At 59.2% G+C, this 55607-nt stretch carries 61 protein-coding genes (2 of these 61 cut by a window edge); 39 read left to right on the top strand and 22 right to left on the bottom strand.

Translation table 11 applies throughout. From position 1 onward, the window contains the following. The 10 genes from ACA070_RS00565 to ACA070_RS00520 all read left to right on the top strand — a co-directional run. Positions 1 to 263: the 3' portion of a Re/Si-specific NAD(P)(+) transhydrogenase subunit alpha gene (locus ACA070_RS00565; protein ID WP_497449641.1), read on the top strand. 859 nt of this gene lie to the left of the window's left edge; 263 of the gene's 1122 nt are visible here — the last part of the coding sequence; its start codon lies off the left edge, out of view; its stop codon occupies positions 261 to 263. A 15-nt stretch (positions 264 to 278) separates the two neighbouring features. Beyond that, the gene (locus tag ACA070_RS00560; RefSeq protein ID WP_007947884.1) at positions 279 to 602 is read left to right on the top strand and encodes an NAD(P) transhydrogenase subunit alpha part 2; all 324 of its coding nucleotides are present in this window, start codon (positions 279 to 281) and stop codon (positions 600 to 602) included. Beyond that, positions 602 to 2038 (top strand): NAD(P)(+) transhydrogenase (Re/Si-specific) subunit beta, encoded by a 1437-nt coding sequence (locus ACA070_RS00555; protein ID WP_497449640.1) that lies wholly within the window; start codon positions 602 to 604, stop codon positions 2036 to 2038. Before ACA070_RS00560 ends, ACA070_RS00555 begins: the two co-directional genes overlap by 1 nt. A gap of 180 nt (positions 2039 to 2218) precedes the next feature. After that, a complete protein-coding gene (scpC, locus tag ACA070_RS00550) occupies positions 2219 to 3712 on the top strand; it encodes a succinyl-CoA:acetate CoA-transferase ScpC (protein WP_497449639.1) in 1494 nt (497 codons plus the stop codon). Positions 3713 to 4094: 382 nt separating this feature from the next. Next, entirely contained in the window at positions 4095 to 4247 is a 153-nt protein-coding gene (locus ACA070_RS00545; RefSeq protein ID WP_370694728.1) for a DUF1127 domain-containing protein, read from the top strand. Between the two features lie 259 nt (positions 4248 to 4506). Then, positions 4507 to 4716, top strand: coding sequence for a DUF1127 domain-containing protein (locus tag ACA070_RS00540; RefSeq protein ID WP_497449638.1), 210 nt, complete (start codon positions 4507 to 4509; stop codon positions 4714 to 4716). Positions 4717 to 4860: 144 nt separating this feature from the next. Further along, entirely contained in the window at positions 4861 to 5178 is a 318-nt protein-coding gene (locus tag ACA070_RS00535) for a DUF2388 domain-containing protein (RefSeq protein ID WP_010465729.1), read from the top strand. Positions 5179 to 5285: 107 nt separating this feature from the next. Continuing rightward, a complete protein-coding gene (locus ACA070_RS00530) occupies positions 5286 to 5603 on the top strand; it encodes a DUF2388 domain-containing protein (RefSeq protein WP_497449637.1) in 318 nt (105 codons plus the stop codon). A 28-nt stretch (positions 5604 to 5631) separates the two neighbouring features. After that, positions 5632 to 5952: a DUF2388 domain-containing protein gene (locus tag ACA070_RS00525; RefSeq protein WP_094469762.1), complete on the top strand. Its 321-nt coding sequence runs from the start codon at positions 5632 to 5634 to the stop codon at positions 5950 to 5952. After that, positions 5949 to 7910, top strand: coding sequence for a DUF7844 domain-containing protein (locus tag ACA070_RS00520; RefSeq protein WP_497449636.1), 1962 nt, complete (start codon positions 5949 to 5951; stop codon positions 7908 to 7910). The genes ACA070_RS00525 and ACA070_RS00520 overlap by 4 nt, the downstream gene beginning before the upstream one ends. A gap of 53 nt (positions 7911 to 7963) precedes the next feature. On the opposite strand, the gene ACA070_RS00515 is transcribed toward ACA070_RS00520, so the two are convergent. From ACA070_RS00515 to trpB, 3 genes are all read right to left on the bottom strand, one after another. Beyond that, the gene (locus ACA070_RS00515) at positions 7964 to 8419 is read right to left on the bottom strand and encodes an anti-virulence regulator CigR family protein (RefSeq protein ID WP_497449635.1); all 456 of its coding nucleotides are present in this window, start codon (positions 8417 to 8419) and stop codon (positions 7964 to 7966) included. A gap of 120 nt (positions 8420 to 8539) precedes the next feature. Then, entirely contained in the window at positions 8540 to 9352 is an 813-nt protein-coding gene (gene trpA, locus ACA070_RS00510; protein ID WP_497449634.1) for a tryptophan synthase subunit alpha, read from the bottom strand. After that, positions 9352 to 10572: a tryptophan synthase subunit beta gene (gene trpB / locus ACA070_RS00505; protein ID WP_497449633.1), complete on the bottom strand. Its 1221-nt coding sequence runs from the start codon at positions 10570 to 10572 to the stop codon at positions 9352 to 9354. Before trpB ends, trpA begins: the two co-directional genes overlap by 1 nt. A gap of 112 nt (positions 10573 to 10684) precedes the next feature. Between trpB and ACA070_RS00500 the strand changes: the two genes are divergently transcribed. Beyond that, positions 10685 to 11578, top strand: coding sequence for a LysR family transcriptional regulator (locus ACA070_RS00500; protein ID WP_497449632.1), 894 nt, complete (start codon positions 10685 to 10687; stop codon positions 11576 to 11578). On the opposite strand, the gene ACA070_RS00495 is transcribed toward ACA070_RS00500, so the two are convergent. Next, the gene (locus tag ACA070_RS00495) at positions 11575 to 11901 is read right to left on the bottom strand and encodes an ElaB/YgaM/YqjD family protein (RefSeq protein WP_462029441.1); all 327 of its coding nucleotides are present in this window, start codon (positions 11899 to 11901) and stop codon (positions 11575 to 11577) included. The genes ACA070_RS00500 and ACA070_RS00495 overlap by 4 nt on opposite strands. 157 nt (positions 11902 to 12058) lie before the next feature. On the opposite strand from ACA070_RS00495, the gene ACA070_RS00490 reads away from it, so the two are divergent. Then, positions 12059 to 12274 (top strand): dodecin, encoded by a 216-nt coding sequence (locus ACA070_RS00490; protein WP_042556997.1) that lies wholly within the window; start codon positions 12059 to 12061, stop codon positions 12272 to 12274. A gap of 121 nt (positions 12275 to 12395) precedes the next feature. Continuing rightward, complete coding sequence (locus ACA070_RS00485; RefSeq protein WP_497449631.1) at positions 12396 to 12620, top strand: DUF1161 domain-containing protein; 225 nt, start codon at positions 12396 to 12398, stop codon at positions 12618 to 12620. 63 nt (positions 12621 to 12683) lie between these two features. Here ACA070_RS00485 and ACA070_RS00480 read toward each other — a convergent pair whose 3' ends face one another. Further along, entirely contained in the window at positions 12684 to 13685 is a 1002-nt protein-coding gene (locus ACA070_RS00480) for an LLM class flavin-dependent oxidoreductase (protein WP_497449630.1), read from the bottom strand. A 242-nt stretch (positions 13686 to 13927) separates the two neighbouring features. Between ACA070_RS00480 and ACA070_RS00475 the strand changes: the two genes are divergently transcribed. Beyond that, the gene (locus ACA070_RS00475; protein ID WP_008152515.1) at positions 13928 to 14359 is read left to right on the top strand and encodes an OsmC family protein; all 432 of its coding nucleotides are present in this window, start codon (positions 13928 to 13930) and stop codon (positions 14357 to 14359) included. Positions 14360 to 14596: 237 nt separating this feature from the next. Beyond that, the gene (locus tag ACA070_RS00470) at positions 14597 to 14830 is read left to right on the top strand and encodes a DUF1161 domain-containing protein (RefSeq protein ID WP_438660436.1); all 234 of its coding nucleotides are present in this window, start codon (positions 14597 to 14599) and stop codon (positions 14828 to 14830) included. Positions 14831 to 14836: 6 nt separating this feature from the next. Here the strand turns inward: ACA070_RS00470 and ACA070_RS00465 are convergent, their stop codons facing one another. Further along, positions 14837 to 15259, bottom strand: a complete 423-nt coding sequence (locus ACA070_RS00465) for a PA0061/PA0062 family lipoprotein (protein WP_497449629.1) — start codon at positions 15257 to 15259, stop codon at positions 14837 to 14839. A gap of 39 nt (positions 15260 to 15298) precedes the next feature. After that, entirely contained in the window at positions 15299 to 15721 is a 423-nt protein-coding gene (locus ACA070_RS00460; RefSeq protein ID WP_497449628.1) for a PA0061/PA0062 family lipoprotein, read from the bottom strand. Between the two features lie 60 nt (positions 15722 to 15781). Between ACA070_RS00460 and ACA070_RS00455 the strand changes: the two genes are divergently transcribed. Continuing rightward, complete coding sequence (locus ACA070_RS00455; protein ID WP_497449627.1) at positions 15782 to 16858, top strand: aminopeptidase; 1077 nt, start codon at positions 15782 to 15784, stop codon at positions 16856 to 16858. Between the two features lie 127 nt (positions 16859 to 16985). Here the strand turns inward: ACA070_RS00455 and ACA070_RS00450 are convergent, their stop codons facing one another. Both ACA070_RS00450 and ACA070_RS00445 read right to left on the bottom strand, forming a co-directional pair. After that, entirely contained in the window at positions 16986 to 17636 is a 651-nt protein-coding gene (locus ACA070_RS00450; RefSeq protein ID WP_497449626.1) for an HAD family hydrolase, read from the bottom strand. Between the two features lie 26 nt (positions 17637 to 17662). Further along, positions 17663 to 18208, bottom strand: coding sequence for a gamma carbonic anhydrase family protein (locus tag ACA070_RS00445; RefSeq protein WP_497449625.1), 546 nt, complete (start codon positions 18206 to 18208; stop codon positions 17663 to 17665). A 62-nt stretch (positions 18209 to 18270) separates the two neighbouring features. Between ACA070_RS00445 and prlC the strand changes: the two genes are divergently transcribed. From prlC to ACA070_RS00430, 3 genes are all read left to right on the top strand, one after another. Then, positions 18271 to 20349, top strand: coding sequence for an oligopeptidase A (prlC, locus tag ACA070_RS00440; protein ID WP_497449624.1), 2079 nt, complete (start codon positions 18271 to 18273; stop codon positions 20347 to 20349). Further along, on the top strand, positions 20346 to 20633 hold the full coding sequence (locus tag ACA070_RS00435) for a YheV family putative zinc ribbon protein (protein WP_008152496.1): 288 nt from the start codon (positions 20346 to 20348) through the stop codon (positions 20631 to 20633). Before prlC ends, ACA070_RS00435 begins: the two co-directional genes overlap by 4 nt. A 112-nt stretch (positions 20634 to 20745) precedes the next feature. Continuing rightward, on the top strand, positions 20746 to 22788 hold the full coding sequence (locus ACA070_RS00430) for a M3 family metallopeptidase (RefSeq protein WP_497449623.1): 2043 nt from the start codon (positions 20746 to 20748) through the stop codon (positions 22786 to 22788). Between the two features lie 8 nt (positions 22789 to 22796). Here ACA070_RS00430 and ACA070_RS00425 read toward each other — a convergent pair whose 3' ends face one another. Continuing rightward, a complete protein-coding gene (locus tag ACA070_RS00425; protein WP_497449622.1) occupies positions 22797 to 23441 on the bottom strand; it encodes a phosphatase domain-containing protein in 645 nt (214 codons plus the stop codon). 185 nt (positions 23442 to 23626) lie between these two features. Here ACA070_RS00425 and ACA070_RS00420 point away from each other — a divergent pair, with 185 nt between their 5' ends. From ACA070_RS00420 to ACA070_RS00410, 3 genes are all read left to right on the top strand, one after another. Continuing rightward, positions 23627 to 24685: a PA0069 family radical SAM protein gene (locus tag ACA070_RS00420; protein ID WP_497449621.1), complete on the top strand. Its 1059-nt coding sequence runs from the start codon at positions 23627 to 23629 to the stop codon at positions 24683 to 24685. Positions 24686 to 24928: 243 nt separating this feature from the next. Beyond that, complete coding sequence (locus ACA070_RS00415; protein ID WP_131059115.1) at positions 24929 to 25660, top strand: carbonic anhydrase; 732 nt, start codon at positions 24929 to 24931, stop codon at positions 25658 to 25660. 81 nt (positions 25661 to 25741) lie between these two features. Continuing rightward, positions 25742 to 27268: a SulP family inorganic anion transporter gene (locus ACA070_RS00410; protein ID WP_497449620.1), complete on the top strand. Its 1527-nt coding sequence runs from the start codon at positions 25742 to 25744 to the stop codon at positions 27266 to 27268. A gap of 122 nt (positions 27269 to 27390) precedes the next feature. On the opposite strand, the gene ACA070_RS00405 is transcribed toward ACA070_RS00410, so the two are convergent. Next, entirely contained in the window at positions 27391 to 28041 is a 651-nt protein-coding gene (locus tag ACA070_RS00405) for a hypothetical protein (RefSeq protein ID WP_497449619.1), read from the bottom strand. A gap of 371 nt (positions 28042 to 28412) precedes the next feature. Between ACA070_RS00405 and coxB the strand changes: the two genes are divergently transcribed. From coxB to ACA070_RS00385, 4 genes are all read left to right on the top strand, one after another. Next, positions 28413 to 29540, top strand: coding sequence for a cytochrome c oxidase subunit II (gene coxB, locus ACA070_RS00400; RefSeq protein ID WP_461978232.1), 1128 nt, complete (start codon positions 28413 to 28415; stop codon positions 29538 to 29540). An 82-nt stretch (positions 29541 to 29622) separates the two neighbouring features. After that, the gene (ctaD, locus tag ACA070_RS00395; RefSeq protein WP_497449618.1) at positions 29623 to 31209 is read left to right on the top strand and encodes a cytochrome c oxidase subunit I; all 1587 of its coding nucleotides are present in this window, start codon (positions 29623 to 29625) and stop codon (positions 31207 to 31209) included. 123 nt (positions 31210 to 31332) lie between these two features. Next, complete coding sequence (locus ACA070_RS00390; RefSeq protein ID WP_403105306.1) at positions 31333 to 31884, top strand: cytochrome c oxidase assembly protein; 552 nt, start codon at positions 31333 to 31335, stop codon at positions 31882 to 31884. Positions 31885 to 31909: 25 nt separating this feature from the next. Continuing rightward, positions 31910 to 32797, top strand: coding sequence for a cytochrome c oxidase subunit 3 (locus tag ACA070_RS00385; protein ID WP_462029423.1), 888 nt, complete (start codon positions 31910 to 31912; stop codon positions 32795 to 32797). Positions 32798 to 32800: 3 nt separating this feature from the next. Here ACA070_RS00385 and ACA070_RS00380 read toward each other — a convergent pair whose 3' ends face one another. After that, positions 32801 to 33004: a twin transmembrane helix small protein gene (locus ACA070_RS00380; RefSeq protein WP_094469789.1), complete on the bottom strand. Its 204-nt coding sequence runs from the start codon at positions 33002 to 33004 to the stop codon at positions 32801 to 32803. Between the two features lie 70 nt (positions 33005 to 33074). On the opposite strand from ACA070_RS00380, the gene ACA070_RS00375 reads away from it, so the two are divergent. Genes ACA070_RS00375 through ACA070_RS00355 form a run of 5 tightly spaced genes read left to right on the top strand, consistent with a single transcriptional unit; the run spans position 33075 to position 36983 of the window. After that, positions 33075 to 33815: an SURF1 family protein gene (locus ACA070_RS00375; protein WP_497449617.1), complete on the top strand. Its 741-nt coding sequence runs from the start codon at positions 33075 to 33077 to the stop codon at positions 33813 to 33815. Further along, positions 33781 to 34374: a PA_0111/PP_0108 family redox-active disulfide protein gene (locus ACA070_RS00370; protein ID WP_497449616.1), complete on the top strand. Its 594-nt coding sequence runs from the start codon at positions 33781 to 33783 to the stop codon at positions 34372 to 34374. Before ACA070_RS00375 ends, ACA070_RS00370 begins: the two co-directional genes overlap by 35 nt. Before the next feature lie 10 nt (positions 34375 to 34384). Further along, positions 34385 to 35464, top strand: coding sequence for a COX15/CtaA family protein (locus ACA070_RS00365; RefSeq protein ID WP_497449615.1), 1080 nt, complete (start codon positions 34385 to 34387; stop codon positions 35462 to 35464). Beyond that, positions 35452 to 36351 carry a heme o synthase gene (gene cyoE, locus ACA070_RS00360; protein WP_497449614.1) on the top strand — a complete coding sequence of 300 codons (900 nt, stop codon included), beginning with the start codon at positions 35452 to 35454 and terminating at the stop codon, positions 36349 to 36351. Before ACA070_RS00365 ends, cyoE begins: the two co-directional genes overlap by 13 nt. Next, the gene (locus ACA070_RS00355) at positions 36348 to 36983 is read left to right on the top strand and encodes an SCO family protein (protein ID WP_497449613.1); all 636 of its coding nucleotides are present in this window, start codon (positions 36348 to 36350) and stop codon (positions 36981 to 36983) included. The genes cyoE and ACA070_RS00355 overlap by 4 nt, the downstream gene beginning before the upstream one ends. Before the next feature lie 170 nt (positions 36984 to 37153). Here the strand turns inward: ACA070_RS00355 and ACA070_RS00350 are convergent, their stop codons facing one another. The 3 genes from ACA070_RS00350 to ACA070_RS00340 form a co-directional block, all read right to left on the bottom strand. Next, positions 37154 to 37924: a MetQ/NlpA family ABC transporter substrate-binding protein gene (locus tag ACA070_RS00350; RefSeq protein WP_497449612.1), complete on the bottom strand. Its 771-nt coding sequence runs from the start codon at positions 37922 to 37924 to the stop codon at positions 37154 to 37156. A 74-nt stretch (positions 37925 to 37998) separates the two neighbouring features. Next, positions 37999 to 38673: a methionine ABC transporter permease gene (locus ACA070_RS00345; protein ID WP_462039647.1), complete on the bottom strand. Its 675-nt coding sequence runs from the start codon at positions 38671 to 38673 to the stop codon at positions 37999 to 38001. Beyond that, positions 38673 to 39680 carry a methionine ABC transporter ATP-binding protein gene (locus ACA070_RS00340; protein ID WP_461956476.1) on the bottom strand — a complete coding sequence of 336 codons (1008 nt, stop codon included), beginning with the start codon at positions 39678 to 39680 and terminating at the stop codon, positions 38673 to 38675. The genes ACA070_RS00345 and ACA070_RS00340 overlap by 1 nt, the downstream gene beginning before the upstream one ends. Positions 39681 to 39940: 260 nt before the next feature. On the opposite strand from ACA070_RS00340, the gene katE reads away from it, so the two are divergent. Beyond that, a complete protein-coding gene (katE, locus tag ACA070_RS00335) occupies positions 39941 to 42079 on the top strand; it encodes a catalase HPII (RefSeq protein WP_497449611.1) in 2139 nt (712 codons plus the stop codon). Between the two features lie 120 nt (positions 42080 to 42199). Here the strand turns inward: katE and ACA070_RS00330 are convergent, their stop codons facing one another. The 4 genes from ACA070_RS00330 to zur are packed head-to-tail and all read right to left on the bottom strand — an operon-like array spanning position 42200 to position 45002. Continuing rightward, positions 42200 to 42916, bottom strand: a complete 717-nt coding sequence (locus ACA070_RS00330; protein WP_497449610.1) for a PA5502 family lipoprotein — start codon at positions 42914 to 42916, stop codon at positions 42200 to 42202. Between the two features lie 37 nt (positions 42917 to 42953). Beyond that, positions 42954 to 43742, bottom strand: a complete 789-nt coding sequence (gene znuB / locus ACA070_RS00325; protein ID WP_017341765.1) for a zinc ABC transporter permease subunit ZnuB — start codon at positions 43740 to 43742, stop codon at positions 42954 to 42956. After that, positions 43735 to 44520, bottom strand: a complete 786-nt coding sequence (znuC, locus tag ACA070_RS00320; RefSeq protein WP_462029415.1) for a zinc ABC transporter ATP-binding protein ZnuC — start codon at positions 44518 to 44520, stop codon at positions 43735 to 43737. Before znuC ends, znuB begins: the two co-directional genes overlap by 8 nt. After that, a complete protein-coding gene (gene zur / locus ACA070_RS00315) occupies positions 44520 to 45002 on the bottom strand; it encodes a zinc uptake transcriptional repressor Zur (protein WP_461956472.1) in 483 nt (160 codons plus the stop codon). The genes znuC and zur overlap by 1 nt, the downstream gene beginning before the upstream one ends. Before the next feature lie 66 nt (positions 45003 to 45068). On the opposite strand from zur, the gene znuA reads away from it, so the two are divergent. After that, positions 45069 to 45989, top strand: a complete 921-nt coding sequence (gene znuA / locus ACA070_RS00310; RefSeq protein ID WP_497449609.1) for a zinc ABC transporter substrate-binding protein ZnuA — start codon at positions 45069 to 45071, stop codon at positions 45987 to 45989. A gap of 117 nt (positions 45990 to 46106) precedes the next feature. Here the strand turns inward: znuA and ACA070_RS00305 are convergent, their stop codons facing one another. Beyond that, complete coding sequence (locus tag ACA070_RS00305) at positions 46107 to 47057, bottom strand: homoserine kinase (RefSeq protein ID WP_497449608.1); 951 nt, start codon at positions 47055 to 47057, stop codon at positions 46107 to 46109. Between the two features lie 58 nt (positions 47058 to 47115). Continuing rightward, the gene (locus tag ACA070_RS00300) at positions 47116 to 47406 is read right to left on the bottom strand and encodes a DUF2782 domain-containing protein (RefSeq protein ID WP_034149452.1); all 291 of its coding nucleotides are present in this window, start codon (positions 47404 to 47406) and stop codon (positions 47116 to 47118) included. A gap of 74 nt (positions 47407 to 47480) precedes the next feature. Here ACA070_RS00300 and polA point away from each other — a divergent pair, with 74 nt between their 5' ends. Beyond that, on the top strand, positions 47481 to 50249 hold the full coding sequence (polA, locus tag ACA070_RS00295; protein ID WP_497449607.1) for a DNA polymerase I: 2769 nt from the start codon (positions 47481 to 47483) through the stop codon (positions 50247 to 50249). A gap of 286 nt (positions 50250 to 50535) precedes the next feature. On the opposite strand, the gene yihA is transcribed toward polA, so the two are convergent. Further along, positions 50536 to 51180 carry a ribosome biogenesis GTP-binding protein YihA/YsxC gene (gene yihA / locus ACA070_RS00290; protein WP_046055303.1) on the bottom strand — a complete coding sequence of 215 codons (645 nt, stop codon included), beginning with the start codon at positions 51178 to 51180 and terminating at the stop codon, positions 50536 to 50538. A gap of 191 nt (positions 51181 to 51371) precedes the next feature. Here yihA and ACA070_RS00285 point away from each other — a divergent pair, with 191 nt between their 5' ends. The 5 genes from ACA070_RS00285 to ACA070_RS00265 all read left to right on the top strand — a co-directional run. After that, positions 51372 to 51662, top strand: coding sequence for a c-type cytochrome (locus ACA070_RS00285; protein ID WP_060540368.1), 291 nt, complete (start codon positions 51372 to 51374; stop codon positions 51660 to 51662). A 46-nt stretch (positions 51663 to 51708) separates the two neighbouring features. Continuing rightward, on the top strand, positions 51709 to 52320 hold the full coding sequence (locus tag ACA070_RS00280) for a c-type cytochrome (protein WP_497449606.1): 612 nt from the start codon (positions 51709 to 51711) through the stop codon (positions 52318 to 52320). A gap of 200 nt (positions 52321 to 52520) precedes the next feature. Then, on the top strand, positions 52521 to 53162 hold the full coding sequence (locus tag ACA070_RS00275) for a thiol:disulfide interchange protein DsbA/DsbL (protein WP_497449605.1): 642 nt from the start codon (positions 52521 to 52523) through the stop codon (positions 53160 to 53162). Between the two features lie 14 nt (positions 53163 to 53176). Continuing rightward, positions 53177 to 54052, top strand: coding sequence for an endonuclease/exonuclease/phosphatase family protein (locus ACA070_RS00270; protein WP_497449604.1), 876 nt, complete (start codon positions 53177 to 53179; stop codon positions 54050 to 54052). Next, positions 54053 to 55607 carry the 5' portion of a diguanylate cyclase gene (locus ACA070_RS00265; protein WP_497449603.1) on the top strand. 470 nt of this gene lie beyond the right edge of the window, so the window shows 1555 of its 2025 coding nt (coding positions 1-1555); the start codon lies at positions 54053 to 54055; its stop codon lies beyond the right edge, outside the window.

Raw genomic sequence — 55607 nt, 5'->3', positions numbered from 1 at the left:
ACCTCGCGGCAGCCCAGGGCGGTAACTGCCCCCTCACCGTGGCCGACCAGGTCGTGGTCGAGAATGGCGTGACCATTTGCGGCCCGACCAATCTGGCCGGCGCAGTCGCGGCAGATGCTTCGGCCCTGTACGCACGCAACCTGCTGGACTTCCTGAAGCTGGTCTTCAACAAAGAAGGCCAGTTCGAGATCAACCTCGAAGACGACATCGTCGCCGCGTGCCTCATGTGCCGCGACGGCCAAGTCATCCGCAAAAACGCCTAAGCAGGGATTCAGACGATGGAAGAGCTTATCTCCCCCGGTATCTACAACCTGATCATCTTCGTGCTGGCGATTTATGTCGGCTATCACGTGGTCTGGAACGTTACACCTGCACTGCACACGCCTCTGATGGCGGTGACCAACGCGATCTCGGCAATCGTCATCGTCGGCGCCATGCTCGCCGCGGCGTTGACCGTGACGCCACTGGGCAAGACCATGGGCACCCTGGCGGTGGCTCTGGCGGCAGTGAACGTGTTTGGTGGCTTCCTGGTGACCCGCAGGATGCTTGAGATGTTCAAGAAAAAAGCCCCGAAAGTCGTAAAAGAAGAGGCGCCGAAGTAATGAGCATGAATCTTGTAACGACGCTCTACTTGATCGCGTCGATCTGCTTTATCCAGGCCCTCAAAGGCTTGTCCCACCCGACAACCTCCCGACGCGGCAACGTGTACGGCATGCTCGGCATGGCGCTGGCGATCCTCACCACCGTGGGCCTCATCTATAAGCTGGGCGCTGAGCTGGCTACCGCCGGCATCGGCTACGTCATCGTTGGCTTGCTGGTTGGCGGCACTGCCGGTTCGATCATGGCCAAGCGCGTTGAAATGACCAAGATGCCGGAACTGGTCGCCTTCATGCACAGCATGATCGGTATGGCTGCAGTGTTCATCGCAATCGCGGCCGTCGTTGAGCCGCAATCGCTGGGTATCGTCAAACAACTGGGTGATGCGATTCCTGCCGGTAACCGTCTGGAGCTGTTCCTCGGCGCGGCGATCGGTGCAATTACATTCTCTGGTTCCGTGATCGCGTTCGGCAAGCTGTCGGGCAAGTACAAGTTCCGCCTGTTCCAGGGTGCACCGGTACAGTTCGGCGGCCAGCACAAGCTGAACCTGTTGCTGGGCCTGGCAACACTGGCGCTGGGCATCACCTTCATGCTCACCGGCAACCTCAGTGCCTTCGCGCTGATGCTGGCTCTGGCCTTCGTGCTGGGTGTGCTGATCATCATCCCGATCGGCGGCGCGGACATGCCGGTGGTGGTGTCGATGCTCAACAGCTACTCCGGCTGGGCAGCGGCAGGTATCGGCTTCTCGCTGAACAACTCGATGCTGATCATCGCCGGTTCGCTGGTGGGCTCAAGCGGTGCGATCCTCTCGTACATCATGTGCAAGGCGATGAACCGCTCCTTCTTTAATGTGCTGCTCGGTGGTTTCGGCAACACGCCGGACGCTGCTGGCCCGGCGGGTTCGAAAGAAGCACGCCCGGTGAAGTCCGGTTCGGCTGACGACGCGACCTTCCTGCTGACCAACGCCGACACCGTGATCATCGTTCCGGGCTATGGCCTGGCAGTGGCACGCGCCCAACACTCACTGATGGAGCTGGCGGAGAAGCTGACTCACCGGGGAGTCAACGTGAAGTTTGCGATCCACCCGGTCGCCGGCCGGATGCCAGGGCACATGAACGTCCTGCTGGCCGAAGCCGAAGTACCTTACGAACAAGTGTTCGAGATGGATGACATCAACTCCGAGTTCGGCCAGGCCGACGTGGTGCTGGTGCTCGGCGCCAACGACGTGGTCAACCCGGCGGCGAAGAACGATCCGAAATCGCCGATTGCCGGCATGCCGATCCTGGAGGCTTATAAAGCCAAGACCGTGATCGTCAACAAGCGCTCGATGGCCAGCGGCTATGCCGGTCTGGACAACGAACTGTTCTACCTGGACAAAACCATGATGGTCTTCGGCGACGCCAAGAAAGTTATTGAAGACATGGTCAAAGCCATCGAGTAAAACCTGCTCCAACGCAATACCCAAAACCTCAGCCTTTAGTAGGCTGGGGTTTTTTATTACCTGCAGAAACCCGACCAAAGGCTCTAAATCAAGGGTCTGCATTCGACCATGGTAGCGGGACGGATTTTTTTCAAATCACTAGACTGCACACCTTGCTTTCGTTGCCCGAGATAACAATCCATGTATCGTGATCGTATTCGCTTGCCTTCGTTGTTGGATAAGGTGATGAGCGCCGCTGACGCTGCCGCTCTGATTCAGGACGGCATGACCGTCGGCATGAGTGGCTTCACTCGCGCTGGCGAAGCCAAAGCCGTGCCCCATGCATTGGCCGAGCGCGCCAAAATCACCCCGCTGAAAATCACGTTGATGACCGGCGCCAGCCTGGGCAACGACCTCGATAAACAGCTCACCGAAGCCGGCGTACTGTCACGACGCATGCCATTCCAAGTCGACAGCACGCTGCGCAAGGCCATTAACGCCGGCGAAGTGATGTTCATCGACCAGCATCTCTCGGAAACCGTGGAGCAATTGCGCAACCAGCAGCTCAAACTGCCGGACATCGCTGTAATTGAAGCCGTGGCGATCACCGAACAGGGCCATATCGTGCCGACCACTTCAGTCGGCAACTCGGCCAGCTTTGCGATTTTCGCCAAACACGTGATCGTCGAGATCAACCTGGCGCACAACCCGAACCTCGAGGGTTTGCACGACATCTATATCCCGACTTACCGCCCGACCCGCACGCCGATTCCTCTGGTGAAGGTCGACGATCGCATTGGCAGCACCGCCATCCCGATTCCGCCGGAAAAGATTGTCGCGATCGTGATCACCAATCAGTCTGACTCGCCTTCCACCGTCCTGCCGCCGGACGTCGACACTCAGGCGATTGCCGATCACCTGATCGACTTCTTCAAGCAAGAGGTGGCCGCAGGGCGCATGACCAACAAGCTCGGCCCGTTGCAGGCCGGTATCGGCACCATCGCCAACTCCGTGATGTGCGGCCTGATCGATTCGCCGTTCGAAGACCTGACCATGTACTCCGAAGTACTTCAGGATTCGACCTTTGACCTGATCGACGCCGGTAAGCTGAGCTTTGCTTCAGGCAGTTCGATTACGCTGTCGAGCCGGCGCAATGCCGATGTTTTCGGCAACCTGGAGCGCTATAAGGACAAATTGGTTCTGCGACCGCAGGAAATTTCCAATCACCCCGAGGTGGTCCGGCGGCTGGGCATCATTGGCATTAACACCGCGCTGGAATTCGACCTGTACGGCAACGTCAACTCAACTCATGTCTGCGGCACGCGGATGATGAATGGCATCGGCGGTTCGGGGGACTTTGCGCGCAATGCGCACCTGGCAATCTTCGTCACCAAATCGATCGCCAAGGGTGGCGCGATTTCCAGCGTGGTGCCGATGGTCAGCCACGTGGACCATACCGAGCATGACGTCGACATCCTTGTGACGGAGATCGGTCTGGCGGACTTGCGGGGCCTGGCGCCACGTGAGCGAGCGCGGGTGATCATCGATAACTGTGTGCATCCGGACTATCGCCAGGCGCTGGATGACTACTTCACGGCAGCTTGCGCCTTGGGCGGGCACACCCCGCATATCCTGCGGGACGCCCTGAGCTGGCACATGAACCTGGAAGAAAACGGGCGAATGCTGATGGTCTGATCCAGAGATAAAACAGCTGACGCAAACACAATTGCGTCAGTTGCTCCTTGCCATATTCCGTTCTGTAAAAAACTGTACTGCTGTACTGGTCTTTTCCTACCGTATTTGCCTACCAATTCAAGCCAAACCATCAAAAATGCACCAGTTTAGAGCGGACAGGTACAGTTGCCTCAATTTCGACCAGTACACCGCCTATTAACAGTTAACTGGCCCCTCACAATACAGGTGAACTGTATCTAGAGAGACTAGCCAAACGAGAGGATCATTGGCATCAGTTAAACCACTACCTAATCCCGCCACAAGCGGAAGGATGTCAACCATGGAACGTACACTCAGTTCCGAACTGTTCTTCGAAGATACCGCTGCAAAAACTCAGGCTTCCATGCCTCTTCGCGTTATTGCCAACCTGATGCTGTGGCAGCGCCGCATCTCCAGCCGCCATCAATTGGCTCGCCTGGATTCGCGTCTGCTGGCTGATGCCGGGATTAGCGAAGCACAACGCTACGAAGAGCTGAGCAAGCCGTTCTGGCGCTAAGTTAGCGTCGCTGGCTCTGACCCACCGGGTCCACCGCCAGCACTCCAAATTGAAAAAACAAAGCCCGTCGTGGGAAACCACGACGGGCTTTGTCGTTTTCGGCCTTTGTAAGTGCCGGTACAAAAGGAATTGCTCTCAACAGGTACAGTTTTAACAATTATCAAATTGCATCAGTACAATTTTATGACTGTGTATCTGTAGGTCCAGACGTGAAGGGCTCAACATGGAAGTCCTGACTCACCGGCAAAAGGATTGCGCCATGAATAACCTACCGAATGTTTCCGCTCCCGCTCCTCAAACGAAGCCCCGATTCCTCAGACTTAAACGTTTGCTAAGGGGGCTCGCCAATAACCTTGAGAGAGCTCGAACCCGGCGTTTGCTGGGCCAACTCAATGATCAGCAACTCTCAGACCTGGGCATCAGCCACGCGGATCGGCTCAATGAATTGGATAAACCTTTCTGGCGCTAGGACCCTGCTTTAACAGAAGGGACTATTCGAACCGATAAAAGCAGGCCTAATATCAAACCAGAACGTGGCGAGCGCTGTACGACAGGCGTCTGACTCAACAGCTGCCTCATCACCTCTCAATCGGTTTTCCAAAGGAGTTACACCATGTCCCGTCTTCGTCTGCTCAGCGCTGCAGCCCTGCTTGCCGTGGCTGCCAATTCCCACGCGACCAGCTTTATCGTGACCACGGATGCCGTTGTCGGCGCGTTGAAGTCCAGTTCCGATGCAACTTCCGATGTCACTTCTTCCTTTCGCGATGACAAGATTGTGCGCGCAGCCCGTGACGATGCCGCCAGCTTCGTCGCCAGCGAAGGTGCCATTCGTGGCGTGAAACTGGAAAGCGCACTCGACCACATTCGCCATCAGGCTCCTCAGCTGAACGCTACCGATGCACAGCTGGCACAAGCCATCCTGACGATCTAAGCGACACTTCTGACATGGGACACGACGGTCGTGTCCCAATGTTTCGGCGCTGGCTCTAAACCGGGCATTGCGCTAGCCTTTGGACTCGCTTTCAGCAATCGAGTCTCATGGGTTTTCTTTCAAAGCGGTTTTTCACTTCAGTATTTCTCGCGGCCTGCTGGTCGGGCTCGACCTATGCCTACGACGCGTTCAACCTGTCGACACAAGGCATTGTGGTCACCGGTTACGCCACCAGCATGGTGACCGCCGCCCCCTTCGACCGTAAGCTGCTGATCGCGGCACACGATGACGCTGCGGCATTCATTGCCAGTGACGGCCAACTACGCGGAGCGCAGCTGGAATCCGCGCTGATTTACCTGCGCCGGACCCAGCCAAAACTTCATGCAAGCGACCTTGAACTGGCGCAGGCAATTCTCGTCCAATAGTTATCCTTTGTCCTTGCGGAGTCGTTCCATGCGTAGCCCTCTGATTGCTGTTGCCCTTGGCCTGCTTTTATTGGCCGATGTGACCCAGGCGCACACCCTGGTCGCCACCAGTAACATCATCATCAATGCCACTCAGCGCACACTCGATTTTACTTCCGATACCACCACGTCGATCCGCGATTCGAAGATCATCCGTGAAGCCCACGACGATGCGGCCAGTTTCGTTGCCAGCGACGGCGACATACGCGGCGCGCACCTTGAAGCGGCCATCAACACGTTGCGCACTCGCGTGCCGGAAGCCCGGGATGCCAGTGATCAGGTGCTCGCCGAAGCCATCCTCGCACTGTGAAGTCGCCAAGCGCCTGGCTACTGGCCGGGCTGATGTTGCTGCTCTGCAACACGGCCCAGGCTGGCTTGCAATTACGGCTCAAGACCGAAGGTCTGAGCCCCGAACAACAGCAAGCCAGTCAGGCGTTGCTCGATGAAGCCATGCAGGCCTTGCCGCCACGCTTCATCGAGCGGCTGGACCGGCGTATTGATGTCGGCTGGACCGATGACATGCCGAGCAATGCCTATGGCCAGGCATCGCTGGTGTCCGAACTCGATCTGAACCGCAACCTGCTTGCCAGCCTCACGGACGGCAGCGCCGCCACCAAGAAAACCTATCGCCCCCATGGCACCGTCCGCCGCGAGATGCTCGCAACGGTGTTGCATGAACTCACCCACATTTACGACCGTTCGCGCCTGTGGCCAGACGCGGAGCGCACGTTGATCCAGCGCTGCACCCGGCGCAACAACAGCTCAGGCCTGGTCGGCATTCCCGATCAATGCCGCGGTCAGTCCGATCGACGCTTTACCCTGAGCGATGACCCTCGCCTGCTCGACCTGGCCGGCTGGCCTCAATACGTCGGTCGGCGCGGCGAGCGCGAGCAACACAACCGGCAAATCGCCCGCAGCCCGGACATCTACGAAACGAGCAGCCCCAAAGAGTTCGTCGCGGTCAACATGGAGTATTTCCTCCTCGACCCGAGCTATGCCTGCCGTCGTCCTGCGCTGTATCGCTACTACAAAGAACATTTCGACTGGGCACCCGCCGCCAAAGACGCTTGCGGCAAGTCCTTTGCCTTCCTCAATGCCGGCAACGACTTCGCCAAACAACCGCTGGGCCAGGTCGACCCGGAACGGGTGTACGCCGTCGACTATCTGCTGGCCGAAGCCAACCAGAACTGGGTCAGCCGCTGGGGCCACAGTATGTTGCGCCTGGTGATCTGCGCGCCGGGTCGCCCTCGTGGGCCAGACTGCCGCCTCGATCTCGACCAGCATCTGGTCTTGTCCTACCGGGCCTTCGTCGGCGACGTACAGCTCTCTAGCTGGGATGGATTGGTGGGTAAATACCCGTCGCGGCTGTTTGTACTGCCGTTGGCCCAGGTGATCGACGAATACACCAAGACTGAGCTGCGCAGCCTGGCCTCGGTACCGCTGAACCTGTCGCGCAACGAAATTGAAGACGTGGTGGAACACGCCGCCGAGATGCATTGGAGTTACGACGGCAATTATTATTTCCTCTCCAACAACTGCGCGGTGGAAGGCCTGAAATTACTGCGCAGCGGCAGCAACAACGCGAAACTGGTCGGGCTCGACAGCATCATGCCCAATGGTTTGCTGGAAGTGATGAAGGGCCGCGGACTGGCGAATACCAGCGTGCTGGATGACCCCCGCGAAGCGCTGCGCCTGGGCTATCGCTTCGATTCCTTCCGTGATCGTTATCAAGCGATGTTCGAAGTGTTGAAGAAGCACTTGCCGATCAAGCAGGAGAAAGTCGAAGACTGGCTGGCCTTGAAAGCTGAAGAGCGTCGGCAATGGTTTGAGCAGGCTGACTTGCGCACCAGTGCTGCATTGCTGTTGCTGGAGCAGGCAAGCTTCCGTCAACAGTTGGTGTTGGCCCAGGATGAAGTGAAACAGCGTTATCTGGGCGCTCGGGAGTTGAAGAACGGCGGCATGGACAAGGCGAACGCGACCCTGCAGCAGATCCTTGCCAATAGCGGCTTCCTCAGCCGTCCGGCGGAGCTGCTCGGCACCGGCGGATATGGATTGCCCCAACCGAATGAATGGCAGCGCCTGGAATCGGAAAGCAACCTGCGGCAGAAGCAGCTTCAAGTGCTGACCGGCGATCTGGACAAGGAAGTCAGGGCACTGCTCGAACCGAGCCGGGCGGCTGAGATGGCGGCCAATGAAGCCAACCTGAAGCAGGTTGGCGAACATTTACGCAAATTGCATAAAGCAGCGGGCGGATTGGAGTTGCCATAAACAAGAAGGCTTCGTGGAAGATCCACGAAGCCTTTTTTCGCCTGGACGTTAAATCAAAGCACGCCTTCCAGAATTTCATAGACGATCCCGGTGCCCACGGCGATCAGCACAATGTCGCCCCCCGCACGGCGCCATTCGTAGCCCGGGTAATACGGCAGCCGTCCCAAAGCACGATTATCCAGACGCTCACCGTAATAGCCATGAGGCAACGGACGACCACGCACCAGATGAATACCGGGCGGTGGCGGTGCGCCGCGTACGAAATAGCCGTGGTTATCGTGAATGGTCTGGCGCACCGGGCCGAAGTCCCGTGGCGGAGGACCGCCGCGACGATTGTCCTGCGGGCCACGGTGGTCATCGCCATGATTGTCACCGTGGTTATCGTAATGGCCCTGCTGCGGGCCGCCGCGGTCGTGATCGTCGCGCTGATCGGCGCTCGCGTGCAGCAACGGCGTGGCACTGAGCATCAGCACGCCCAGGCTGGCAATCAGACGTTTCGGCATTTTCATCAAGTCTTCCTCACTGCACATACAGCAAAAAGGGCTTCAGAACGTAGTCCTGAAACCCTCGGTCTTGCTGTTTAGTCTGTGCCGCGAGTCTCTAATTCCTCCGTATCAGGAACTTTACCTTCAGCTGACGCGGGCCTTACGCACACCTTCAGCCAGCGCCGAGCAAAGACTCAGCACGCCATCAACCGCCTGTTCCGGCGTGGAGGCATTGGCGATGTGATCGATCAACGCCGAACCCACCACAACACCATCGGCCAGACGGGCGATGGACGCCGCTTGCTCCGGTGTACGAATACCGAAACCGATGCTGATCGGCAGATCGGTGTGGCGACGCAGGCGGGCAACGGCCTCTTCAACATGCTCCAGGGTCGCCGCGCCCGCACCGGTCACACCGGCAACAGAGACGTAGTAGACGAAACCGGAGCTGCCGTTCAAGACCGTCGGCAAACGCACATCATCAGTCGTCGGCGTGGTCAGGCGGATGAAGTCCAGACCCGCTGCCTGAGCCGGGTCGCACAGCTCCCCGTTATGCTCCGGCGGCAGATCGACCACGATCAAACCGTCAACACCCGCCTCTTTGGCATCCGCAATGAAACGCGGCACGCCGTACATGTGGATCGGGTTGAAATAACCCATTAGCACCAGCGGCGTCTCGGTATTGCCTTCACGGAACTCGCGAACCATTTGCAGGGTTTTCGCCAGGTTCTGCTTGGCGCCCAAGGCGCGGATGTTGGCCAGCTGGATGGCCGGGCCGTCCGCCATCGGATCGGTGAAGGGCATGCCCAGCTCGATCACATCGGCGCCTGCGCCGGGCAAGCCTTTGAGGATCGCCAGGGAAGTGTCATAGCTCGGGTCACCGGCGGTGACGAAGGTTACCAGGGCGGCGCGATTCTGTTCCTTGAGTTCGGCAAAACGCGTTTGCAGGCGGCTCATCAGTGTTTCTCCTGCTGGGACTGTTCCATATGGTGCATCACGGTCTGCATATCTTTGTCGCCACGGCCGGACAGGTTGACCACCATCAGGTGATCCTTCGGCAGGGTCGGTGCGCGCTTGAACACTTCGGCCAACGCATGGGCGCTTTCCAATGCAGGAATAATCCCTTCCAGACGGCAGCATTTGTGGAACGCATCGAGGGCTTCGTCGTCGGTCACCGAGGTGTACTGAACGCGACCGATGTCATGCAACCAAGCGTGTTCCGGACCGATGCCCGGATAGTCGAGGCCGGCGGAAATCGAGTGAGCGTCGATGATCTGGCCATCGTCGTCCTGCAACAGGAAGGTACGGTTGCCGTGCAGCACACCAGGAACGCCACCGTTCAGGCTGGCGGCGTGCTTGCCGGTTTCGATGCCGTAACCGGCGGCTTCCACACCAATGATTTCGACGCTTTTGTCATCGAGGAACGGGTGAAACAGGCCCATGGCGTTGGAGCCGCCACCGATGCACGCCACCAGGCTGTCCGGCAGACGACCTTCCTGGTCTTGCAGTTGCGTACGGGTTTCTTTGCCGATAACGGCCTGGAAGTCGCGAACCATCGCTGGATAAGGGTGCGGACCGGCCACAGTGCCGATCAGGTAAAAGGTGCTGTCGACGTTGGTCACCCAGTCACGCAGGGCTTCGTTCATCGCGTCTTTCAAGGTGCCGGTCCCGGCGACAACCGGGATCACTTCGGCGCCCAGCAATTTCATGCGGAATACGTTGGCTTGCTGACGTTCGATGTCCGTGGTGCCCATGTAGATCACGCAATCCAGGCCGAAACGCGCTGCCACGGTAGCTGTTGCCACGCCGTGCATGCCGGCGCCGGTCTCGGCGATGATGCGTTTCTTGCCCATGCGCCGCGCCAGCAGAATCTGGCCGATGCAGTTGTTGATCTTGTGCGCGCCGGTGTGGTTCAGCTCTTCGCGCTTCAGATAAATCTTTGCGCCACCGCAGAATTCAGTCAGACGCTCAGCGAAATACAGCGGGCTCGGACGTCCGACGTAGTCGCGCTGGAAGTAGGCCAATTCTTCTTTGAACGCCGGGTCTTCCTTAGCCAATTCGTATTCACGGGCCAAGTCGAGGACCAACGGCATCAGGGTTTCGGCGACGTAACGGCCGCCGAACGAGCCAAACAGGCCGTTGGCGTCGGGGCCGTTGCGCAGATTAGTCTGGGTCATGGGTCGCTCCAGTGAGATTCGTGAGATGACAATGACGGTCACTCTACCCCTGACGCCCCAGCCTGAAAACCGATAAGATCGCCACAACCTGTTAGGAAAACTCACAGATCCCATGAGCCACGACCTTCCCCCGCTGAACGCCCTTCGCGCCTTCGAAGCCACGGCACGGCTGAACAGCGTCAGTCAGGCTGCCGAACAGCTGCACGTCACTCATGGCGCGGTCAGCCGGCAACTCAAGGTGCTTGAAGAACACTTGGGCGTGAGCCTGTTCATCAAGGATGGACGCGGCCTTAAACTCACAGATGCAGGTATCCGATTGCGCGATGCCAGCGGTGAAGCCTTTGAGCGTCTGCGCACGGTTTGCGCGGAGCTGACTCAAAGCACCGCCGACGCACCGTTCGTACTGGGTTGCTCGGGAAGTTTACTGGCGCGCTGGTTTATTCCACGTCTGGGACGATTGAATGCGGATCTGCCGGACCTGCGCCTGCACCTGTCGGCCGGGGAAGGCGATCTTGATCCGCGACGGCCGGGGCTCGATGCCTTGCTGGTGTTTGCCGAGCCGCCCTGGCCGGCGGACATGCAAGTCTATGAGTTGGCCAGCGAGCGAATCGGCCCGGTGATGAGCCCACGCTTCGCGGGTTATGAAAGGCTGCAAGGCGCGCCAGCCACAGCGTTATTGAGTGAGCCATTGCTGCACACCACTTCGCGCCCACAAGCCTGGCCGAGCTGGGCACAGCAAAGTGGCCTCGACGCCAAGGCGTTGAAGTACGGTCAGGGTTTCGAGCATTTGTATTATTTGCTGGAGGCTGCAGTGGCGGGCCTGGGAGTGGCGATTGCACCTGAACCGTTGGTGGCCGAGGACTTGAAGGCCGGTCGCCTGGTTGCGCCCTGGGGATTCAGTGAAACCCCGGCGCAACTGGCTTTGTGGCTACCCAAGCGCGCCGCGGACGGGCGCGCTCGGCAGTTGGCGCAGTGGCTCAAGGCTGAGCTGCGCCAGACAGATTAGTCGCCGCGCTTGAACAGCAGGTACGCCGCGAGCAGACCCAACGCACCCACAGCGACGCCCGCTGTAGTCCAAGGGTGTTCCTGGGCGTAGTCCCGAGTGGCAATCCCGGTTTCACGGGTTTTGACTTTGACTTCTTCATACGCATCGCTGAGCAGATGGCGCGAATGCTTCAGCGCGTTCTCGGCGTTGCCTTTCAGCGCTTTCAGGGTGTTACGCGACTCGTCCGAGGCGTCGTCTTTCAGGTTTTCCAAAGATTTCAGCAGACTCTCGATCTCGGCTTCCATGCTTTGCAATGAGGCTTTACGTAAAGAGGTGTTGGCCATGGTGGCTCTCCTTCATTGGTGATGAGTAGCGTGTGTTGGTTGGGACTTCAAGGGTTCGAGAAAGTGCAGTAAATCTGAACTTCTGCATCGCATGAGCCGACAGAAGTAATACGAAAAATCACTGCTAGGCTGTATTTCACACCCTGAGGAGAACGCCATGACTGATCACCACACCTACAAGAAAGTCGAGCTTGTCGGCTCGTCCCCTACCAGCATTGAAGATGCAATCAACAACGCGCTGGCCGAAGCCAATAAAAGCATCAAGCATCTGGAATGGTTTGAAGTGACCGAAACCCGAGGACACATCAAGGATGGCAAGGCTGCGCACTTTCAGGTAACGCTCAAAGTCGGGTTCCGGATTGCCAGCAGCTGAGTTGAGCGAGTGTTCTGAACTTGCGCGCTGGCCGAGTGCCATAGGGAATGGCAAAGCCCCACATTTGTACGTCCAGCCGATGGCTGGATGCTCCCTTTGATCCGACCAGGGAATGCGACCGATGAAGCATTTTATTTTAGCGGTAGGTTTGTTAAGCCTTGCCGGAACAGCGTTTGCTGAAGGCAAGTCGTGCGAAGAGCTGAAAGCAGAAATCGCAGCGAGACTTGATGCCAAGGGCATTTCTAATTATTCACTGGAAATTGTCGATAAAGGCACTGCGGCTGACGGAAAAGTCGTTGGCACCTGTGAAAAGGGCACCAAGGTCATCGTCTACAAGAAAGACTGATTTCCCTTACAGATGAAAAAGCCGACGCACTGCGTCGGCTTTTTTATGGGCGTCGTCCGAGCCTCAGCCCTTCATGATTTGCGCCAGCAACTCATAGGAGTGCACGCGATCGGAATGTTCGTACAAGTCGCAGGTGAAAATCAGCTCGTCTGCCTGGGTCTGCTCGATCAGCACTTCCAGTTTGGCGCGGATTTTCTGCGGACTGCCGACCATCGCAAGACCGAGGAAATCGCCAACGGCTTCTTTCTCATGAGGTAGCCACAGGCCATCCATGGTTTTCACGGGCGGACGCTGCACCAGGCTTTGGCCACGCATCAACGCCAGGATGCGCTGATAGACCGAAGTCGCCAGGTAATCCGCCTGTTCGTCAGTGTCCGCAGCCACCAGCGGCACACCGAGCATCACATACGGTTTATCCAACACCGCTGAAGGCTTGAAGTGATTGCGGTAGACGCGAATCGCCTCGTGCATGAAGCGCGGTGCGAAATGGGAAGCGAAGGCGTAGGGCAAACCGCGCTCGCCGGCCAGTTGAGCACTGAACAGGCTGGAGCCCAGCAGCCAGACAGGGACATTGGTGCCGGTGCCCGGCATGGCGATGATCCGCTGGTCCGGCGTGCGCGGACCGAGGTAACGCATCAGCTCGGCGACATCTTCCGGAAACTCGTCGGCGCTGCCGGAACGTTCGCGGCGCAAGGCGCGGGCGGTCATTTGATCGGAACCGGGGGCGCGGCCCAGGCCCAGATCGATCCGCCCTGGATACAGGCTTTCGAGGGTGCCGAATTGCTCCGCGATCACCAACGGCGCGTGGTTGGGCAACATCACGCCACCCGACCCGACACGAATGGTCGAAGTGCCACCGGCCAGGTAGCCGAGCAGTACCGAGGTGGCCGAACTGGCGATGCCGTCCATGTTGTGGTGTTCGGCGACCCAGAAGCGGTTATAGCCGAATTTTTCGACGTGCTGCGCCAGGTCCAGGGAGTTGCGCAGCGACTGGGCCGCGCTGCCGTTCTCTCGCACGGGCACCAGATCAAGGGTCGAGAACTTGATATCGGACAGTCGTTTCATAAGCCTGCTTCTCCAATTGAGGGCGCAGGTTTTTCTCGCGAACGAAAACCTGCCGAATCTATAAGCGTGCTTCATGCAATGAGGGCATATACCCGAGATTCAATAGCCAGGACAAAAAATCCTACGAAAACGGTAGGACTAATGAGATCAGGTGAACTTTGCACCGCCGTCTATCCTCAGAACCCTAGCAACCGAAAACCACGAAGGTGCGACGTTTCGCACCGAATCTTGAGGAGGCAGACATGGCTATTACGAAGAAAGCATCGGCTCATTGGGAAGGTGATCTGAAAACCGGTATCGGCTCGATCTCCACTGAAACCGGTGTGCTCAGAGAAGCACCGTACGGCTTCAAGGCTCGTTTCGAAGGCGGCAAAGGCACCAATCCGGAAGAGCTGATCGGCGCGGCCCATGCGGGCTGTTTCTCCATGGCGTTTTCGATGATTCTGGGCGATGCCGGGCTCAAGGCTGACAGCATCGATACCAACGCTGAAGTCACGCTGGACCAGGTCGACGGTGGTTTTGCGATCACGGCGGTGAAGCTCATCCTCAAGGCGAAAATCCCCGGGGCGACTCAGGCGCAGTTCGAGGAACTGAGCAACAAGGCCAAAGAAGGCTGCCCGGTGTCCAAAGTGTTGAATGCGAAGATCAGTCTGGATGCGACGTTGGTCAGCTGATAATCAGGCGCTGAATGTACTGACGCCTTCGCGAGCAAGCTAGCTCCCACATTGGAATGCATTTCAAAATGTGGGAGCGAGCTTGCTTGCGAAGGCGATCTTGTAAGCGACACATTCCCATCGGCTAAACATGAGCTTTGTGAGCAATGTCAGAACTCGCTTCGCAAAACTGTGGTCGAATAAATGACAGCAGCCGAAACGCAGTACCCTGCGCGCTGCCTCAATGGAGCTTCAACCATGAAACGTTTTGCCTTGGCGATTATCTGTTGCGCGCTGGCCACTTCGGCCCTCGCGGCACCGAAATCCTGTGAAGAGCTCAAGGCCGAGATCGAGGCCAAGATCCAGGCCAATAACGTCTCGTCCTACACCCTGGAAATCGTCACCAATGACGAAGTCCACGATCAGAACATGGTCGTCGGCAGTTGCGAGAACGGCACCAGGAAAATCATCTACCAGAAAAACGACCGCTGATTCGCCTCACATCAGGCAATAGGCTTCTCGATCTTCGGCAACGATCTCCCGCTTGGCGTTGTACAGCCGGGCGCCGGGAGTGAACGCTATCGAACGGCCTTCGAGGACATAACGCTGGCCGGCTTCGAAATGATCGTAGTGAATGGTCAGGTAGCACAGCCGTTCCGTGGGACCATTCATCGCACCTAATCCCCCACCACCGGGCACTTCAAAGTCGAATCTGACCACCAGCTCATGGCTGCCGGGAGTGACCTGGAAAAAACGCCCGTCGCGCATGCGCTGCTTGTCCAGCCGCTCCGCCATCAGCAACTTATCGTTGGGGAATGGCGTCGAGAACTCGATCCAGGCCATCTGCGGATTTACCGCCGGTAACGGGCTCTGGCAGCCAGCAACCACACTTGCAGCGAGCAAAAGCATCAACCTGCGCATGATGAATGTCCCAAAGGATGGTCATCAGCATAGCGCTGATCAGCTGCGTTGGCAGCCCGCCGGTGTGCCCTGGCCAATCACTTTTCGTTGCTGATCATAGAGCTTTGCCCACGGCCGGAAGCCGATATTCCCCGCTTGCAGCTGATACCGCTCACCGGCGTTGAAGTCGTTGAATTTCACATTCAACTGGCAGTCACGCCATAACGGTTGCGCGTCGGGGCCGATGTTGGTGGGCTGGACCGGAAACTGGTAACGAACCGTCAGCTCATGACTGCCCGGATGAACCTCGAAATAGCGCTTGTCGGTGGAGGTTTTGTCATCGACTTCCCACGCTTGCAACGCGGTGTCTTCTTGCTTTGATTCCAGGTCGATCCACGCTTGAGCCGGATCTTGGTGAGGTAATCCAAATCCAGCACAGCCGGTGAGCATCAACAAGCCTCCCGTTAGCATCAACTTGCGCATGGCGGAGCTCCAGTCAGGCGGGATAGTCTTGCGGGCAGACTTTCCAGGGATGATTTTATTTTGATCAGGCCGCTTCCAAGCCTTGGGTTACTTGATCGCGTTTTGCGCGTTTTGTTTCCAAGTGTGTTGCTTTTATTGCTCAGCGGTTGCGCGGGCGTCAGCTATTACAGCCAATTGGCCAGTGGTCAGCTGCAATTGCTGCGGGCCAGGGAGCCGGTGGCCGAGGTGCTTGCCGATCCGTCTCGCGATCCGATGCTGCGTGCGCATCTGACGCAGTCGCAAAAGGCCCGGACATTCGCCAGCCAACAGCTGCATCTGCCGGATAACCAGAGCTACCGGCTATACGCCGACATTGGCCGGCCGTTCGTGGTCTGGAACGTCTTTGCCACGCCGGAATTTTCCCTGACACCGCAAAACCATTGCTTCCCCATCGCCGGTTGCGTTGCCTATCGCGGTTACTACAGCCAGAGCGCTGCCCGCGGCGAGGCTGCCTTGCAGCGTTTGCAAGGTATGGACGTATCGATTGGCGGCGTCGAGGCCTATTCGACGCTCGGCTGGTTCAACGATCCGATTATTAGTTCAATGATGGGCTGGGGCGACGAGCGGCTGGCAACGCTGATCTTCCACGAGCTCGCTCACCAGCGCTTCTATGTGAAGGACGACACCGAGTTCAACGAGTCTTTCGCCACCTTCGTCGAACAGGAAGGCACCCGGCAATGGCGCGCATCGCGCGGTCTGGCACCCGACAACGGCGCGCAGGTGCAGCAGCGGGACCAATTCATTCAGTTGGTTCTGGACACTCGCACACGGCTTGAAAAGCTCTACGCCCTACCGCTGCCCGCCGACCAGATGCGCCAACGCAAAGCGGCGGAGTTCGAACAACTGCGCCATGAGTATCGACAACTGCGCGACAGCCAATGGGCCGGGGACAAACGCTACGACGCGTGGATCAATGCACCGATGAACAATGCCCGGTTGTTGCCGTTTGGTTTGTATGACCAATGGGTGCCGGCGTTTGCGGCGTTGTACAGGCAGGTGGGTGGGGATTGGGTGAGGTTTTATGCAGCAGTCGAGCAGCTTGGTGCGTTGCCGGTTGAGAAGCGCAAGGCGGCGCTGAAGGCATTGGCAGGACCATAGAATTTCGATGTCTGAGCGGTCCCCATCGCGAGCAGGCTCGCTCCCACAGGGTTTCGGCGTCGGTCACAAATCTCGGGCACAACCTCAATCCAATGTGGGAGCGAGCCTGCTCGCAATAGCAATCCAACTAACGCTGCAAAAACGCCTGATGCATCTCGTCCAGCGTTTCGAAGTGATAGGCCGGCGCTTCTGCGCTCAATTCTTCCCGGCTGCCAAAACCGTAACCCACCGCCGCCGCATCCAGCCCGTTGCTGCGTGCGCCGATCAGGTCATGCTTTCGATCGCCGATCATCAGGGTGTTGGCCGGGTCCAGGCCTTCTTCGGCCATCAGGTGGGCAATCAACTCGACCTTGTTGGTGCGTGTCCCGTCCAGTTCGCTGCCGTAAATCACTTTGAAGTGCTTGGCGAAGTCGAAGTGCCGGGCGATTTCCCGGGCAAAAATCCACGGCTTGGAGGTTGCGATGTACAACTGCCGCCCTTGCCCGCTGAGGGTTTCCAGCAGCGGAGTCACGCCATCAAACACACGGTTCTCGTACAGGCCGGTGACCTTGAAGCGTTCGCGGTAGAAGTTCACCGCTTCCCAGGCCTTGGGCTCGTCGAAGTCGTAGAACTGCATGAACGCTTGCAACAACGGCGGACCGATGAAGTGTTCAAGCTTGCTCAGGTCGGGTTCATCAATGCCCAGTTTGCTCAGGGCGAACTGGATCGAACGGGTGATGCCCTCGCGCGGGTCGGTCAGGGTGCCATCGAGGTCGAACAGTACGGTTTGGTAATGCATGTTGAATCCTGAATAAGGGCGCAGGGTCAGAGCTGGTCGTAGCCTTCAGCCAGATGCAAATTCTTGAGCTTCACGTAGTTCGCCGCGCTGTAGGTGAAAAAGGCGTTTTCCTTGTCCGTCAGCGGGCGGATTTGTTTCACCGGGCTACCCACATAAAGGAAGCCGCTTTCCAGACGCTTACCCGGCGGCACCAGGCTGCCAGCGCCAACGATCACATCATCCTCGATCACCGCACCGTCCATGACGATGCTGCCCATGCCGATCAGAACCCGATTGCCGACGCTGCAGCCATGCAGCATGACCTTATGGGCAACGGTCACGTCGTCTCCGATCAAGCAGGGAAAACCATCGGGATTGAACGGCCCGGCGTGGGTGATGTGCAGCACGCAGCCATCCTGAACACTGGAGCGCGCGCCGATACGGATACGGTGCATGTCGCCACGAATCACCGTCAGCGGCCATACAGAGCTGTCTTCGCCGATTTCGACGTCGCCGATCACCACCGCCGAGCCGTCGACAAAGGCGCCTTTGCCCAGCAGCGGCATGTGGTTTTGATACTTGCGAAGGGTCACGATAGGGTTTCTCTCTGTTGCCGATAGCTGCGGTGAGCGTCGATTGTAATTAAGATGGCCGCATGTTTCTTCCAGCCAAGGTGCCAACCGTGAGCGTGAACAACCCTCTTTTGCAGTCCTACGACCTGCCGCCGTTCTCGGCGATCCGTGCCGAACACGTGCAACCGGCCATTGAACAGATCCTGGCTGACAACCGTGCCGCCATTATCGAGATCCTCAACACTCAGGGCAAACAACCGACCTGGGCCGGCCTGGTGCTGGCGATGGACGAACTGAACGATCGCCTGGGCGCGGCCTGGAGCCCGGTCAGCCACCTGAATGCTGTGTGCAACAGCGCTGAATTGCGCGAAGCCTACGAGTCCTGCCTGCCGGCCTTGAGCGCCTACTCCACCGAGCTGGGCCAGAACCGTGAGTTGTTCGAAGCCTTCGAAGCCTTGGCCAACAGCCCGGAAGCCGCCGGTTTCGACGTGGCGCAGAAAACTATCCTGGAACACGCGCTGCGTGACTTCCGTCTGTCGGGTATCGACCTGCCGGAAGCCGAGCAAAAGCGTTACGCCGAAGTGCAAAGCAAATTGTCGGAGCTGGGCAGCCGCTTCTCCAACCAGCTGCTCGACGCGACGCAAGCCTGGACCAAGCACGTGACCGACGAAGCCACCCTCGCCGGCCTCACCGACTCGGCCAAGGCGCAAATGGCTGCGGCTGCCCAAGCCAAAGACCTGGACGGCTTCCTGATCACCCTGGAATTCCCGAGCTATTACGCGGTGATGACCTACGCCCAGGACCGTGCCCTGCGCGAAGAAGTCTACGCCGCCTATTGCACTCGTGCGTCGGACCAAGGCCCGAACGCCGGTCAGAACGATAACGGCCCGGTCATGGAAGAAATCCTCGACCTGCGTCAGGAGCTTGCAAAACTGTTGGGCTTCGCCAGTTTCTCGGAACTGAGCCTGGCCACCAAAATGGCCGAATCCAGCGATCAGGTACTGAGTTTCCTGCGCGACCTGGCCAAACGCAGCAAACCGTTCGCCGCTCAGGACCTGGAACAGCTGAAGGCCTACGCCGCCGAACAAGGCTGCCCGGACCTGCAAAGCTGGGACAGCGGTTTCTACGGCGAGAAACTTCGTGAACAACGTTACAGCGTTGCCCAGGAAGCACTGCGCGCTTACTTCCCGATCGATAAAGTGCTGGGCGGCCTGTTCGCGATCGTTCAGCGCCTGTACGGCATCGAGATTGCCGAACTCAAAGGCTTCGACGCCTGGCACCCGGACGTTCGCCTGTTCGAAATCAAGGAAAACGGCCAACACGTCGGCCGCTTCTTCTTCGATCTCTATGCGCGCGCCAACAAGCGTGGCGGTGCCTGGATGGATGGCGCCCGTGACCGTCGCCGCACGATCAGCGGCGTGCTGCAAAGCCCGGTGGCCAATCTGGTGTGCAACTTCACCCCGGCCGACAGCGGCAAACCCGCCCTGCTGACCCACGATGAAGTCACCACGCTGTTCCACGAATTCGGTCACGGTCTGCACCACCTGCTGACCCGCGTTGAACACGCTGGTGTGTCCGGCATCAACGGCGTGGCCTGGGATGCGGTCGAGCTGCCAAGCCAGTTCATGGAGAACTGGTGCTGGGAGCCGGAAGGTCTGGCGCTGATCTCCGGTCACTACGAAACCGGCGAGCCGCTGCCTCAGGACCTGCTGGAAAAAATGCTCGCGGCGAAGAACTTCCAGTCCGGCCTGATGATGGTCCGTCAGCTGGAGTTCTCGCTGTTCGACTTCGAACTGCACGCCACCCACGGCGACGGCCGCAGCGTGCTGCAACTGCTCGAAGGCGTGCGTGACGAGGTGTCGGTGATGCGCCCACCGGCCTACAACCGTTTTCCGAACAGTTTCGCCCACATCTTCGCCGGCGGTTACGCGGCGGGTTACTACAGCTACAAGTGGGCTGAAGTGCTATCGGCTGATGCCTTCTCGAAGTTCGAAGAAGACGGCGTACTGAATGCCGAAACAGGTCGTGCGTTCCGCGAAGCGATCCTGGCGCGCGGCGGTTCTCAGGAGCCGATGGTGCTGTTCGTCGACTTCCGTGGCCGTGCGCCCTCGATTGACGCACTCTTGCGCCATAGCGGCCTGAGTGAGGGCGCGGCAGCATGAGTGAGGGACCTGTGATCACGAAAAAGCGCTTTATCGCCGGGGCGGTCTGTCCGGCATGCAGCGAGCCGGACAAATTGATGATGTGGAACGAAGACGAGGTCCCGCATCGCGAATGCGTGGCCTGCGGTTATTCGGACACGCTCAATGAACAAGGTCTGTCGGTGCCCAAGGAATTGGGCACGCGGGTCAATACTTCGGCGCTGAAAGTACCGGACGCCAAGGTTCAGGCCGTGCAATTCTTCCCGAACCCGAAGCTGAAAAAAAAGCCTGACGAGCAACATTGAGTCAGCTCCACCTTCCACCCTTTGACGGGGTGGAAGGTGGTATCTATTTACCACCCTTCCCCTGCGCTTCCTCCTTAGGCTGATTCCTTCAGCCCTATTCAAGGAAGACGCCATGCCTGATACCAATCCGCTTTTACAGCGCTGGGACCTGCCGCCCTGGCCGGACATCCGTGCCGAACATCTGGTGCCCGCCATCGACACCCTCATTGCTGACAATCGCCAGGCCATTGCCGGGATTATCGCGAGCCAGTCCGCAATCCCGAACTGGGACGATCTGGTGCTGGCCGTTGATGAAACCGATGCGCGCCTCGATGAGGCCGTGGGCATCATCGACACCCTTTCAACGGTGAAACATGAGGGCAAGACCTGGGACACAGCGAGCGCCAAGTGCAGTGAGGCCATTGCGCAGTACAAGTCCGAAAAGATGAGCAATCAGGCACTGTTCCGGACTTATCAACGGCTGGCGCAGAGTCCGGCCGCAGTAAATTACTATGAACCGCGCAAAGCAGTCTTGAACAAGATTCTGCGCAGGTTTCGCTTGTCCGGCATCGACTTGCCTATCGAACAACAGCAGACGCTGGCTCGGCTGAATCGCGACATCGGTGTGCTGCGAAGCGTGTTCCTGACCAACCTGGAACGGGCCAGCGCAGCCTGGAGCAAGCGCATCGACGATGTCACGCAATTGAACGGTTTGTCCGCGGCGACCCTGGAGCGTCTGGCGCTCAACGCACAACAGGCGGGGCATGAAGGCTGGCTGATGCGTCTGGACCAGGACACCTACACTCGAGTCATGGCGTATACCGAAGACCAATCTTTGCGCGAAGAATACTTTGTCGCCTATTCCACCCGGGCTTCCGATCAAGGGCCCCGCGCCGGGCAATTCGATAATGGTCCAGTGCTGGAAGCACTGTTGTCGCTGCGTCACCAGAAAGCCAGGTTGCTTGGGTACGAGAACTTCGCGCAACTCAGCCTCGTAACGGAAATGGCCGAATCCACCGAGCAAGTCACCGGTTTCCTGCGGCGGCAAATTCTGCAGGCAACACCAGGCTTCGAGACGGATGCACAGGAACTCAAGGCGTTTGCTCTTGAGCGCGGCATGACTGAGGTCCACCCCTGGGACCACGAGTTTCTCGCCGAACAATTACGCCAGCAACGTCTGGGCGGGGCGCTGAAAAACCTGCGAACGTACTTCCCGCTGGACGGGACATTGCTGCGCCTTTGCCTGTTCAGCGAGCGTATGTTTGGCATCCGGATCGTCGAGCAGACGGTATTCAGCCGCTGGCATGACAGCGTGCGCCTGTTTGAGATCAGCGAGCACGGCCAAGTTGTCGGGCACATTTACCTCGACCCTTTTCATCGGGATGAAGCACCTGACTTTGCCTGGACCGCCACCCTACGCAATCGGCGGCTGGACGCCGAAGGTCGATTGACGCTGCCGATCGCTGTGCTTCATGGCAACTTCACGCCCGGGAATGCCGAGTACCCATGCCTTCTCGCCCACAAGGACCTGCGCGTTTTGTTTCATGAGTTCGGCCATTGCTTGCAGCACGTTCTGACGCGCTCGCCTCACCATCGCCTGTCCGGTATTACCCAACTGGGGCGCGACACCGCAGAGTTCACGGGGCAATTGTTCGAGCTTTGGTGCCTGTCAGGGGAGTTTCTGCTGTGGCTGGCCGCTCATTACCAGACAGGCGAGCGCCTGAGCGAAGCACGAGTCGACGCAGCGCTGACAGCCATTCACACCCAGACCAGTCGGCAAACCGCAGAGCTGTTAATGACCTCATTGTTCGACTTCGAATTGCATCGCAGCCAAGGTGATGGCCGCAGCGTGAAGCAAATCTTCGACGACGTGCTACGCGAGATTCCCCACCTGGAACTGCCGCCCTACTGTCGGTTCGCCAATAGCTTCGATTACATGGTGACCGGGTATGCGGCGGCGGTTTATGCCTACAAATGGTCGGGCGTACTGGCGACCGAGGCGTTCAAACGGTTTCAGCAGGAGTGGGTGTTCAACCCGCAGACAGGCCGGGCCTTTCGCGAAGCCTTTTTTTCACCGGGCGATTCGCGCTCGCTGCTGGTCGCCCTGGAAGAATTCCTCGGACAGCCGATCGCCGACAATTTTTTCGTGTCTGCGCCAGCCACCGCTGCCAGTTGAGCCGATGCTTATTCGACGTGGGCAGATTTAAACCAACTCTTCATCGAGCAAGCCGCAAACGGGCTGGTGCTGCAATCACCGTTGGCTAGCGCGGTTCGAAGCTTGTCGGCATCGGCCTGCATCATGTAACGCACGCCATCCTTGAAATGGATGCTGTCACCGAAGCCGCCCTGGGTCATTTCGCTCAAGGCGTCTTCCTTGCTCCAGCCTTGCACCACCACCCGATACATCGCCGCCATCAGGCCGGTGCGGTCCGAACCGTGTTTGCAGTGCATGAGCACCGGGCCATTGGATTCGGCGGTCTGGATGGCGCGAAGGGCTTTGAGGACTTGCGCATCATCGACGTGATTGGTGCGATAGGGCAGTTGCACCTGAGCAATGCCCGGCGTGGACAACCAGCTTGAGTCCGACTCGGGCAGAAAGGTGATCACGGTGGCGATGTTGAGTTTCTTCAATAACGGCACGGCACCTCTGTCAGGCAAGGCGCTGCGGTAAAGCGTCGGGGACATTTGATAGAGGTTGTATTGCACTTCGACCGGTTGGGCCCATTCCGCCGGGCGGGGCAGGTCGGTGTCATCTGCGTGGGCCAGGGTCAGATTGAGCAAAGCGATGATCGAAAGACACATCACGGGGAAAAGACGCGATAGGGACATGCTCAAGGGTGACCGTCAGAAAGTTGAGGAGAGGCCCCCAGACTCAACCTTCAGCGGTCAAAGGCCTGTGAGGCCGCCGTCAAAGAATCGTGAACCCGACCCCTGCAGATGCAGATGCCGAACGGCACTGGTCGCCGTGCCGGATCTCGAATACTGTATGCACATACAGCAAAGAGTATTGAGCCATGAGCACGCCCTTGCCCCCTCGCGGCCGCGGCACCGCAACCAACCCGCACAACCGCTTCGCACCGAATCGCTCAGTGGCCGAGGATGACGGCTGGTATCAGGAAGCGCCGATCACACAGGGCACGGAAGTGCGCATCGAAACGGCGAAAACCATCATCACCCGCAACAATTCCCCGGACTTGCCTTTTGATCGCTCGATCAATCCCTACCGCGGCTGCGAGCACGGTTGCATCTACTGCTATGCACGACCCAGCCACGCCTATTGGGACATGTCACCCGGGCTCGATTTCGAAACCAAACTGATCGCCAAGACCAACGCCGCCGATGTGCTGGAAGAGCAACTGTCCAAACGCGGCTATCAATGCGCGCCAATCAATCTGGGTTCCAACACCGATCCCTATCAGCCGATCGAGCGCGAACATAAAATCACCCGCAAGACCCTTGAAGTGCTGCTGCGTTATCGGCATCCGGTCACGATCATCACCAAGGGCTCGCTGATTCTGCGGGATCTGGACCTGCTGGCCGAACTCGCCGAGCAGAGGCTGGTGGCGGTGATGATCAGCCTCACCACCCTCGACGATGAACTCAAACGCATTCTCGAACCGCGTGCCGCTGCGCCCAAGGCCCGGCTGCGGGCCATCCGGGTGATGCGCGAAGCCGGCATCCCCGTGGGCGTGCTGTGTTCGCCGATGATTCCGATGATCAACGACAGCGAACTCGAAAGCCTGCTCGCCGAGGCGCATGCCGCCGGTGCCCAGAGTGCGGCCTACATGATGTTGCGTCTGCCGCTGGAGGTGGCGCCGCTGTTCGAGGAATGGCTGGCCGCCCACTATCCGCAGCGTGCCGCTCATGTGTTGAGCCTGATCCGCCAGAGCCGTGGCGGGGAGCTCTACGACAGCCGGTTTGGCGCCCGGATGCGCGGTGAAGGGCCGTTTGCCGATCTGTTGGCGCAACGTTTTGCCAAAACCATCAGGCGCCGTGGGCTCAATCGGCGGGAAGGATTCGACCTGGACTGCGATGCCTTCTGTCCGCCGGGTCGCCAGATGTCACTGATTTGAGGACAATTGGCCTATGGTTGAGTAGTGGGAAAAACACTTGGCCATTACGCTGGTCACGTTTTTTGTGACCTGGAAGACACGTTCTAGAGCGCTTGATTCAGTTTGAGTTAAGTTTCGACCGCTACCTTGTTCATCGAGTGACTGACGGGTCGAGATTTTCGACCTGGATGTTTTTTAAACAGCCACTGGCTTCACACCGGACAAAACGGGACAATTCCCTGACTCCGCCAAAGAGGATGAATCATGAGTGACAAGGATAAACAGCCGTTGGCTGCGTCGGCTTCAGCCCAACCCGAGGCGGAAACCGCTGATGCAGCGCTGAAGCATATCGTTGACGGCTTTTTGCATTTTCATCACGAGGTTTTTCCCCAGCAGGAAGAACTCTTCAAAAAACTCGCCACGGCCCAGAGCCCCCGGGCGATGTTCATCGCCTGCGCCGATTCGCGCATCGTTCCTGAACTGATCACCCAAAGCGCCCCCGGCGACCTGTTCGTGACCCGCAACGTCGGCAACGTTGTGCCGCCTTATGGGCAAATGAACGGCGGTGTTTCCACGGCCATCGAATACGCGGTCCTGGCCCTCGGCGTACAGCACATCATCATTTGCGGGCACTCCGACTGTGGCGCGATGCGCGCCGTGCTCAACCCGCAAAGCCTGGAAAAAATGCCCACGGTCAAAGCCTGGCTGCGCCATGCGGAAGTGGCGAAAACCATGGTCCAGGAAAACTGCCATTGCGCTGACGAAAGCGAAAGCATGCACGTCCTCACCGAAGAGAATGTGATCGCCCAGCTGCAGCATTTGCGCACGCACCCCTCCGTGGCCTCGCGCATGGCCAACGGTCAGCTGTTTATCCATGGTTGGGTTTACAGCATCGAAACCAGCGAAATCAAAGCTTACGACGCCGACAAAGGGTGTTTCCTGCCGCTCGATGGCAGCCATCCGATTCCGGTGGCGACGCCCAAAGCGCGCTTCTAAAAATTCCTGTGTGGTTTAGCCGAGGCTGCTGACAAGCAGCCTGGCTTTGCCACGCCTGAAGAAAACTTCGGGAGAGTCACCATGCGTGCTGCTCAACTTAAAGCTGTTCTGCCACGGGAGCTGCTGGCGTCCGTGGTTGTGTTTCTGGTCGCCCTGCCCTTGTGCATGGGCATCGCCATTGCCTCGGGCCTGCCGCCGGCCAAGGGTTTGATCACCGGGATCATCGGTGGCCTGGTGGTGGGCTGGCTTGCCGGCTCACCGCTGCAAGTCAGTGGCCCGGCGGCGGGTCTGGCGGTCCTGGTGTTCGAACTGGTGCGCCAGCATGGCATTGCCATGCTCGGGCCAATCTTGCTGCTGGCGGGTTTTCTGCAACTGGTGGCCGGGCGCTTGAAGCTGGGCTGCTGGTTTCGGGTCACGGCGCCTGCGGTGGTGTACGGCATGCTCGCCGGGATTGGCGTGTTGATCGTGCTCTCACAAGTGCATGTGATGCTCGACGCCGTGCCCAAACCCTCGGGGCTGGATAACCTGGCAGCCTTCCCGGCGGCCGTCATCCAGGCCTTGCCCTCCCTGGGCTGGCAAGCCGGTTTGCTGGGGCTGTCGACGATTGCGGTGATGTGGCTGTGGGAGAAATTCCGTCCCCATTCCCTGCGGTTCATTCCCGGCGCACTGCTTGGCGTAGGCCTGGCGACGGTCGCCAGCCTGATGCTTGCCTTGCAGGTCAAACGCGTGGAAGTCCCGGCTAACCTGGCGGAGGCCATCGACTGGCTGAAGCCTGCCGACTTGCTCAATCTCGCCGACCCGACTTTGCTGATCGCGGCATTTGCCGTGGCGTTTATCGCCAGCGCCGAGACCTTGCTCTCTGCAGCGGCAGTGGACCGCATGCACAGTGGCCAGCGTTCCGACTTTGATCGGGAATTATCAGCTCAGGGCGTCGGCAACATGCTCTGCGGTCTGCTCGGCGCGCTGCCCATGACCGGTGTGATCGTGCGCAGTTCCGCCAACGTCCAGGCCGGCGCCACCACGCGAATGTCGGCGATCTTCCACGGTCTGTGGTTGCTGGCTTTCGTGTTGCTGCTGTCCAGCGTGCTGCAAAGCATTCCGGTGGCGAGCCTGGCGGGTGTTCTGGTGTACACCGGTTTCAAGCTGGTCGACCTCAAGGCCTTTCGCGGCCTGGGTCGATATGGCCGGATGCCGATGTTCACTTACGCGGCGACTGCCCTGGCAATCATCTTCACCGACCTGCTGACGGGCGTGCTGATCGGCTTCGGGCTGACCCTGGCCAAACTGGCCTGGAAGGCTTCACGGCTGAAAATCAGCCTGATCGACCTCCCGGCGGAAGGTGAGATGGAGTTGCGACTGACGGGTGCAGCGACCTTTCTGAAAGTGCCGGCGTTGACCCAGGTGTTGGGGACCATTCCCGCAGGCGCGACGGTGCATGTGCCGCTCAATAACCTGAGCTACATCGATCATTCGTGCCTGGAATTGCTCGAGGAATGGGGCCGGGCCAATGCGGCCAAGGGGTCGAAGCTGTTGATTGAAGCGCGGGGGTTGAAGCGCAGATTGGAAGGCCGTTTACGAACCACATCCGGAGTAGGTTCTACGGCATAAAACATAAACAATGTGGGAGCGAGCCTGCTCGCGATAGCGGAGTGTCAGTCGACATTAATGTTGAATGATTAACCGCAATCGCGAGCAAGCTCGCTCCCACAGGGATTGTGTCGGATTACAGATCAGGCGGCGGGCTGATCCAGTTCCAGGCCCACGCCTAACCGGCGAGACATGCACGGCCAGCGTTTCCACGCGGCGCCGGTGTCCGGGCTGCTGAGCTTTTCACGGTATATTTCCACCGACTCCAGCGCAAAGCTTTCATCGTCGAGCATGCTGTCCACCGCGTGGTGCACCACTTCATCCAGTTGGTTGGCGAACGCCTCACCAATGAGCTGGTGAGCGATCAGGTTGGCGACAGTCATGTCCAATGGGATCAGTGGCTGGCCAAAGTGCTTGATGTACAGGTCATTGACCTCTTCGACAAACCGATGCGCCAGGTAGGCTTCGTCCAGCAGGCTGTCCAGCCCGATGTGTCCCGCCATGATCGTCGGCGGCTGGAGGAAGTACTGTTCGGCAATTTTCAGTACCGGTTTGATCTGTGATTCGATACCCGCTTCCCTGGCGACTTCATTGGCTGCATCCAGCAGATCAGGAACTTCTTCGATGTAGGCGGCGACAAAACGCGTCAGCACGCCGTTAGCATCCGCCTCCGGCAATTGGATCGATGGGTGCAGATGAGGCAGTTTGCTTTCAAGCTGACGAGTCAACAGGCCGGTCTCGGCCTCGTGCTGTTGGGCTTTTTGGATCTGCTCGCGCAATGCGGCGGTGTTCATGAAAACTCCAGGAAACAAAGGCAATGAAATAGGGAAGACATAACTTAGCTTGCTTATGAAAAATGCTAAGACGCATTTGTCATAATTGTTTCATCCTTGAGACGCCTCCGTTATATCGATTTGCCACCACTCGTCTGCATCCTTCTCCATTCGTGTCCTTGAACGCAAGTCCCAGCTGTTTCAGATCATTTACGCCATCACGTTGCGAGGTAGCAGTCGCTGTCTATACTCGGGTGGGAATGGAGTTAGCTGATGACGCCCGACTGCACACGCAGCAAGGCTCGGCGATTCAAGTTCGTAGTCTGAAAAAGCCGCTCCCTTGCCGCAGGTGAAAGCCGGCGGGATAACAAGAACGATAAGGGGAACCCGCAATGATGCGACATCCACACGTCTGGATGGGCCTCCTGTTGTGGTCGATTTTCAGCCAGGCGCAAGCCGCCTGGACTGTGAATATGGCGCCGGGAGCGACTGAAATCAGTCACGCAGTATTTGACCTGCACATGACCATTTTCTGGATCTGTGTAGTGATCGGCATCATCGTCTTCGGCGCCATGTTCTGGTCGATGATGGTCCACCGCCGCTCCACTGGGCAGGTGGCCGCAAAATTTCATGAAAGCACCACCGTTGAAATCCTCTGGACCATCGTGCCCTTCCTGATCCTGGTGGCCATGGCGGTTCCTGCGACCGCAACCCTGATCAAGATGTATGACGCCAGTGAGCCGGATATCGATATCCAGGTCACCGGCTATCAGTGGAAGTGGCATTACAAATACCTGGGCCAGGACGTCGAGTTCTTCAGCAACCTGACGACCCCCGCCGACCAGATCCACAACAAGGAAGCCAAGAGCGAGCACTACTTGCTCGAGGTCGACAAGCCTCTGGTGCTGCCGATTGGCGCCAAGGTGCGCTTCCTCGTGACTTCCGCCGACGTTATCCACTCCTGGTGGGTGCCAGCCTTCGCGGTCAAGCGCGATGCGATTCCGGGGTTCGTCAACGAAGCCTGGACCCGCGTCGACAAGCCCGGCATCTACCGTGGCCAGTGCGCCGAACTGTGCGGCAAGGACCATGGCTTCATGCCGATCGTGGTCGAGGTCAAGGAAAAGGCCGACTACGAGAAATGGCTGGGCGAGCGCAAGGCCGAAGCCCTGCAGCTTAAAGAGTTGACCAGCAAGGAATGGACCCTCGACGAGCTTAAAGAGCGCGGCGACAAGGTCTATCACACCACCTGCGTCGCTTGTCACCAGGCCGAAGGTCAGGGCCTGCCACCGATGTTCCCGGCGCTCAAAGGCTCGAAAATCGCCACCGGACCGATCAAGGATCACTTGAACATTGTCTTCCACGGCAAGCCAGGCACCTCAATGGCGGCGTTCGGCAAGCAGCTCTCGGAAGTCGATATCGCGGCGGTCGTGACCTACGAACGTAACGCCTGGGGCAACAACAAAGGCGACATGGTCACTCCTAAAGAAGTGCTGGAGCTGAAACAGGCGGAAAGCAAATGACCCGGTCTATTGCGCAACCAAGGAACCGGTCGGGGCAGCGCGCCCCGGCCTGCCCAGCCCATCTGTTTGCAGGAGACACGCCATGAGCGCCGTCATCGATGACCATGGTCATGCCGATCACGCCCACGGTCCCGCCAAAGGCCTGATGCGCTGGGTACTGACCACCAACCACAAGGACATCGGCACGCTGTACCTGTGGTTTGCGTTCTCCATGTTCCTGCTGGGCGGCTCGTTCGCGATGGTGATTCGCGCCGAGCTGTTCCAGCCGGGGCTGCAAATCGTCCAGCCGGAATTCTTCAACCAGATGACCACCATGCACGGTCTGGTGATGGTGTTCGGTGCGGTGATGCCGGCCTTCGTCGGCCTCGCCAACTGGATGATCCCATTGATGATCGGCGCGCCGGACATGGCCCTGCCACGGATGAACAACTTCAGCTTCTGGCTATTACCGGCGGCGTTCATCCTGCTGGTGTCGACCCTGTTCACCCCCGGTGGCGGACCGAACTTCGGCTGGACGTTCTACGCCCCGCTATCGACGACCTACGCACCGGAAAGCGTGACGTTCTTCATCTTCGCCATCCACTTGATGGGGATCAGTTCGATCATGGGCGCGATCAACGTGATCGCGACCATCCTCAACCTGCGCGCCCCCGGCATGACGTTGATGAAAATGCCGCTGTTCGTCTGGACCTGGCTGATCACCGCATTCCTGCTGATCGCGGTGATGCCGGTGCTGGCCGGGTGCGTGACGATGATGCTGATGGACATCCACTTCGGCACCAGTTTCTTCAGTGCTGCCGGTGGCGGTGATCCGGTGCTGTTCCAGCACGTGTTCTGGTTCTTCGGTCACCCCGAGGTGTACATCATGATCCTGCCGGCCTTCGGTGCCGTCAGCTCGATCATTCCGGCCTTTTCGCGCAAGCCGCTGTTTGGCTACACCTCGATGGTCTATGCGACGGCGAGCATTGCGTTCCTGTCGTTCATCGTCTGGGCGCACCACATGTTCGTGGTCGGCATCCCGCTGGTGGGCGAGCTGTTCTTCATGTACGCCACGCTGCTGATCGCGGTGCCGACGGGCGTGAAGGTGTTCAACTGGGCCAGCACCATGTGGCAGGGCTCGCTGACCTTCGAGACCCCGATGCTGTTCGCGGTGGCGTTCGTGATCCTGTTCTCGATCGGAGGGTTCTCAGGGTTGATGCTGGCCATCGCGCCGGCGGACTTCCAGTACCAGGACACGTACTTCGTGGTCGCGCACTTCCACTACGTACTGGTGCCGGGCGCGATCTTCGGGATCTTCGCCTCGGCTTACTACTGGCTGCCGAAATGGACCGGCCACATGTACGACGAAACCCTCGGCAAGCTGCACTTCTGGCTCTCGTTCATCGGCATGAACATGGCGTTCTTCCCGATGCACTTCGTGGGGCTGGCAGGCATGCCGCGGCGGATTCCGGACTACAACCTGCAATTCGCCGACTTCAACATGGTGTCGTCGATCGGCGCGTTCATGTTCGGCGCCACGCAGATCTTCTTTCTGTTCATCGTGATCAAGACCATCCGCGGCGGCGCGCCAGCACCGGCCAAACCGTGGGATGGAGCGGAAGGCCTGGAATGGAGCATCCCGTCACCGGCGCCGTATCACACGTTCACCACGCCGCCGGAAGTGAAATGAACACCGCCCTTGTAGGAGCCGGCTTGCTGGCGATGAACGATAACGCGGTGCGCCTGATGCACCGGGGTGTTTGGATCGCCAGCAAGCCGGCTCCTACATGGGTGGGCGTAGGAGTTGGAAACCATGGCTGATTCGATTTCGATGAAGAAGCTGGTCACCCGCCTGCTGCTGGTGGTGGTGGCGATGTTTGTCTTCGGCTTTGCCCTGGTGCCGATCTACGACGTGATGTGCAAGGCGTTCGGCATCAATGGCAAGACATCCGGGCAGTACGAAGGCGAGCAAACGGTCGACACTTCGCGCCAGGTGCGCGTGCAGTTTCTGTCGACCAATGCCGCCGACATGTCCTGGGACTTCTATCCCAAGAGTGACGAACTGACGGCCAACCCGGGAGCCGTGAACGAGATGATTTTCATCGCGCACAACCCGACCGATCGCCCGATGAGCGCCCAGGCAGTGCCGAGCATCGCGCCGAGCAATGCAGCGGCGTACTTCCACAAGACCGAATGTTTCTGCTTTACCCAGCAAGTGCTGCAGCCCGGTCAACGGATCGAGATGCCGGTACGTTTCATCGTTGACCGCGACATGCCCAAGGAAGTGAAGCACCTGACGCTGTCCTACACGCTGTTCGATATCACCGCCCGACATCCCCCGGTGGCTGTAAACACTGGCGGCTGAGCGTGCCCGATAAGGAGAACAATAAATGGCAACTCATGAACACTATTACGTACCGGCCCAGAGCAAATGGCCGATCATCGCCACCGTCGGTATGTTCGTCACCGTGTTCGGCCTGGCTACCTGGTTCAACGACCTGAAAGCTGCGCGCCCCGAATCCCACGGCCCGCTGATCTTTTTCGTCGGCGGCCTGCTGCTGGCCTACATGCTGTTCGGCTGGTTCGGGACGGTGATCAAGGAAAGTCGTCAGGGGTTGTACAGCGCGCAGATGGATCGCTCGTTCCGCTGGGGCATGAGCTGGTTCATCTTCTCGGAGGTGATGTTCTTCATCGCCTTCTTCGGCGCATTGTTTTATGTGCGCAACATCACTGGCCCATCGCTGGGCGGTGACGGCGCCAAAGGCCTCGCCCACATGCTGTGGCCGAACTTCGAGTTCGTCTGGCCGCTGCTGAACAACCCGGACCCGAAACTCTTCCCGGCACCCAAGGACGTCATCAGTCCATGGGGCCTGCCGCTGCTCAACACCGTGTTGCTGGTGAGTTCCAGCGTCACCGTGACCATCGCCCACCACGCCTTGAAAAAGGGCCATCGCGGGGCACTGAAAATCTGGCTGGCGATCACAGTATTGCTCGGCTGTGCGTTCCTCGGTTTTCAGGCCGAAGAATACATCCACGCCTATCAGGAACTGGGCCTGACCCTGGGTTCCGGCATCTACGGCGCAACATTCTTCATGCTCACCGGGTTCCACGGCGCCCACGTGACCATGGGCACCATCATTCTGTTTGTGATGCTGATGCGGGTCCTGCGCGGGCACTTCGATAACGAGCACCAGTTCGGGTTTGAAGCGGCGAGTTGGTATTGGCACTTCGTGGACGTGGTGTGGATCGGGCTGTTCGTTTTCGTCTACGTGCTCTGAGTTTTACCAAGGCGCAGTAGAAACCAACTGGCCGCTGAAAAAACCCCAGGCAATCAATCCGACGGTGATGGCGGCCAGCGCAACACGAACACTCAAGGCAATGACGAGGCGGTTCGAGCTGCTGTCGTCCTTGACCAGAAAAAACAGGCCGCTGAACAGGCTGACAACCGTGGCAATCAGCATCAGGACGATGGCTGCTTTGAGCATGGTGAGACTCCGGGGGAAAGGCGATGCACTTGAGTATAGCTATCGCAACCAGCGACTTTCTGGCGACGCCATGAAGCGCTTCCGGCCGGGCATCGTGCCGACCTTGGTGGTCGCACTGTTGCTGCCCATGCTGGTGTCATTGGGGTTCTGGCAACTGAGCCGGGGCGCGGAGAAAAGCGCGCTGCTGCAAAGCTACACCGAGCGCCGGGCGGCTGAGCCGATGGCCAGCACCGAACTGCTACACAACGAGGATCCGGCCTTCCGCCGGGTCCGACTGCACGGACAGTTCGATGCCGCACACAGCCTGCTGCTGGATAACCGCCAGCGCGACGGCAAGGTCGGCGTCGAGCTGCTGCAACCGTTTCAGGATCAGGCGACCGGGCTCTGGCTGCTGGTCAATCGCGGCTGGCTGCCGTGGCCCGATCGGCGCACCCCGCCGCAGTTCACTACCCCGACTCAGGCCCTGAGTCTCGATGCCTGGGTCTATGTCTCCCCCGGCGCCACCTTCCAATTGCACGCCGACCCCAGCACCACGACCTGGCCGCAGCTGGTGACAGCGGTCGAGGCGGCGAAGCTTTGGACGGCGCTCGATCGTGACGGTTTTGCCTACGAATTACGCGCAGAAACCGGACCCGCGTCCTACCAGGCCGATTGGCCAGTAGTGGCCATGGGGCCGGAAAAACACATCGCTTATGCCGTGCAGTGGTTCGCGATGTCGATCGCCCTGTTCGGCCTTTATCTCTATCTCGGCTGGCACAACGCAAAGGAGAAACACCATGGGAGCGGCCATGAATCCACCCAGCATGTCTGAAGCGAAAACGCCGGCGAGTCGGCGCAAGGGCCGTCTGCAGTTATTGCTGATCGTGCTTGGAGTGATCGGTCCGATGATCCTCGCCACCGGCATGTACAAATTGCAGTTCTGGGTGCCGGAGGGCCGCAGTTATCACGGAGAACTGATCGGCAACGGCCAGACCCGCGCCGACCTTGGCGTGCAGGCGCAGGAGGAGCGTTGGCAATTGCTGGTCACGGCGCCCAAGGAGTGCTCGGTCGACTGCCAGCAGCTGGTTTATCTGGCGCGGCAGATCCAGATCGGCCTCGGCCGCGATGCCGGGCGCGCCAGTCACGCTTTGGCCGCAGCCCAACCATTGACGGCTGATTACGGCGCCAAACTGACCCGCGAATACCCGCAATTGCAGCGCTATCCCATGGACCTGACTACCTTCACCAAAACATCGGGGGACAAGACAGCGCCGCAACTGTGGATCATCGACCCACACGGCAATCTGGTGCTGCGCTACGACCCGAACGTGAAGGGTAAGGACCTGCTCAACGACCTGCGTCATCTGCTGAAACTGTCGAACATCGGATAAGGGCATCGTCATGGCCAAACCTGGATTTCGCCTCGCGCTGTTTGCCACCTTGCTGGCACTGATTGTGGTGTTGCTCGGCGCCTACACCCGCCTGACCCATGCCGGCCTCGGTTGCCCGGACTGGCCGGGTTGCTACGGCTTTATCAGCGTGCCGAAAAGCGAAGCCCAGCTGGCCCATGCCGAATTGCATTTCCCCGATGCGCCCGTCGAAGCCCACAAAGGCTGGAACGAGATGGTCCACCGCTATTTCGCCGGCACGCTGGGGTTGTTGATTTCGGTGCTGGCCGGTCGCGCCTGGGTGCATCGTCGTCATCCGGGGCAACCAGTGAGGTTGCCGCTATTTCTCCTGGCAGTGGTGATTGCTCAAGCGGCGTTCGGCATGTGGACGGTGACGCTCAAGCTCTGGCCGCAAGTGGTGACCGGGCATTTGCTCGGCGGTTTTGCGACCTTGAGCCTGCTGTTTTTGCTGACCTTGCGCCTGTCCGGCGTGTTGCCGGCGCTGACCGTGCCCCGGCGTTTGCAGCACTGGGCGACCGCCGGGTTGTTGCTGGTGATCCTGCAAATCGCCCTCGGTGGCTGGGTCAGTTCCAACTACGCGGCGGTGGCCTGTATCGACTTTCCGACTTGCCACGGGCAATGGCTGCCACCAGCTGATTTCGCCAACGGATTTCACCTTACCCAACACATCGGCCCCAATTACCTCGGCGGGCAACTGGACAGCGATGCCCGCACGGCCATTCACGTGACTCACCGCATCGGCGCGTTGTTGGTGACGCTGGTGCTGCTGGGTCTGACCTGGCAACTGAAAGTGGTCGGCATGACTCGCCTGGCAGGGCTGGTGCTGATCACCCTCGCGGCACAGATCACGCTGGGCATCAGCAACGTTGTCTTTCACCTGCCGCTACCCGTCGCCGTCGCGCACAACGCGGGGGGCGCGGCACTGTTGCTGACGTTGGTACTGGTCAATTATCACGCGCGGACCAGCCTGGTTCGGGTCAAACAGCAACACCCTGCGCGCTGGCGGTTCAGCCCGCGCAAACACTCAGCCGGGCCCATAACAATAAAAGGAGAGATGCCATGGCGACTCTGATCCGCGAACGTCACAGCCAGGCGATCTGGCGTGACTACCTGGAGCTGACCAAGCCGAAAGTGGTGGTGCTGATGCTCATCACCTCGCTGGTCGGGATGTTCCTCGCGACCCGCGCCGGGGTGCCGTGGACGGTGCTGGTGTTCGGCAATCTGGGGATCGCGTTGTGTGCCGGCGGTGCAGCGGCGGTCAACCATGTGGTGGACCGGCGTATCGATGCCGTCATGGCCCGCACGCACAAACGTCCCTTGGCAGAGGGTCGAGTGTCACCTGCCGCCGCGCTGACTTTTGCCTTGGTCTTGGCAGTGCTTGGGCAAGCCGTGCTGCTGGCCTTCACCAACGCGCTGACGGCTTGGCTGACCCTCGCGTCCTTGCTCGGCTATGCGGTGGTCTACACCGGCTTCCTGAAACGCGCGACGCCGCAGAACATCGTCATCGGTGGCCTGGCCGGTGCTGCCCCGCCACTGCTCGGCTGGACCGCTGCCACCGGCCACGTCAGTGCCGAACCGCTGTTGCTGGTGCTGATCATCTTCGCCTGGACTCCGCCGCATTTCTGGGCCTTGGCCATTCACCGCAAAGAGGAATACGCCAAGGCCGACATCCCGATGCTGCCGGTGACCCATGGCGAGCACTACACCAAGGTCCACATCCTGCTTTATACCTTCGCGCTGCTGGCGGTCAGCCTGATGCCGTACGTGATCCACATGAGCGGCATGCTCTACCTGATTTGTGCCCTGGGACTGGGCGCAAGGTTTCTGCAATGGGCCGTGGTGCTGTACCGTGGCACTCGGCCGCACGCGGCGATCAACACCTTCAAGTACTCTATCTGGTACTTGTTCCTGCTGTTTATCGCGCTGCTCGTAGACCACTACTTATTGTTGAACCTATGACTCGAACTCAGAAAACCGTCTTCATCCTCGTCGCCCTGATCGCGCTGGTTCTGGGCCTGACCATCAACAAAGTGCTGTCTGGCAAAGGCGAGGGAGATCCGACAGCGTTGATTGACGCCGGGATCATTTTGCTGCCGCAAAGCCGCAACCTGCCAAACGTGACGATGACCGATCAGGACGGCAAACCAGTGGCGGTCAACGAGCTGAAAGACAAGTGGTCGCTGCTGTTCTTCGGCTACACCTTTTGCCCGGACATTTGCCCGACCACCCTCGCCCAGCTGCGCCAGATCAAAAGCGAACTGCCGCCGGAGGCTGTGGCCAAGTTGCAGATCATCCTGGTCAGCGTCGACCCGAACCGCGACACACCCAAGCAGCTCAAGCAGTACCTGGGCTACTTCGATCCGCAGTTCACAGGCCTGACGGCTTCGTCGGTGGAAGACATTCAGAAACTGGCCAACGCGGTGAGCATTCCGTTCATTCCGGCGGACACCAGCAAGCCGAATTACACGGTTGATCACAGCGGCAACCTGGCGGTCATCGGGCCGGACGGGACACAGCGCGGATTCATTCGCGCGCCGTTGAACAACGCAAAGTTGGTGGCGCAGTTGCCGGTGATGCTTAATCGCAAGTGACACTGCAAACACCTGTGGGAGCGGGCTTGCTCGCGATGGGGCCGGTACATTCAACATTTGTGTCGAGGCTTACACCGCTATCGCGAGCAGGCTCGCTCCCACAGGGACGGTGTTTCAGGCATAAAAAATGGGGCGCATTCAATGCGCCCCATTTTTGTTAAAGGGTTAAATCAAAACGCCGGCAATACCGCGCCTTTGTACTTCTCGAGGATGAAGGCCTTCACTTCCGGGCTGTGCAGCGCAGCAACCAGTTTCTTCATGTCTTCGCTGTCCTTGTCGTCCGGGCGGGCAACGAGGATGTTCACGTACGGCGAGTCGTTGCCTTCGATAACCAGCGCATCCTTGGACGGATCAAGTTTGGCTTCCAGCGCGTAGTTGGTGTTGATCAGCGCCAGGTCGACCTGGGTCAGCACGCGCGGGATGGTCGCGGCTTCCAGTTCACGGAATTTCAGGTCCTTGGAGTTTTCGGTGATGTCCTTCACGGTCGCGAGGATGTTGTTCGAATCCTTCAACTTGATCAGACCAGCCTTGGCCAGCAGCAACAGCGCACGGCCGCCGTTAGTGGCGTCGTTCGGGATGACTACGTTGGCGCCGCCTGGCAACTCGGTCAGTGCTTTGTACTTGCTGGAGTAAGCGCCCAGCGGTTCCAGGTGTACGCCGACAACGGCGACCAAATTGGTGCCTTTGGCCTTGTTGAACTCATCCAGGTACGGCTGGTGCTGGAAGAAGTTGGCGTCCAGACGCTTCTCGGCAACCTGCACGTTCGGCTGGATGTAGTCGGTGAAGACTTTGACCTTCAGGTCCACGCCTTCTTTGGCCAGGGCCGGTTTAACGAATTCGAGGATTTCCGCGTGCGGAACCGGGGTGGCTGCGACGGTCAGAGTATCCGCGTGAGCGGAAAACGCTGTAACGGCTGCGAACGCGACGAGTAGTTTTTTCATTCAGCTAACTCCATGTGGGCGCCCGTTCGGCGCCTGCCAGCGAATGGCCGGCTCATGCATTTAATGACAAAAGCTTATTTACGTGAGAAGTGTACGACCAGCTTGTCGCCGACGGTTTGCAGAATTTGGACCAGCACCAGCAGCAACATCACCGTCACGACCATCACATCAGGCTGGAACCGTTGGTATCCGAAACGGATCGCCAGGTCGCCCAGACCACCCGCGCCGACCACACCGGCCATTGCCGTGTAGGACACCAGTGTAATGGCTGTCACCGTAATCGCCGCGAAGATGCCTGGACGGGCTTCCGGCAGCAAGGCATTGGTGATGATCTGCCGTGTCGTGGCGCCCATGGCCTGGGTCGCCTCGATGATGCCGCGATCCACTTCACGCAGGGCGGTTTCCACCAGTCGCGCGAAGAATGGCGTAGCGCCAATCACCAGCGGTGGAATCGCACCGGCGACCCCGAGAGACGTGCCGGTGATCAACACGGTGAACGGGATCATCACGATCAGCAGAATGATGAACGGCAGTGAACGCAGGATGTTCACCATCAGCGACAGCATCGCGTAGACGCCTTTGGCTTCCAGCAACTGACGCGGGCTGCAGAGGAACAACAGCACGCCCAACGGCAGGCCGAGCAAAACGGTGAACAACAACGAACCGAAGAGCATCAGCAGGGTGTCGCCGGTCGCCAGCCAGATTTCGAACCAGTCGATGTTGACGAAGAAACTTGTCAGGACTTCCATCAGCGCAGGACCTCCATGTGAACATCAGCTGCGGTGAAGTGGGCGAACGCCGCTTCCATGTCGCCACCGGTGACGGCCAGGGTCAGTTGCCCGTAAGGGATGTCTTTGATGCGGTCAATACGACCGGCCAGGATGCTGTAGTCCACACCCGTTTCCCGAGCGACGGTACCCAGCAATGGCGCGTAGGTCGCTTCGCCCTGGAAGGTCAGGCGCACGATGCGGCCCGGCACGTGAGAGAAGTCGTCACGCTGTTCGCTTTCATCGATCTGTTCGTCTTCTTGCACGAAACGTTTGGTGGTCGGGTGCTTGGGATGCAGGAACACCTCGGCGACCGAACCTTGCTCGACGATCACACCCGCGTCCATGACCGCCACTTGGTCGCAGACCCGGCGGATCACGTCCATCTCGTGGGTGATCAGGACGATGGTCAGTTTCAGCTCGCGGTTGATCTCGGCCAGCAATTGCAGGACCGACGCAGTGGTCTGCGGGTCCAGGGCACTGGTGGCTTCGTCGCACAGCAGGATTTTTGGCTTGGTCGCCAGGGCGCGGGCAATGCCGACACGCTGCTTCTGGCCGCCGGACAGCTGCGCCGGGTACTTCTTGGCATGGTCGGACAAACCAACCCGCGCTAGCAACTCGGCGACACGCTGGTCAATTTCGCTGCGCGACAACTCACCGGCCAGGGTCAGCGGCAGCGCGACGTTGTCGGCCACGGTCTTGGACGCCAGCAGATTGAAGTGCTGGAAAATCATCCCGACCTGTTGGCGGAAGCGGCGCAGGCTGTTGGCGTCGAGCGCCGTGACTTCTTCGCCGTCGACGAAGATCTTGCCGCCACTGGACTCTTCGAGGCGATTGATCAGACGCAGCAGGGTACTTTTTCCCGCACCGGAATGACCGATCAGGCCGAAGACCTGACCATTCTCAATCGTCAGACTGGTCGGGTGCAGGGCGGGGATGTCCTTACCGGCGACGCGGTAAGTTTTGTGGACGTTTTGAAACTCGATCACGTAGCGAACCTTGTGGGGCGCGTTGGAATAGGGTCAGCGGTTAGCCGGGCGCGCATTTTAGCCTGTCCGTATAGAGGTTATTAGCATTTATTCCGCATTCAACCTTCCATTTGGCAATAACGCGATCAAAGGTTAGAAAAAAGGAACGGCTGAATTCCTCGCCAGTCACTAATTAAGCAACTCGAACCGCCAGGTGCCGTGCCTGGAACATTGCTCACAAGTCCGGCTAGGACGAGATCGCAACGAGGAGTTTAAGACTGATGAGTACCAAGAAGCCTGCCGCACCTAAAAGCGCCTTGGCCGGGACCAACACCCTGGACCGCGGCAATACCAATACCAAGCTGGAAAGCCTGGAAAAATTCCGCTCCGACGCCACCGAACAAGCCCTGCGCACCAATCAGGGCGTGAAGGTGTCGGACAACCAGAACACTTTGAAGGTCGGCGCCCGCGGACCTTCATTGCTGGAAGACTTCATCATGCGTGAAAAAATCACGCATTTTGACCATGAGCGGATCCCGGAGCGCATCGTTCACGCCCGCGGCACCGGCGCCCATGGCTTCTTCCAGGCCTATGAAAACCATTCGGTACTGACCAAGGCTGGATTCCTACAGGATCCGAACAAAAAAACCCCAGTGTTCGTGCGCTTCTCCACGGTGCAGGGCCCGCGCGGGTCAGGCGATACCGTGCGGGACGTACGAGGTTTCGCCGTGAAGTTTTTCACCGACGAAGGCAACTTCGACCTGGTGGGCAATAACATGCCGGTGTTTTTCATCCAGGATGCGATCAAGTTTCCCGACTTCGTGCACGCGGTGAAACCCGAGCCGCATAACGAGATTCCTACCGGCGGCTCGGCCCACGATACGTTCTGGGACTTCGTTTCCCTGGTGCCGGAATCAGCGCACATGGTGATCTGGGCCATGTCCGACCGGGCGATCCCGAAAAGCCTGCGCAGCATGCAAGGCTTTGGCGTGCATACGTTCCGGTTGATCAATGCCGAAGGAAAATCACGCTTCGTCAAATTCCACTGGCGCCCTACCGCCGGTACTTGCTCGCTGGTGTGGGATGAAGCGCAGAAGCTCGCCGGCAAGGACACCGACTATCACCGTCGTGATCTCTGGGAGTCGATCGAGATGGGCGACTACCCGGAATGGGAACTGGGCGTGCAGGTCATCGAGGAAGAAAACGAACATAAATTCGACTTCGATATCCTCGACCCGACCAAGCTGATCCCGGAAGAGTTGGTGCCAATCACCCCGTTGGGCAAAATGACCCTCAACCGCAACCCCGACAACTTCTTTGCGGAAACCGAGCAGGTTGCGTTCTGCCCAGGCCATATCGTGCCGGGAATCGACTTTTCCAACGATCCTTTGCTGCAAGGTCGACTGTTTTCCTACACCGACACGCAAATCAGCCGACTTGGTGGGCCGAACTTTCACGAAATCCCCATCAACCGTCCCGTGGCACCGTTCCATAATGGCCAACGGGATGCACTGCATCGCACCACCATCGACAAGGGCCGCGCGTCCTACGAGCCGAACTCCATCGATGGCGGTTGGCCAAAAGAAACGCCGCCCGCCGCGCAGGACGGTGGATTCGAGACCTACCCGGAACGCATCGACGCCAACAAGATTCGCCAGCGCAGCGAGTCCTTCAGCGACCATTTCTCCCAGGCGCGGCTGTTTTTCCACAGCATGAGCAAGCACGAGCAGGAACACATCATCTCGGCCTACAGCTTCGAGCTGGGCAAGGTCGAGCGGGAGTTCATCCGTGCGCGTCAGGTGAATGAGATTCTGGCCAATATCGACCTGGAACTGGCCAAGCGCGTGGCACAGAACCTCGGCTTGCCGGCGCCAAAGGCTGGCACTGTCGAAGTGCGTAAAACTTCGCTGGACCGCTCACCCGCCTTGAGCCAGGCCAACCTGCTGCCAGCAAATATCAAAACCCGCAAAGTGGCGATCCTTGCAGCCAACGGTGTCGATGGTGCTGCAATTGATGCGATGAAGAAGGCGTTGATGGCCGAAGGGGCGCACGCCAAGTTGCTCGGCCCGACCTCCGCCCCCGTGACGACCGCCGATGGCAAGACACTACCGGTGGATGCGTCGATGGAAGGGATGCCTTCGGTGGCATTCGATGCGGTGTTCGTGCCCGGTGGCGCGGCGTCGATCAAGGCGTTGAGCGGCGATGGCGTGGCGCTGCATTACCTGCTGGAGGCTTACAAGCACTTGAAGGCGATTGCGCTGCATGGCGAAGCGAAGCAATTGCTGGATGTATTGAAGCTTGAGGTGGATGCGGGGTTGATCGTGGGGGCGGATGCCAAATTGATCAAACCGTTTTTTGCGGCGATCGGGCAGCATCGGGTTTGGGATCGTGAGCCGAAGGCCAAGGCGATTCCGGCTTAAGGATTTGTATCGATAGGGATGACGCCTTCGCGGGCAAGCCTCGCTCCTACAAGGATTGTGTCGTTCGCTAATGTGATGAACGACGCGACCTTGTAGGAGCGAGGCTTGCCCGCGAAGCTTTTAGGGCTTGCGAGGACTTAGTACCATCTGCGCTGGAATGTTGCGCAGGATCTGTTTTTCCAGGTTCAAATCAAACCCCGAATCCAGCTTCTTCACCCGTTTGGTCAGCAACGTGGCCAACCAAGGGTAATCCTGGGTGCGCGGCGCCTGAATACTCACGTCGCACTGATAATTCACCACATCAGCGGCGATTGCATCCAATTGACGGCGAAGTTTTTTCATATCGGTGAGGTTCAACGCAACCGTAGTGCTTTCGGCGGTCGGATCAATCACTTTCGCCTGCGGTTTAGCCTCAGCAGCCAACAGCGCCGCTTCCGCTCTGTCCAACTCGGCTTTGCGCGCATTGACGATGGCGTTGTTAACCCCACCGGTCAGCGCCGGAGCCTTCGGCATCAACGCCCGAGCCCTCGCCAGCGCCGTGGCGGCCGCATTCACATCGCCTTTTTGCAGCACGATCTGGCTACGACGCAGATAGGCTTCGGCCAATTGACGCTGATATTGCACAAGGGACGGGTCGTCGGGCGACTGGGCCTGCAAGGTCGCCAGTTGAGCTTCGGCGGTGGCCAGCTCGCTGCTGGCCAGGTTTTGTTCCAGCTGCGCGATAGCCGTGGCCCGTGCATCGGTCGCCTCAATGGTGGCCGATGGTGTGCTTTGGCAAGCGCCCAGTAGCAGCGAAAATGCGACAAGGAGCAGATAACGGGAGGCTAACAGCTTCATTCCTGCGACTCTCTATTTGCGCAAAAAACGAGCAAGTCTACACCCCTCGACGGGGCAGGACAAAACTCAGCAGAAACAGTGCGGCGGCCGTCACAACAATCGATGGGCCTGCCGGTGTGTCCTTGAACCATGACAGCGCCAACCCGCCACAGACCGCGAGCATGCCCAGCAGGCTCGCGCCCAGTGCCATCTGCTCCGGCGAACGGGCGTGACGTTGTGCCGCAGCTGCCGGGATGATCAACAACGAAGTAATCAGCAACACACCGACGATTTTCATCGCCACAGCGATCACCACAGCGATCAGCAACATCAGGGTCAGGCGCAGTGCCGGCACCGGCAAACCTTCCACCCTGGCCAATTCTTCGTGCACCGTGATTGCCAGCAATGGCCGCCACAATGTCACCAACAAGGCTAGAACGGCCGCGCTGCCGCCGAGTATCCAGGCCAGATCGGTCGGGCTGATCGCCAGCAAGTCGCCGAACAGATAAGCCATCAGGTCGATCCGCACTTCGTGCATGAAGCTTAGTACGACCAGGCCCAGAGAGAGCGTACTCGGTGCGAGAATTCCCAAAAGCGTGTCGGACGCCAGCGGCTGGCGCTGTTGCAACGTCACCAGCAGCACCGCCAACAGCAAGCAGCCGACGGTGACGGCCACGGTCGGGCTGACATCCAGCAGAAAGCCCAATGCCACGCCGAGCAAGGCCGCGTGGGACAAGGTGTCGCCGAAATAGGCCATGCGCCGCCAGACCACAAACGAACCCAGCGGTCCTGCGACCAGCGCCAAAGCCAGACCTGCAAGCAGGGCGTAGAGCAGAAAATCAGCCATGCTTGCAGCTATCTCCATGGACATGGGGTTGGGCCGTCGTGGCCGCGCTGACCACCGAACCATGCAGGTCATGGGCGTGGTCGTGGTGGTGGTGATATATCGCCAGGCTTTGTGCGTTCTTTCCGAACAGCTCGACGAACGCCGGATCGCCGCTGACCTGTTCCGGGTGCCCGGAGCAGCAGACATGACGATTCAGGCAAACCACTTGGTCGGTGGTACTCATGACCAGGTGCAAATCGTGGGAGACCATCAACACGCCGCAGCCGTGACGGTCGCGCAGGCGCGTGATCAGGCTGTACAGCTCAGCCTGACCGGCCACGTCGACACCTTGCACCGGCTCGTCGAGCACCAGCAATTCCGGCTCACGCAACAAGGCCCGAGCCAGCAACACGCGCTGCATTTCGCCACCGGAAACACTTTGCACCGGGCTGTCGATCACCTGCTCGGCGCCGACTTCCTTGAGTGCCGCCAAGGCTCGAGCGCGGTCAACGCCCGGCACCAGGCGCAAGAAGCGCAGCACGGACAGCGGCAACGTCGGATCGACGTGAAGTTTTTGCGGCATGTAACCGACCCGCAGTTTCGGCTTGCGCCAGACGCTGCCACTGTCCGGTTTCAACAGACCGAGCACGGCGCGCACCAGCGTCGTTTTGCCCGCACCATTCGGCCCGATCAGGGTGACGATCTGCCCCGGCTCGACGCTCAGCTCGATGTTGTCCAGCACGTTTTGCCCGGCAAAGGTGACGGCAACCTGCTCGAGGCGGATCAGCGCGTTGCTCATCAAGCCCCCTGGCAACCCGAGCAGAGACCGACGACTTCAACGGTCTGGCCTTCGACGACAAACCCGACATCCTTAGCGCTGCTGATGATCGCGTCGCTGATGGATTTCTGTTCGAGTTCGATGGCGGCGTGGCATTCGCGGCAAATCAGGAACTGGCCCTGGTGGGCATGCTCAGGGTAATTGCAGCCAATGAAGGCGTTCAGCGAGGAGATGCGGTGGACGAGGCCGTTTTCCAGCAGGAAATCCAGTGCGCGGTACACGGTTGGCGGCGCGGCGCGACGGCCGTCCTGCTCGCTGAGTACCGCGAGGATGTCGTAGGCACCCAGCGGTTTGTGGCTTTGCCACACCAGTTCCAGCACCCGCCGACGCAAGGCGGTCAGGCGCAGGCCTTGACGTGCGCACAAGGCATCGGCCTCCGACAGAGCGCTATGCACGCAATGAGAGTGATCGTGGGGACGGCTGGCAATCGGTGTTTTAGGCATGAGCGGCGACGAGTTTTGTGAGAGACGTTATTATGTTACCCGTTCTCGCCTCTTCGAGTGGTCATCGTGTCCCGACTTTTTTCTATCTTTGTCACATTTGTCGCAAGTTTTCTGTTGATGGGTTCGGCCCTGGCCGACGTCAAAGTGCTTACCAGCATCAAGCCGCTACAGCTGATTGCCGCTGCGGTGCAGGACGGCGTGGCGATTCCGGAAGTGCTGCTGCCGCCCGGTGCTTCGCCGCATAACTATGCCTTGCGCCCTTCCGACGTACGGAAGGTGCAATCGGTGGATCTGGTTTACTGGATCGGGCCGGACATGGAAGGTTTCCTGCCTCGCGTGCTGAACGGTCGTACGCTGCCGAGCGTCGCGATCCAGGATTTGCCGGGGCTGAAACTGCGCCATTTCGACGAAGACAGCCATTCCCACGCGGAAGAAGCCGACGAGCATGATCACGATCACCGTCCGGGCAGCCTGGACGCGCATTTGTGGTTATCGCCGGTGAACGCCCGCGTAATCGCCAGCAAAATGGCGTCTGACCTGAGTGCAGCTGATCCAGCCAATGCGGCGCGCTATCAGAGCAACCTCAAGGCGTTCGATGAGCGTCTGGATGCGCTGGACCTGCGACTGAAGGCGCGTCTGGCGGGGATCGCGGGCAAACCTTACTTTGTGTTCCACGAGGCTTTCGACTACTTCGAAGACGCCTACGGCCTCAAGCACACCGGCGTATTCAGCGTCGCTGCCGAAGTGCAGCCGGGTGCGCAACATGTCGCGGCGATGCGTACGCGCTTGCAGGAAGTCGGCAAGACGTGTGTGTTCAGTGAGCCGCCGTTGCGTCCGCGCCTGGCGGAAACACTGGTGGCGGGCCTGCCGGTAAAATTGGCGGAGCTGGATGCGTTGGGCGGGTACACGCCGGCGACTGCTCAGGGGTATGAGCAGGTGCTGGAGAAGTTGGGGAATGATCTGGCGGGGTGCCTGGAGTCGTTGTAACTGCGGGATCTGCGGCGCCCCATTCGCGGGCAAGCCTCGCTCCTACAGGATTTGTATCGTCCACAATGTTAGAGAACGACACAAACCCTGTGGGAGCGTGGCTTGCCCGCGATGCTTTTAAAGGGCAAACGGCAAAGGCGTGTTCACTTTTTGCCGCTGCGCCAACCGCTGCTGGAACTCCATCGGGTCGTGAATCAACACATCCTGCCCGGCGAACGACTCCGCGGCGATCAACCGTGACAACCAAAACCGCACACACGCCACGCGCAGCATGGTCGGCCACAGCTCGGCTTCCGCTGCCGTGAACGGCCGCAACGCCGCATAAGCCCCGAGCAGCGCTCGCGCTCGCGGCCCGTCGATCAGCCCGTCGTCATCCGAACACCAGTCATTCAAGGCAATCGCCACGTCGTAGAGCATCGGTCCCGAGCAGGCATTGTAGAAGTCGATCAGCCCGGTCAGATGCGTGCCTTCGAACATCGCGTTATCGCGGAACAGGTCGGCGTGGATGTTGGCTCGAGGCAGCGCCAGAATTTTCGTCTTCTGCTGAGTGATTTCGTCCAGCGCCCGTTGCAGCAGATCGCTTTGCTCGGCATTCAGGTGGGACAGCAACTGCGTGCCCTCCTCCAGCATCCAGTCCAGGCCACGATCGGTTTTGCGCTTGATCATGTTGGCCTGGGTAGCCAGGTGCAAATGGCCCAGCAACTCGCCGACTTGAGCGCAATGCTGCGCGTTGGCGACCTTGATGTGCTTGCCGGCCAGACGTGGTTGCAACAGCGCAGGCTTGCCGGCCAGTTCGCGCAAGGCAACGCCATCGGTGGTGCGCAGCGCGTACGGCACCGGCAGGTCAGCCTCGTGCAGCACGTCGAGCAGTTCGATGAAGAACGGCATCTCCTGAACCGGACCGCGCTCGACCAGGGTCAGGACAAACTCGCCCTGCTCCAGGCTAATGAAGAAATTGGTGTTTTCACTACCGGCGGCAATCCCCTGGAAATCAAGCAGGCGGCCGAGCCCGTATGGGGCGAGAAAAGTTTCCAGCTCGGGCCGAGCCAGCGGGGTGAACACAGACATGTTTAAACTGCCAGTACGGGCGCCGCTGCTTGAGCCAGCGCCGATTGAAATTAAGAAACTACTTCCACTCAAAAATTTTCCACGACGGAATCAGCATATCCGGCTGATCCGAGCGGATGAAGTTTGCATCGGTACCGTCCGCACGCACCAGAAAATATGGCGGTGCACCCTTCGGCGTGACCTTGATCGCGTACAGGAAACCGTTTTGACGGTATTCCTGAATGACCTTGTCCCCTTCCGTGCGGATCGTGACTTCCGGCTCCGGCGTCGGCGCATCGTCCGCCGCCATGACAGCCAGGGGAACGGTTGCAAACAAGCCAGCCAGCAACAGGCGATTTAGTGTGCGCATGATAACCTTGTCCCTTTGTCGTCAACGGTCCCGCTATTCTAGCGCCGGACCCGCCGAAAAGGTTGATCCTGCTCATGAGCCAAGCCCCCCTCGTCCTGGTGGACGGTTCTTCTTACCTGTACCGCGCCTTTCACGCCCTGCCGCCGCTGACCACTTCCAAAGGTCTGCCGACCGGAGCGGTCAAAGGCGTGCTGAACATGCTCAAGAGCCTGCGCAAGCAGTACCCGGGCAGTCCGTTCGCCGTGGTGTTCGACGCCAAGGGTGGGACGTTTCGCGATGACATGTACGCCGAATACAAGGCCAACCGCCCGAGCATGCCGGATGACATGCGCGTGCAGATCGAGCCCCTGCACCAGAGCGTGATCGCGCTGGGCTTCCCGCTGCTGTGCGTCGAAGGCGTTGAGGCCGATGACGTGATCGGCACTCTGGCCCGTAGCAGCGCCGCGGCTGATCGCCCGGTGGTGATCTCCACCGGCGACAAGGACATGGCGCAACTGGTCGACGGCCACATTACCTTGGTCAATACCATGACCGGTAGCGCGCTGGACGTGGAGGGCGTGAAGGAGAAATTCGGCGTCGCTCCCAAGCAGATCATCGATTACCTGGCACTGATGGGCGACTCTTCCGACAACATTCCGGGCGTTCCGGGCATTGGTCCGAAGACTGCTTCCGGCCTGCTGGTCGGTGTGAACGGCGGCCTGACCGAGCTGTACGCACAGCTCGACATCGTCCCGACCCTGCCAATTCGCGGCGCCAAGACTCTGCCGGCCAAGCTCGAAGAGCACAAGGAGATGGCGTTCCTCTCCTATCAGCTGGCGACCATCAAGATCGACGTACCGCTGGACATCGGCCTCGACGACCTGCAAATGGGCCAGCCGGATCACGACAAACTCGCCGAGCTCTACACCCTGCTGGAATTCAAGAGCTGGTTTGAAGAGAACCAGCGCGACGCCAAGCGTTCCGGCCAGGAGATTGTCGAGGTCGTTCAGGAGCAGCCGGGCGCTGTCGAATCGAAGTATGAAACCATCCTTGACGCTAAGCGCTTCGAAGCCTGGCTGGACAAACTCGACAAGGCGCCTCTGATCGCCTTCGTCACGGAAACCAACGGCACCGACGCTCAGCACGCGCAACTGGTGGGGCTGTCGTTTTCCGTAGCAGCTAACGAAGCGGCCTACATTCCGCTGACCCATTCCTACATGGGCGTGCCAGAACAGCTCGACCGCGATACCGTGCTGCTGGCATTAAAACCGTTACTGGAAGATCCGAAAAAGCTAAAAATCGGCCAGAACGCCAAGTTTGAAACCAACATTCTTGCCAATTGCGCCATCGGTGGCGACCAGAACCATGGGATCACTGTTCAGGGCATTGCCTACGACACGATGCTTGAGTCCTACGTGCTCGACTCGACCGCCACCCGGCACGACATGGACAGCTTGGCACTGAAGTACCTGGGCGAAAGCAAAACCGACATTCAAGAGATTGCCGGCAAAGGCGTCAAACAGCTGACCTTCGACCAGATATCCCTGGAGCTGGCTGGTGACTATGCCGCGGAAGATGCCGATGTCACCTTCCGCCTGCATTTGGCACTACAGGAAAAACTGGCGGCGACGCCAAGTTTGATTCAAGTACTCAGCGACATTGAAATGCCCCTGATGCCAGTACTGGCCCGTATCGAACGTCAGGGCGCGCTCGTGGACGCGAATTTGCTGGGCATCCAGAGCGTGGAGTTGGGCGAGAAACTGGTCGCCCTGGAGCGTGAGGCGTTTGCCATTGCGGGCGAGGAATTCAACCTCGGCTCTCCTAAGCAATTGGGCGTAATCCTCTACGAAAAGCTCGGTTTGCCGATACTCAGCAAAACCGCCAAAGGCCAGGCTTCGACGGCCGAAGCGGTGTTGGCCGAACTGGCGGAACAGGACTATCCACTGCCCAAGGTGTTGATGCAGTACCGCTCGCTGAGCAAACTCAAAAGCACTTACACCGACCGTCTACCCGAGCAGATCAACACGCGTACTGGTCGCATCCATACGAACTATCAGCAAGCCGTCGCTGCCACCGGACGCTTGTCGTCCATCGATCCGAACCTGCAGAACATTCCAATCCGTACCGCCGAAGGGCGTCGGATTCGCCAGGCGTTCGTGGCGCCGAAAGGCTACAAACTGCTGGCGGCGGACTATTCGCAAATCGAACTGCGGATCATGGCGCACCTGGCCAAGGACGAAGGTTTGCTGCACGCGTTCCGCAATGACCTCGACGTGCACAAGGCCACCGCCGCCGAAGTGTTCGGCGTGGAACTGGACGATGTCACCACGGATCAGCGTCGCAGCGCCAAGGCGATCAACTTCGGTTTGATCTACGGCATGAGCGCGTTTGGCCTGGCGAAGCAGATCGGCGTTGATCGCAAGCAATCCCAGGCGTACATCGACCGTTATTTCGCCCGCTACCCGGGTGTTCTGGAATACATGGAACGAACCCGCGCCCACGCGGCTGAGCAAGGTTTTGTCGAGACGATCTTCGGTCGTCGCCTGTACCTGCCGGAAATCAATGCGAAAAACCCGGCCCTGCGCAAAGGTGCCGAACGCACGGCGATCAACGCACCGATGCAAGGCACGGCGGCGGACATCATCAAGAAAGCCATGGTGGCTGTGGATAACTGGCTGACTTCCTCGGGCCTCGATGCCAAGGTCATCCTGCAAGTGCACGATGAATTGGTGCTTGAGGTGCGTGAAGATCTGGTCGATCAAGTCCGCGATGAAATTCGCGCGCACATGAGCGATGCCGTGAAGCTGGATGTGCCGCTTCTGGTCGAGGTCGGCGTAGGCAATAACTGGGATGAGGCTCACTGAGCCGTCTGAAGGGGCGTTTTCTGCTGCGGCATAGCGCCGCGGCAGAAAGTCGAAGGATTGTTATTTCAAAATATGCTTGGGGTTATTCCAAATGGATTTTGAACCCATGAGGAACTAAACCCGTGAACCGCCACTCAGAGTTACTGAAAGGCTGGTGAAGCCCTTCGATGCTCCTATGTTGTGTTAAGTGTTGGCAGATATCTGGACCCCGCCCTAACGGTCCGGAACTTGGACCCCGGAACTTCCCCCTCCCCATAAGAAGTCCGGGGTTTTTTTTGCCTGCGATTTATTGCTCGGCAATCTCGGAGCCTTTGTCTGCCAGTTCCATCCAGCCTGCCAGTACAGTGTAGGCGTCTTCCAGGCCCATGCGTTTTGGCGCCGAGAACAGCTGGATACTGATCGCATCGCCCCACCCTTTGCGGATGTCTGTCTGGACCTTGAGCAGGACGTTTTTCGCTGCGCCGTAGGTCAGCTTGTCGGCTTTGGTCAGCAAAATGTGCATCGGCATGCCGCTGGCCACGGCCCAATCGAGCATCAACAGGTCGAAGTCGGTCATTGGATGACGGATGTCCATCATCAGGATCAGACCTTTCAAACTCTCGCGACCACCCAGATAAGCTTCCAGGTGACGCTGCCAGTGCAGCTTCAACGGGATAGGTACTTTCGCGTAACCGTAACCCGGGAGGTCGACCAGACGACGATCATCGTCTAGCTTGAAGAAGTTCAAGAGCTGCGTGCGACCCGGAGTTTTCGAGGTCCGCGCCAGACTGGCGTGCGTCAAAGTGTTCAGCGCACTGGACTTGCCGGCGTTGGAACGCCCGGCGAAGGCGACTTCAAAGCCTTCGTCGTCGGGACATTGGTCGACTTTGGCAGCGCTGAGCATGAAGGTGGACTGTTGGCACAGGCCGAGGATGGGGTTCTTGAGTTGCATGGGATTTCCGATGTGGGCGGCGCCGGGAATGGACGCGGCAAGCGGTGTCGTTTCCGTTTCAGTGACGCCAGTATATAATGCCGCAGATTTTGTGTGCGCTTTGTCCCAGCGTAGGATGAAGTTCACGAGAGCGATTGACCTTGATTGCGCATTAGAACGCAGAACGCTCTCAACCCTGAAAAGGTCGTTTTATGACGAAATGGCTGCTAGCTGCCGGTGTCTTGATGCCGCTTTACAGCGCTCAGGCTACACAGGATCCGGAAGCTGTGTACAACCGTGTTTGTGGTGCCTGTCATTCCGGCCAACTACCCATGGCGCCCAAAAAGGGCGATCAGGAAGCTTGGACGCCGAGGTTGGCGAAAGGTATGGAGACGCTGGTGCAACACGTGACCCAGGGTTTCAAGGCGATGCCGCCGCGTGGTTTGTGCATGGACTGCAGTGCCGAGGATTACCAAGCCATCATCCACTGGATGAGCGAGTGATCCCGGTCCATAACTCTTTAACCCTTAGCCGTAGTTGGATTAGCTGATGAACAAATTGATCGTGAGTCTGCTGTTGACCGTGGGGATCTCCGGCATAGCCCATGCTGCAGGTGATGCAACTGCTGGTCAGGCGAAAGCCGCAGTATGTGGCGCCTGTCATGGCCCGGATGGCAACAGCATGGCGCCTAACTTTCCGAAACTGGCAGGCCAGGGCGAGCGTTATCTGAACAAGCAGCTGCACGACATCAAGTCCGGCAAGCGCACCGTTCTGGAAATGACCGGCCTGCTGACCAACCTGAGCGATCAGGACCTGGCCGATATCTCCGCCTACTTCGCCAGCCAGAAAGGCAGCGTTGGCGCCGCCGACCCGAAAGTCGTGTCTCGCGGTGAAGCATTGTTCCGTGGCGGCGACCTGGCCAAGGGCCTGCCAGCCTGCACCGGCTGCCACTCTCCGGACGGCAAGGGCAACGCGGCTGCCGGCTTCCCGCACCTGGGCGGACAGCATGCTCAGTATGTTGCCAAGCAACTGACCGACTTCCGCAAAGAAGAAGGCGGTCGCGCCAACGATGGCGATACCAAACCGATGCAAAGCATTGCCAAAAAGCTGAGCGACGAAGATATCGCCGCGGTGTCCAGCTACATTCAGGGCCTGCACTAAGACCGGCAAATCGAGCGTCACGCGGGACGTACATCTCCTGCAACGTTAACGCTCTATTAATCCGTCGCAGCAAGTATAAAAAGGGTGGCTCAGGCCGCCCTTTTTTGTGGCCGCTGCCGTTACACTACAGAACTCAAGCCCGCCAGGACCTGTCTGAAAACAGGTCGCGCGAGGCGACCAAAATTGTCCAGGAGTAAAGCATGCGTAATCTGATCATCAGCGCCGCACTCGTCGCTGCCAGCCTGTTCGGCATGAATGCCCAAGCCGCCGAAGCACCCGCCGCCCCTTATGTCGAACTGAGCAACCCGGTTCCGGTCGCCGTGCCTGGCAAGATCGAAGTCGTGGAGCTGTTCTGGTATGGCTGCCCGCATTGCTACGCTTTTGAACCAGTGATCAATCCTTGGGTTGAGAAACTGCCTTCCGACGTGAACTTCGTACGCATTCCTGCCATGTTCGGCGGCCCATGGGACGCACACGGCCAGATGTTCCTGACCCTTGAAGCGATGGGCGTCGAGAACAAGGTCCACGCTGCGGTGTTCGAAGCGATTCAGAAACAACACAAGAAGCTGGTCGACAAGACTGAAATGGCCGACTTCCTCGCGACTCAAGGTGTAGACAAGGACAAGTTCCTGGCGACCTTCGACTCCTTCGCCATCAAGGGCCAGATCACCAAGGCTCGCGAACTTGCCAAGAAATATGAAATCTCCGGCGTTCCAACCATGATCGTCAACGGCAAGTACCGCTTTGACGTGGGCTCTGCCGGCGGTGCCGAGCAGGCTCTGCAACTGGCCGACAAACTGGTCGACAAAGAGCGAGCGGCTAACAAGGCTGCCGCCAACTAAGCGCGGCGACTGCCATGCGCCGCTGGGGTACTGAACGCGTCGTTGGTCTGCATGATCCGCGGGTCAACGAGCATCATCTGGAATCGACGGGCTTGCCCGCAGACAGCCGTCTGCGTTTGCTCAGTTTCAATATCCAGGTCGGCATCAGTACCGAGCGCTATCGGCACTACCTGACCCGAGGCTGGCAGCATCTGCTGCCGCACACCGGGCGTGCCGACAACCTGCAAAAGATCGGCAATCTGCTAGGCGACTTCGACTTGGTCGCCCTGCAGGAAGCCGATGGCGGCAGCTTGCGATCAGGCTACGTCAATCAGGTTGAACACCTGGCGCAGCTCGGCGCCTTTCCCTACTGGTATCAACAACTCAATCGCAACCTCGGTCGCCTTGGCCAGCACAGCAATGGCGTGCTCAGCCGCCTGCGCCCGTGGGCGATTGAAGATCATCCGCTGCCGGGGCCCAAGGGTCGCGGGGCCATTCTGGTGCGCTTCGGCGAGGGTCCGGAGGCGCTGGTGGTGGTGATGATGCACCTGGCGCTGGGCGCTCGAGCCCGCAGCATGCAATTGGCTTATATCCGCGAGTTGATCGGCGGTTACAAACACCAGGTGCTGATGGGCGATATGAATACCCACGCCACTGATTTGCTGCAAAACTCCCCGTTGCGTGACCTCGGCCTGCTCGCGCCGCAGCTGGAAGCGACCTTCCCCAGCTGGCGCCCACAGCGTTGCCTGGACCATATTCTGCTCAGCCCCACCCTGACCCTTGAAAAGGTCGAGGTGCTGGCACAACCGATTTCAGATCACCTGCCCGTCGCGGTAGAGATTCGTCTGCCGGGTTCGCTCACGGCCGATGCATTCCCCGCGTTGAGTCCTGCACCTTCGCGGATCCCATGAATGAGCGACGAAACACAGCGTTGGAAAGAGAAATACCTCAAAAGCATCGAACAACAGGAAAAGCTCGAACGCCGATGGGATGCCCGGCTCGACTTGCTGCGTCGCGGGCTGGTGCGCAGCACGCTGGCCGCAGAAGGCACCGATCGCGCCGTTGACCTGTGCATGAAGGAAATGCGCGAAGTCGTGCGCACCGATGACATGGACGCCGGCCTGGCCGCTCTGCTTCCGCGACTGGAAAAAGCCGTACTCGATTCCGAACAGCGCCGGGAAACCCGGGTCAATCAGACCAGTGCCGCACTGACTGCACTGGTGACTCAGTTGCAAACACTGCCGCTGCCTCGCGAAGTCAGCCGACCACTCAAGAACTTTGCCAAACAACTGGATGGCCGAGTCAGTCAGGCGCGTGAGATTCCGTTGCTACTCAGCGAACTGAGTGGCCTGCAAGGAAAGGCCTTGCGTCAACTGGACACCCCGGCAGAACCTGATCGTCCCGGTTTTCTGCAGCGACTGTTCGGCAATCGGGAAGCGGATGAAGCCGCGCCGCAAATCGCCGCTCCAGCGGTGCAAACGGCTACCGTCGAACCCGTTGCCGCGCCCCTGACCGCAACCCCGAATGAAGCGGTCGATCTCGCATCCACGGAGGAGCAGCCACCAGTCGTACCGCCAACGGTACTCGACGCCCAACCCGCCGCTGCCATTCCTGAACCCTTGGAGACACACGCACCACCCACTTCCCAAGTGGTGGCGTTTGTCCCGCCTGTGCTTCAGCCAGAGACCGCCTGTGCGCAAACTGTAGAGCCACACGTACAGCCCAACATTGAACAACCACAAGAGCCAGCGCTTCCAGACATCGTGCCAGCCGAGCAGTTGCAAGAGGCAATCAACCCGGATGAACTGACCCCGGCATTAGCGACCATTGATGCGGAGCACCTCGAGCCAGAGGATATTCTCTACGCCCTGCCCGACTCGCCCGAGCCGTCCTACAGCTCGGTTGCCAAGCACATCGAAGACACTCTCCTGGGCCTGCTCGACGACCTGACATTGCCGGAACGCCATCGACCGCAAGCCGAAGCAATGCGCGATCGCCTGCAAAACGGCTTGAACTGGTATGAGTTGATCCCGATCCTAGACGATCTGGCGACTTTGATGCTGGCAATCACAGACAGCGGCCAGCACGAGTTCGAAGCCTACCTGCAGCAACTCAACGAACGCCTCGAGTCGTTCCAGAGCAACTTGCAGGCCGCCAGCGACGGCCATGCCGATAACCGCTCCGCTGCGCGCGAAATGGATACGCAGATCCGCGAGCAAGTCGATGGCCTGCAGAGCAGCATGCAGGAAGCGGCAAACCTGGATGACCTCAAGCACGTCCTGGAGAACCATCTCGAAGGCCTGCTCGGCACCATGGATCAACACCAGAAGCAGCGTGACGAACGTGAGCAGGAAGTCGCAGCACGCTTGCAAAGCCTGGCCGAACGCGTGGCGCACATGGAGCAGGAAGCGCTGGGCTACCGCGAACACCTTGAAGAACAGCGCCAGAAAGCCCTGATCGACCCAC

The organism is Pseudomonas sp. LBUM1678, from assembly GCF_059695575.1.
The sequence above is the reverse complement of the archived record's forward strand: the minus strand, read 5'-3'. Positions and strand labels throughout refer to the sequence as shown.

Coding starts and splice junctions, on each gene's coding strand:
- ACA070_RS00560 (WP_007947884.1), top strand. CDS start 279: ATGGAAGAGCTTATCTCCCCCGGTATCTACAACCTGATCATCTTCGTG.
- ACA070_RS00555 (WP_497449640.1), top strand. CDS start 602: ATGAGCATGAATCTTGTAACGACGCTCTACTTGATCGCGTCGATCTGC.
- scpC (WP_497449639.1), top strand. CDS start 2,219: ATGTATCGTGATCGTATTCGCTTGCCTTCGTTGTTGGATAAGGTGATG.
- ACA070_RS00545 (WP_370694728.1), top strand. CDS start 4,095: ATGCCTCTTCGCGTTATTGCCAACCTGATGCTGTGGCAGCGCCGCATC.
- ACA070_RS00540 (WP_497449638.1), top strand. CDS start 4,507: ATGAATAACCTACCGAATGTTTCCGCTCCCGCTCCTCAAACGAAGCCC.
- ACA070_RS00535 (WP_010465729.1), top strand. CDS start 4,861: ATGTCCCGTCTTCGTCTGCTCAGCGCTGCAGCCCTGCTTGCCGTGGCT.
- ACA070_RS00530 (WP_497449637.1), top strand. CDS start 5,286: ATGGGTTTTCTTTCAAAGCGGTTTTTCACTTCAGTATTTCTCGCGGCC.
- ACA070_RS00525 (WP_094469762.1), top strand. CDS start 5,632: ATGCGTAGCCCTCTGATTGCTGTTGCCCTTGGCCTGCTTTTATTGGCC.
- ACA070_RS00515 (WP_497449635.1), bottom strand. CDS start 8,419: ATGAAAATGCCGAAACGTCTGATTGCCAGCCTGGGCGTGCTGATGCTC.
- trpA (WP_497449634.1), bottom strand. CDS start 9,352: ATGAGCCGCCTGCAAACGCGTTTTGCCGAACTCAAGGAACAGAATCGC.
- trpB (WP_497449633.1), bottom strand. CDS start 10,572: ATGACCCAGACTAATCTGCGCAACGGCCCCGACGCCAACGGCCTGTTT.
- ACA070_RS00500 (WP_497449632.1), top strand. CDS start 10,685: ATGAGCCACGACCTTCCCCCGCTGAACGCCCTTCGCGCCTTCGAAGCC.
- ACA070_RS00495 (WP_462029441.1), bottom strand. CDS start 11,901: ATGGCCAACACCTCTTTACGTAAAGCCTCATTGCAAAGCATGGAAGCC.
- ACA070_RS00490 (WP_042556997.1), top strand. CDS start 12,059: ATGACTGATCACCACACCTACAAGAAAGTCGAGCTTGTCGGCTCGTCC.
- ACA070_RS00485 (WP_497449631.1), top strand. CDS start 12,396: ATGAAGCATTTTATTTTAGCGGTAGGTTTGTTAAGCCTTGCCGGAACA.
- ACA070_RS00480 (WP_497449630.1), bottom strand. CDS start 13,685: ATGAAACGACTGTCCGATATCAAGTTCTCGACCCTTGATCTGGTGCCC.
- ACA070_RS00475 (WP_008152515.1), top strand. CDS start 13,928: ATGGCTATTACGAAGAAAGCATCGGCTCATTGGGAAGGTGATCTGAAA.
- ACA070_RS00470 (WP_438660436.1), top strand. CDS start 14,597: ATGAAACGTTTTGCCTTGGCGATTATCTGTTGCGCGCTGGCCACTTCG.
- ACA070_RS00465 (WP_497449629.1), bottom strand. CDS start 15,259: ATGCGCAGGTTGATGCTTTTGCTCGCTGCAAGTGTGGTTGCTGGCTGC.
- ACA070_RS00460 (WP_497449628.1), bottom strand. CDS start 15,721: ATGCGCAAGTTGATGCTAACGGGAGGCTTGTTGATGCTCACCGGCTGT.
- ACA070_RS00450 (WP_497449626.1), bottom strand. CDS start 17,636: ATGCATTACCAAACCGTACTGTTCGACCTCGATGGCACCCTGACCGAC.
- prlC (WP_497449624.1), top strand. CDS start 18,271: ATGTTTCTTCCAGCCAAGGTGCCAACCGTGAGCGTGAACAACCCTCTT.
- ACA070_RS00435 (WP_008152496.1), top strand. CDS start 20,346: ATGAGTGAGGGACCTGTGATCACGAAAAAGCGCTTTATCGCCGGGGCG.
- ACA070_RS00430 (WP_497449623.1), top strand. CDS start 20,746: ATGCCTGATACCAATCCGCTTTTACAGCGCTGGGACCTGCCGCCCTGG.
- ACA070_RS00425 (WP_497449622.1), bottom strand. CDS start 23,441: ATGTCCCTATCGCGTCTTTTCCCCGTGATGTGTCTTTCGATCATCGCT.
- ACA070_RS00420 (WP_497449621.1), top strand. CDS start 23,627: ATGAGCACGCCCTTGCCCCCTCGCGGCCGCGGCACCGCAACCAACCCG.
- ACA070_RS00415 (WP_131059115.1), top strand. CDS start 24,929: ATGAGTGACAAGGATAAACAGCCGTTGGCTGCGTCGGCTTCAGCCCAA.
- ACA070_RS00410 (WP_497449620.1), top strand. CDS start 25,742: ATGCGTGCTGCTCAACTTAAAGCTGTTCTGCCACGGGAGCTGCTGGCG.
- ACA070_RS00405 (WP_497449619.1), bottom strand. CDS start 28,041: ATGAACACCGCCGCATTGCGCGAGCAGATCCAAAAAGCCCAACAGCAC.
- coxB (WP_461978232.1), top strand. CDS start 28,413: ATGATGCGACATCCACACGTCTGGATGGGCCTCCTGTTGTGGTCGATT.
- ctaD (WP_497449618.1), top strand. CDS start 29,623: ATGAGCGCCGTCATCGATGACCATGGTCATGCCGATCACGCCCACGGT.
- ACA070_RS00390 (WP_403105306.1), top strand. CDS start 31,333: ATGGCTGATTCGATTTCGATGAAGAAGCTGGTCACCCGCCTGCTGCTG.
- ACA070_RS00385 (WP_462029423.1), top strand. CDS start 31,910: ATGGCAACTCATGAACACTATTACGTACCGGCCCAGAGCAAATGGCCG.
- ACA070_RS00380 (WP_094469789.1), bottom strand. CDS start 33,004: ATGCTCAAAGCAGCCATCGTCCTGATGCTGATTGCCACGGTTGTCAGC.
- ACA070_RS00375 (WP_497449617.1), top strand. CDS start 33,075: ATGAAGCGCTTCCGGCCGGGCATCGTGCCGACCTTGGTGGTCGCACTG.
- ACA070_RS00370 (WP_497449616.1), top strand. CDS start 33,781: ATGGGAGCGGCCATGAATCCACCCAGCATGTCTGAAGCGAAAACGCCG.
- ACA070_RS00365 (WP_497449615.1), top strand. CDS start 34,385: ATGGCCAAACCTGGATTTCGCCTCGCGCTGTTTGCCACCTTGCTGGCA.
- cyoE (WP_497449614.1), top strand. CDS start 35,452: ATGGCGACTCTGATCCGCGAACGTCACAGCCAGGCGATCTGGCGTGAC.
- ACA070_RS00355 (WP_497449613.1), top strand. CDS start 36,348: ATGACTCGAACTCAGAAAACCGTCTTCATCCTCGTCGCCCTGATCGCG.
- ACA070_RS00350 (WP_497449612.1), bottom strand. CDS start 37,924: ATGAAAAAACTACTCGTCGCGTTCGCAGCCGTTACAGCGTTTTCCGCT.
- ACA070_RS00345 (WP_462039647.1), bottom strand. CDS start 38,673: ATGGAAGTCCTGACAAGTTTCTTCGTCAACATCGACTGGTTCGAAATC.
- katE (WP_497449611.1), top strand. CDS start 39,941: ATGAGTACCAAGAAGCCTGCCGCACCTAAAAGCGCCTTGGCCGGGACC.
- ACA070_RS00330 (WP_497449610.1), bottom strand. CDS start 42,916: ATGAAGCTGTTAGCCTCCCGTTATCTGCTCCTTGTCGCATTTTCGCTG.
- znuB (WP_017341765.1), bottom strand. CDS start 43,742: ATGGCTGATTTTCTGCTCTACGCCCTGCTTGCAGGTCTGGCTTTGGCG.
- znuC (WP_462029415.1), bottom strand. CDS start 44,520: ATGAGCAACGCGCTGATCCGCCTCGAGCAGGTTGCCGTCACCTTTGCC.
- zur (WP_461956472.1), bottom strand. CDS start 45,002: ATGCCTAAAACACCGATTGCCAGCCGTCCCCACGATCACTCTCATTGC.
- ACA070_RS00305 (WP_497449608.1), bottom strand. CDS start 47,057: ATGTCTGTGTTCACCCCGCTGGCTCGGCCCGAGCTGGAAACTTTTCTC.
- ACA070_RS00300 (WP_034149452.1), bottom strand. CDS start 47,406: ATGCGCACACTAAATCGCCTGTTGCTGGCTGGCTTGTTTGCAACCGTT.
- polA (WP_497449607.1), top strand. CDS start 47,481: ATGAGCCAAGCCCCCCTCGTCCTGGTGGACGGTTCTTCTTACCTGTAC.
- yihA (WP_046055303.1), bottom strand. CDS start 51,180: ATGCAACTCAAGAACCCCATCCTCGGCCTGTGCCAACAGTCCACCTTC.
- ACA070_RS00285 (WP_060540368.1), top strand. CDS start 51,372: ATGACGAAATGGCTGCTAGCTGCCGGTGTCTTGATGCCGCTTTACAGC.
- ACA070_RS00280 (WP_497449606.1), top strand. CDS start 51,709: ATGAACAAATTGATCGTGAGTCTGCTGTTGACCGTGGGGATCTCCGGC.
- ACA070_RS00275 (WP_497449605.1), top strand. CDS start 52,521: ATGCGTAATCTGATCATCAGCGCCGCACTCGTCGCTGCCAGCCTGTTC.
- ACA070_RS00270 (WP_497449604.1), top strand. CDS start 53,177: ATGCGCCGCTGGGGTACTGAACGCGTCGTTGGTCTGCATGATCCGCGG.